The organism is Clostridium felsineum DSM 794 (genome assembly GCF_002006355.2).
GTDB lineage: Bacteria > Bacillota > Clostridia > Clostridiales > Clostridiaceae > Clostridium_S > Clostridium_S felsineum.
The window spans coordinates 3,863,988-3,921,658 of record NZ_CP096980.1; the positions used below are offsets into that span (position 1 = coordinate 3,863,988).

A 57,671-nucleotide genomic window follows, 5' to 3' on the forward strand; every position below is an offset into this window, starting at 1 on the left:
GCTTATGGTTAAACGGTATCCGGTCAATATAATATCAGGATTCACCTTACTAACTATTACTTTTTCCTCTTCCACGAACCTAGATAAATCATCTACAGTAAAATAGTCAAATCCTTCCTCATCTATACTGTGCATAGTAACATACTTTTCAGGAGTAAACCATTCTTCATCATACGCAACATATACCCTTTTAATTGGATAATCTTCAAGCAGATAATCATATGTTCCTTTTCCCATAACAAATACTTCCCACTTCTTCTTACAGAACGCCTTTACAAAGCTTACCATTCTATGTGATTCAGCTAAATTAGCAAAATCCGGAGCGATTAATATTCTATTCATGTTATCCCTCTATTCCTTAACCTTAGAAACTACTAAAGTAACATAATTCCCTCCATATGAAAATGAACTTACAACTGCATTTTGAACGTTCCTTTTTTCTACCTTATCTGTTACATAGTGTAATTTATTACTATATGGGTTTTCAAGTCCACTGGTTGGAAATATCTCATCATTATTTAATGCATATATAGCTCCAAGAAGACCAAATCCACCGGTACATCCCATACTATGTCCAACAATTGATTGAACTGCACTAACTGAGGGATTAGCTCCAAAAACACTTTCAATTGCTTTTGTTTCAGCAGCATCAACATCAGGAAATCCACAAGCAGCACTAGCAACAAAATCCACATTGTCAGGCAAAATATCTGCACTTTCAAGAGCAAGTTCAAAGGAGTGAGCCCATTCAGTACCTTCCCTATTTACCTTGGTAGGCTCAGATGTATCTCCAGTATGTCCATATCCAAGTAATTCACAATATATATGTGCGCCTCTTGCTTTAGCTGATTCTAAAGTTTCCATTACAAAACCCGTTGCACCTTCTGAAAGTAGCATACCTTCCCCATCTTTATCAAGGGGTTTTATCTTATCTCTTGCAAGCAACCCGAGTTTGTCATGACCACCTAATATAACTTCTGGACATTCATCGGCACCAACTACAACCATTTGATCGGCATCTCCATTACATAAAAGCTCATATGCATAAGCCACTGATGATGAAGTAGATGCTCCACCATTGGCAATAGTCGAGGTTGCACCCTTTAGCATATAATTAATGCAAATATTTCCTGCTGCAGCATTTAAAACACTATTAGGAAATGTCTTTGGGTTTACCTTATCCATACCTTGAAGAATTATTGTGCGATTAATCTGCTCAATAGTTGATATAGGTCCTGATCCAGTTCCATACATTACACCGATACGTTCACAGTTAGCCCTTGTAGGTTTCAATTTTGCATCATCAATAGCCTGTTTTGCTACAGTAAGACTCATCAAGGTAACATAATCCATTCTTCTTACAGTTGAGGATTGCATATATTTTTTCCACTCTATACTCTTGCATTTCCCCATATATTTTGAAGTATACTCACTTGTATCAAAATCTTTTATAGGTTCAAGCATACACTTTCCTTCTTTAAGAACCTCACACAATTCACTATAATTAGTATTTGCGCATCCAATTGTGCCAATACCTGAAATAACAATTCTCTTTTTTACAGATGCTCTCGTACTTTCCTGTTTCTTATGGTTGTACTTAGTAAATAGTAAACTTGAATTATTACCGCCAAATGCAAAAGAATTTGATATTACTACATTACATTCCTTTTCCATTTTCTTATTTGCAACAAAATTCATTCCAAATTTATTTTCACTTTCATCATAATTTACAGTAGGAGGTAAAATATTATCACGTATAGAAAGAACAGAGGTAACTGCCTCAATAGCACCTGCTGCACCAAGACAATGTCCTGTGGCACCTTTAGTACTGCTTACCATTAAATCTTTGATATGGTCACCAAAAACTTTTTTTATTGCTTTTGTCTCTGCGTTATCATTTGCACCTGTTCCCGTGCCGTGTCCATTTATATAAGTTACTTCTTCATGAGAAATACCAGCTTTATCAATAGCATTTTTCATAGCCCTAGTTGCCCCATCACCTGCAATATCAGGTGCTGTCTGATGATATGCATCGGAAGTTATACCATATGATTTAAGCTCAGCAAGAACTATAGCACCTCTTCTTTTTGCAGAATCAGCATTCTCTAATATCAAAAATCCTGAGCCTTCTCCAAGCGTAATTCCATTACTTCTGCTGTATGGACTGCATGGTAAGTTGTCTAAGGCCTTAAGACTATTAAACCCTGCAAAAGAAAGCCTTGAAATAGGGTCAACTCCGCCTGCAACCATTATATCAGCCTTTCCACTTTTAATTAGATCAGCAGCATATCCAATTGCCGTTGCACTTGCTGAACATGCTGTTGAAATAGTATTCTTTGGTCCGCGAAGTGAATACATAGCACATATAATATCAGTAATATAATGAAGTGAATATTTTCTTAAGAGTGAGGCATCAGCTCTATCAAAACCTTCTTTAATCCATTGTTCATGAAAAATATCTCCACTTAAATGTCCTCCTAAAGAAGTACCTACAATACATCCAACTCTATAAGGATCAAATGCCTTTAAATCTAATTTTGACATTTGCACTGCTTCATTTACTGCATACATTGCAAACTTTCCGGCCATTTCAGTATTATCTAATAGCTTCTTGTCCAAAGTATCAAGAAAACTACTATCATCTACTTCCCCAGCATAGGTTGTAATTAACTTCTCTACATCTATCTTTGTACAGCGTTTTATTCCAGAAATACCATTACAAATATTTTCCCAGTATTCGTTAATTCCTATTCCTTCAGAACATAAAATTCCAACACCAGTTACAACTACTTTACTCATAACTACACCCTTTCTATAACACAATTATTGATGCTATTTTTTATTTCAATACCCTTTATACCAAGCACTTTAATATAAATCTTATACCATCTTTATAAGCCAGCTTTCTGGAATAATGTAAGGACTGGATAACGTATCTATTTGTGCAGTCTCACCTGATTTTCCCCTTACATCAAGTACAAGACCTACCGCTACAAACTTATTTTCTAATAAAACAAGACCGAGCTTTTTATTTAAACTGCAGCTTTCATAGGTGCAAATTATTTTGCCGATAACATCTTCATCGACATAAACTGAATCTCCTTTTTCAACTTTGGCGTCTAAACTTACTGAAAAACCAACTACACCTGATTTAGGACTCTCATCCATCATCTTCATAATTGCATCATGTCCGATATATTCTTCTTTTGTAAAATCTATAAGCCACTGTAGCCTTGTTTCGAATAAGTTACTACCTTCAACAATTTCAGTATTAATATCAGGCTGCCTTACTTCAAGCATACATGAACTAATAACACTCATTCCACATGGAATAATACCCTTATCAGTACCTAACTCCAAAATTTTATTCCAGAGGTTCTTTGATATTTCAGCAGGTGCAAAAAAGAAGTAGCCATATTCTCCTGTAAATCCGAATCTAGATAAAACAATTTTCTGATTTTCATATGTAACTTCTATTGCATTCATAAATGCAAAGGCAGAAATATCATAAGGTAAAAAACTTTGTGCTATTTGCCAAGACTTTGGTCCTTCAATGCTGATTGCTGAAATTTTACCTGTAAGCAATTCTACAGATACATCTCCAAATATATGTTTTGTGAACCAGCTATTTGTTTTCTCGATATGCTGTATATCTGTCAAAACATAATAATAAGTTTCTAGGTTAAAAACATGCACCAATGAAATTACGTTTGCATCTTCATCAAGTACTAAAGCTGTACGAGCTTTTTCAGGTGCAAGATATTCAAAATCTCTAGTTGTAAGTTTTTGAATAAATTCCTTTGCATCTTCACCACTAACTTTAAAAATACCAAAGTTTGAATAATCAACTAGTCCTATATTTTTTCTTATTGCCTCATATTCAGACTTGTAATCACTAAAAGCTTCTGCAACTTCATAGCCACAAACCTCCATAAGTTTAACATCTTGTCCATATACACTTTTTAAAATACTCTCTTTCATTTTGGTAACCCTCACACAGCATACTTCAATCACTGTGTATTCCTTTCTCCTTTATTTTTTATTACATTTTGAAATTATTAATTGAGCATTTTCTCCAAATGAAACTGCTTTTTCAAAGGTATCAAAATACCCAATTGCTGCTTTCATCTGTTTTTCACCATGATTTTCAAGTAAAATCTTTTGAGTAAGGCATATGTTTATTCCTTGCTTTAGTTGGTTCAAATAAATACTCTGCTCTTTAGGAACAAACGTTGCTATTACCGTAAAGCATTTTTTATCGATTTCTTCGATTATTATGTAACTGTGTCCAGTGCTAGTTAATACAGCATTTAACTTTTTGTATCCTTTAAGAACCTCTTCTCTGCCTGTATACTGTTTTACATAAAAATTATAGTTATCACTTATCATTGTCATTTTAGGGTAAATTGAAAAAACTCCGGTATAAATAATATTTTCTACTGAACTATTCATATATTGAACATTCATAAGTAAAATACTACTGTCTTCTATCATTAAATATGAAATAGCACTCTTGATTGTTTCATTAAGAAAAGAACCCTGCATTCCAAAACCACTATAGAATATGCCTTCACATTCAAATTCTTCCCTTTCATATCTCATACTCTCCAAACGACAAAGTGGCTTAAGCATCGAAGAAAGCTTATCTTTTTCATCTTTTATAATGTAGCTTGAAATACCACCATACCAGTTTGCTTCAGCTTCATATGCTATACACTTAGGGTATGATGATACAATTTTACTTTCACAATTATATTTTAAACCTGTTATTGTACCACCATACAAAGGAACAAAATCCAACTCAATGTTTGTATTATTCACCAAATACTTTTCATAAGCTTTTTCCTGCTTTAGAATCTCTCGAACTTTTCTTTGTCCAGTACCATAATCTATAACAGGAATATTAAATTCTTTTTTTCTTATCTTATCCTCATACACGATTAAAATGTTGAGTATTTGAAAATCAGATTTTCCTTCTAAAGCAAGAATCTGATTTACTTTAATCGGGCAGCCCTTTTTAAAGCTTTCAAAATTAGAATTTATTTCGAACATTTCTTTATTTTCACTGTCCTTAAGAAGCAACTTTATACTTGCATTTAAATCATGATTACTAAAAGTATTTAATTCTAAACTTACATGCATTTCACGTTTAGTAGAATTGGTAATATAAGCTTCTCCACTCTTTAAAAATACATACTCAACTACGTACTTATCTCGTAATTTAGCTTTAAAATCATTGGAATTTAATTTATATCTGTAGGTAGGGATTTTAAAGCTTTGCCTTGGAGATAGACACGGTACTTCAAACATTATGCTTGGCATAAACCTTTGTCCGAACCTAAGCTCTTGTGAAAAGTCCCATTCAAATTCTAACGTATCTTCACCATTAGAAAATGCAGTCCATCCTTCTCCCTTCTGACCTCTATCCACATCAAATTCTCTAATATTTCCAACAATCATATCCGAGATTCCAAGCGGAAACAAATTATAAATAAAATTTTCATGAAACACCCTTCCATTAGATGGAACATATATTTCTGCTTCATTCCATTCAAGCCAGGGTTGAATCTTCCCAATTCCACCTTTCCTTTTCTTAAAAGATGTATTTACAAAATCAGCTAATACTTCAATTTCATTTTCAGAAACATTTAGCCTTCGTGTAAATTTTAAACTTTCAATTTTTTCCTCAAGAACAATAGAATCATCTATTATTAAAAACTTTATATTTCTCTTCTTATCAATTTTTATACCACTTATATGTGGATATCCTAAAAGAGGCCAAAGCTCAGTCACGATAAGTTTGCCCTTTGATGTATAAACTTCAATTCTTCCATCAATTAAAGAAATAAAAAATTTTAAATTTTTACTGATTACAATAACTTTAGAACCAAGCTTTACTGCGGAGAACTCCTTTCTTCGCCAAACCTCAGATTTACCTATATCAAATCTTTTTCTTTTTTTGTCACTACTTCCTTTGAAATAGGCGACCTGTTTTTCAGAGTCATTGTGAATTACCTCTTTTAATAAGGTGTCCTCTAAATATAATTCATCCTTTTTTTGAAATATCCCAAACTTAGAATTCAATATTTTCACTAAGCTTTTGTCTTCTGAATTATTCATAATTAAATATTGAACTTTAATATTATTTGACTCCAATTCAGCGTCTTTAAGTTCTATCAAAGCCTGTTTCTTAACTTCAAAACCTACACCTAAACGAATATAATATGAATCCTTACCATTAAGAGTTAGTTTAATATTTGTATCAATAGAGAAAATGCCAATCTTTTTACACTTAATACTCTTAATGTATTTCTTTTCATTATTCTCACTAACAGTGGTTTTGACAAGATATATTGGCCGTTTGAATTTACTTATATTAGAAACAATTTGTATTTCAAATGGGCTCTGTGAATAGTTTTCAATTCTCCATGTAATTAAAGCCATATCATTTTTAAAATAGTCTTTTCCAGTATCAAGATCACATGAAATTTTAAAACCAAGACCTTCTAAACTACATACTTTTTTGGAAAGCACATCAACTACAATAGTAAATTGTTTTTTATCTATACTTATTTTATATGGAACAACCTCTCTACTTCCCTGCTTAATTTCTGATGTAACAGCCAAAGCTTGGTATTGTTCTTTTGTATGGATTAATGAAAACCCTAAATTATATACATCTACTGTTTTATCATCTTCTGTTTCACTTACGACTTTAAAACATTTCAATGCAGCAGGTAGATAGCTTATTAAATCAATGTAATAATCCATATCTGTTTTACAATCTTTAGTTAGTACATATCCAGTTTTTTTTGCCAAACGCAAAGAGAGTGAGTTGCTAGGAAAGATTTCTGTTCTGATACAGTTAAATCCTTTTTCGACAACCTTACGAATCATATATGCATACAATGACCTTATCAAGGTTCCACTACCTCTAAATTCAGGATGAATGAGTAAGGAACCTATGAATGCACTATCCTTCTCTGCAACTTTATATCCACTAACAGGAAAAGCCCCTAAAATTCCAACAATATGATCATCATAAAGTGCCACAACCATTATGTGGGTACCTCTTTCTTTATAACTTATATTTATATCGTTCTCGGAAATTTGATACCCATATTCTGCATGATAAAATGAACACTTGTTATATAGATTAGCGATTTCCTTGGCATCAGTGGGTATAAACTCCCTAATTGTTAATTTGACTTCCATAAGACTTCCCCCGAAATCTGGTACTGCTAAAGTCTGTGGAAAACTTTAAACAATAACCTATTAATTTTATTTAATCTATATATAATTTGTCACCCAAAGGGGTTTAGATATTTTATATTGGCAATACACACAGTATAAAACTAAAAGAATAAATTAAAGAAAAAATCCTGAATATTTATTATTTAATCTTTGATTTTCTTCTAACAACTAATATAAGAACGAAAAAAATCACTGTCACTGCAACCATATACAAGATACTTTCTGATATTGTTATATTGTGACCTTTTATTAAAAAATCCACTCCATACTGCGTTTTGTAGGAACTTATTACACTTGATGGCGCATTTTTAAAAACTTCACTTAGAGGTTTTGCCATAACTATTTTTTTAAGAACTAATCCAGCATGGCTTGGTGGAAAAAACATTATTATATATCGAACCGTAGATGGAAGTGATCCAATTGGAACATACACACCTGTTAAAAATCCTATAAGAGTACCAATTACTGTGCTTACAGCCGTAAAAGCACTCATAGTTCTAACTAAGCTTGCAATAAACATATTTATTACCGTTGCCATAATCACAGACAGAAAAACAACGGCTAACACTTTAACCATGGAACCAACATCCAATAAACTCCCATTATCAATATAGATAAATACCTCTGAGAAAATAGCTGCAAAAATAGTCATAATAAGACCAACAATAGCTGAGCTTAAAACATAACCTGCTACAATATGAACATTTTTTATTGGTGAAACCATGAAATCATTCGCATTTTCTTTTTCTTTATCGCCTACCATACTACCAAAAGCACCTAATGTACTTGTAAATGCCACTATAGAAACAAGACCTCCCATAATCCAGCTGTTAATTAAGAATTTAATTCCTTTGATATTTCCTACTGCTTGCTTAACGCTATCATATTGAAGATTGGATAAAAATATCAAATATAGCGAGATTAAAATTATTACCGATAGCAATGAGAAAAATACTGATGTTTTATCTCTGAAAAATAACTTCATGTTTCTTGAAAGCAGCTTACCTATTATTTTCACTTTATGAACCTCCCCCAATTTCCGTTTTGTTTCCGATAATATTTAAGAAAACATCGTCCATATTTCCCTTCTGAACTTCAAAGCTTTCGATATTTTCTTTATGGAGATTAAGAAGTTCTAGTGCTTTTAAAGTAGAAGTAACTTTTATAACAAAGGCTCCACCCTGTAGAAAATGAGTCAAATTTTGCATCTTAATGAATTCTAAAAGCTTCTCTTCAGACTTTGGAACAACTTTCATAACATCAAAAGCATACTTGTCTTTTAAATATTGTGGTGTCCCTTCTGCTACAATATTACCTTTATTTATAATAGTAATCCTATCTGCACAGGCAGCTTCCTCCATATAATGTGTAGTCAAAAATACTGTAACCTGACTATTTTTTTGAAGCTTATTTACTGTCTCCCACACAAAGACACGAGTCTGGGGATCAAGTCCTGTTGTAGGCTCATCCAAGAATAAAATTTTAGGAGTGTTTAACAATGCCCTTGCAATGTCCGCTTTACGCCTCTGTCCCCCTGAAAGTTGTCCATAGCGACGACTTAATAAATCATTTAAACCAATAACTTCACTAATTTCCTCAATTCTTTTATTTGCTTCTTTCCCTGTAAGACCGTAAAACGAAGCTCTAACTTTTAAATTTTCATTAATAGTTAAAAGAGGATCGAGCAAACTCTTTTGAAAAACAATGCCGATATCTTTTCTGATTTCTGAATCCTGCTTTCCCAGTTCATTTCCATTGATCTTAATATAACCTTTTGTATAACTTTTCAAGGTACATAAAATATCAATAGTTGTAGATTTGCCTGCACCGTTTGTTCCCAAAAAAGCAAATAATTCTCCCTTATTTACATGAAAACTGATTCCCTTTACTGCCGTCAAATCATTGTATTTTTTGACAAGGCCTTCAACTTCAATTATTTTATCCATAAATCCTCCTAACCTTGCTGAGAAACTGTTAATTTACCTTCAACCACTAACTCATTGTTTACAAACGCACTTACATTAACATTTGATAAATTTCCAAAAGAGTCTATCTTATGAGCAATCAAAACCAGTTGGTCACCCGGCACTACTATTTTTTTGAATTTTACATTCTTAATAGCCGCAATGTAACCCACCTTTTCAGCTATATTAGCCTCTTCTATACTCTTTAAATCCAACTTGTCGCCTAAGAACTCTGTGCAGTACACTACTGCAGTAAGCTGTGCTAAAGCTTCCACTATCAGTACTCCTGGCATAATGGACTTTGTAGGGAAATGACCCTGAAAGAACGGCTCATTCACAGTAACATTTTTTATACCTGTTGCACTTTTTCCAGGATCTAATTTTATTATTCTGTCTAAAAGAAGAAAAGGATATCTATGTGGCAATAATGCACGAATTTGATCAGAATTTAGTACTACCATAATATTAATCCTCCTCTTGTTTTTCTTCTATGTAATCTGCTATTTTATTAACTGAACTGAAAACTCCAATATTATCATCAGAAATAGATACATCAAACTCAGCATCTATTCCAACTACTAATTCTAATGCATCCACTGAATCGAGTTCTAGTCCTCTTCCGAAAAGAGGTTGGTCATCTGTAATAACAGTAGGCTCAATATCCAGCGCTAACTGGTCAACAATTACCTGCTTAATTTTTTCGCATAATTCTATACGTGTTTTAGCTTTTTCTTGAATTTGTTCTCTTTTCACAATACCAATCTCCTATTATTTATTATTTTTTTCTTATTTTATATAAACCCTAATACAGGGTTATCCATTAATCATTCCACCATCTACAGTCAATACTTTTCCGGTTATATAAGAAGAATTTGAAGATGCAAAAAATACTACTGTTTTTGCTACTTCTTCCGGAAGTCCTATTCTACCCATAGGTATATGAGGTATATATTTATTTATAATTTCCATACCAGTTGCTTTTGTCATATCAGTCATGATAAAGCCAGGCGCAACTGCATTTACTCGTATATTGTATTTTACAACTTCTTTAGAAAGGCTCTTTGTTAAAGAAATAATTGCTCCCTTAGATGCACAATAATTAACCTGACCTGCTTGTCCAACAATACCACTAGTTGAGGAGAGGTTTACAATTGCTCCCCCATTTCCAAACTTAATCATTGTTTTTACTGCTTGCCTACAGCAGTAAAAGCATCCATTTAGGTTAGTTTGAATAACATTTTCCCATTTTTCATTACTCATCATACCGATATATCCATCCTGAACAATTCCAGCATTATTAACGAGTATATCTAATCTTCCCATTTCTTTTGCAGCAGATTTAATAACTTTTGTTACTTCTTCCTCGTTAGCTACGTTGCACTTATACACAAGAGCTCTACGGTTCATTTTCATAATTTCTTCTGCTACTTTATTAGCTTCACTTTCCCTACCATTATATGTTAAAATTACGTCTGCTCCATTTTTTGCAAGTTCTAATGCAATGCTTTTTCCTATTCCTCTGGAAGCCCCTGTTACAAGAGCCACTTCATTATTTTCAAACAGCAAATTAATGCCTCCTTTCTTATCTTTTGAATTAATATGACTTTGAAAGTTTAATTAATTTAGCTAAATCCTGAGGTATATCAGCAGTATATACCTTTTTACCTTTTTGAATACTTCTAAACATACCTGTAAGAGTTTTACCAGGACCTACTTCTACAAGTTCTATATCTTCAATTTGTAAAATATTTTTCATAGACTCATACCATTTAACTGGAGTTACAATTTGCTTAATTATATCTTCCTTGATTTTTATCGAATTAGTTGTAATTTCAGCATCACAATTTAAAACTATAGGGCAGAGAGCTTCTTTAAACTCTACATTATTTACTATAGATTTGAATTCATCATATATTTCCCTCATTAATTCAGAATGAAATGCTTGGCTTACCCTTAAAGGCACAACTTTTATGGCACCTCTTTCGATAGCTTTCGCAGTAAGTTTTTCTATCGCTTTAATATCACCTGAAACAACCATTTGAATTTGAGTATTAAATAGAGATATTGCAGCATATCCACTATCTTTAACTTCTTCACATAACTCTTTAATTGTTTCAACTGAAAGTCCTGTAATAGAAACCATGCTACCTTTCCGTTTGACACTTCCCATAAGACTAGCCCTTGCTTGAACAAGTTTTAACCCTTCCTCAAAAGAAATGACTCCTACTGCAACAAGTGCTGCAAATTGCCCTACACTGTGTCCAGCCACAACTACAGGATTAATATTATTTTTTATTAGTACATTAGATAGGGCTATACTGTGAGTATAGATTGCAACTTGCGTGAATTGAGTTTGATTTAACTGATCCTGTGTTCCAAAAGTGCACATCTCTTGAAGATTGTAGCCAACTATATTATTTGCCTTCTCATATACTCTAACTGCCTCAGGCATTGCTTTGATTGTTTTAAACATCCCCGAGTATTGTGCTCCCTGTCCAGGAAATAAAAACGCATTTTTCATTAGTACCCTCCCTTCTTTATCTATTTTCAGACATACACATAATGCATATGCATTGGTATTACTAGCTTCTAGAAGCTATATTGTAGTTTATTAATGAAATTTATATCATAAAGCTCATCCCCGGATAAAATATAGTTCTCGCAAACAATAAAAAACAAAGGATGAGATCTCTATGTATCAACGTTAAGAAATTTGTAACATAATTGAACCTTATAGAACATAAATATCTTTATGGTTATGTTAAAAATACTTTACATTAATAGCATTTATTGCCCTTAATAAGCATGATTACAATTTTAAACAAAGTAATTAAAATTTTACAATGACGTTTATAAAACTAGCCTTGCCCTTCATAAAAAACATAAGAAAACATCTTAAAAATGTAGATTTAGAGCAAAAATATATGGCAATAAAAAATCTATTTGAATAGTTTAATATAATTTTTTTTATTTCTTTAAAATAATTTCAATTATTTTAAAGTTTCACCTAATAATAAGTAAAATTTTTCAATAATCCTTAATTATTAATTATGCTCATCTATATATTAAACCTTATTACATATTTTATATATTTTATACTTAAAATACTTTTATTACTTAATATAATCATTTTGGATTCATATTACCTATGATTAATAATTATACATCCATCCCATATTTTTGTAAATACTCTGACACTAATTGTATTTTATTTCACCTTTATGTTATATCTTGTAATTATATGGTTATTTCGAATTTACTTTTTTATCCTCTTATTTATTAAATTACAAACATAAAAAAACACTAAATTTTAAATTAGGCTACTTAGGACCTATATTTTTCATATTCTACTGAAAATACAAAAATTATATGTATTTTATGGTTATAGTACAAACAATTAACTAATTAGCGTTTGATATTACCTTATTTTGTCATAATTCATGTATATTATAAATTAAAAGAGGATATTATATACATTATTAATACTGCTAAAATATATATCACTTATTTTAAAGAAAGAGTATTTAAAATTATTATCATCAACTAAAACATCAAAATATTGGGAGGTAGATTGTTATAAATATTTTTGTACTTAATGGTAGTCCAAAGGGTAATCAAAGTAATACTTTAAGAGTAACAGAATCTTTTTTAGATGGGCTGAATAGTAAAAGAATTTATAATGTTTATGTAGCAAATATAAATGAAAAAAATATTGAGCATTGTCGCGGTTGCTTTTCTTGTTGGACTCAAACTCCAGGTAAATGCATAATTAAAGATGATATGAAAGAACTTATTACAAAATACATTAATGCAGACTTGATTATATGGAGTTTTCCTCTCTATTATTTTGGAATGCCTTCAAAAGTCAAAGCTTTTCTTGATCGTATGCTTCCTATTTATCTACCATATATTAGCATAAATGATGATGAAACAAGTTGCCATCCATTACGTTATGATTTATCACATCAACGTTATATTCTTATTTCTACTTGTGGTCTTTATGGTACAAAGAATAATTACGAAGCTCTTTTAAAACAATTTGAATTTATTTTTAAAGATAGGTTAACTAAAATAATTTGCCCAGAAGGTGAATTATTTAGCATACCTCAGATTGATGGAAGAACCTCTAGATTTCTAACTCATGTTAAACAGGCAGGAAAGGAATTTTCAACTAATGGTGTTTTTTCAGAACATACAAAGCGTGAATTAAATAAGTTATTACTTCCTCCAAAAATATTTATAGAACTAGTAAACACCAGTTGGAGTATTACTGATTCTTCAATAAATAAAAATTCATAAGATAAATTACAACATTTTATAATCCAAAAAAGCATACTAAAAATATTATTTTTGAAATCTGATAATAGGTAATTTAAGCTGGACTATTGAAAATACTAAAGTTTAACTATAAATATCTAACGATAATATCAAGATATTCGAAAATAAAATATTCCTTAAAAAACTGTCAATATTAATAAACCTTATATGAGTATCACTTATTATTATCATTTAGTTTTAAAGTAAACTTCTGTATTTTTCAAAGCTTTTATGTGCTTCATTTATTCTTCCCAATTTGGTTAGTACAAGACCCTTATTGTAAAAGAAATCAGGATCTTGAGGGTTGCACTGTATTGCTTTGTCAAAATATTCCAATACTTCAACACGCCTTCCTAAATAATAAAGATTATTTCCTTTGTTATAGTAAGCTTCTGCACATTCAGGCTTAAGCTTAATAACCATATCAAAACATTTATTGGAATCTTCGTATCTCTTTAATTCCATCAGTATAAATCCTTTTTCAAAATAAGGTTTATCTTGATTAGGATTTATTTGTATAGATTTATCATACATCTCAATAGCTGCCTCCTGCATATTTAAAACACATAATTCATTACCTTTATTAAAATAAGCAGAAGCAACCAATGGATTAAGCTGAATACACTTATCATAGCATTTAATAGCTTCTTGACTTTCACCTAATAAGCTATATGAATTTCCCATATTATAATAAGCATATGATGAATAGTTCATATCTATCTCTAAAACCTTTTGAAAACATTTAATAGCTTCTTTATAAATCTCCATTTCTTGATAAGCATTTCCCATACTTAAATAGGCTTCAATAGATTTAGGATTTATTTTTAGCATCTCCATATATAAGCTGATCCCTTCTGAGTATTTGCTTTCCTCACATAATCTTTCAGCTTCTTTTGATAAATCTTGGATTATTTTATAATTATTTGATTGTTTCAAAATACACCACCTTATAATCTATAATTAGTTTCAAAGTCTATTCTATATACTAATTAAATTATATCATATAGTTATAAATAAAAATTTACTAAATAAAAAAATTCAACATGTCAAAACGCCTCTTTTAAAGGCGTCTTGACATATATATTGTACTCTAGTTTATTTGTCGTAAAACTTCTTCTGCATGTATTTTGAACTAACCTGAAAACTCTTAATTGGATCATTATCCACCCAATTTTTATGGGTTTCTAATACAACACCCTGTACTTTATTCTTTATAGCAATTGCTGAAAGTGTATCCAAATCCATATTTCCATTTCCTAATTCAGTATCATCTTGTTCCAGTATTGGTGTCATATAAGGACCTTTTTTTGTACAACCACGGTCATTAATATGCCATAATTTCATTCGTGTGCCTAATTTCTCCATCAAAGCGGGAACATTAGCACCACCATCTGACATCCAGTAGCTATCAAATTCGAAATTAACATATACGGGATCTGTTTTTTCAATTAAAATATCATAAGCAGTTTTTTTAGAAGTTACCTTTTGAAGTTCGCAATTATGATTATGATACAGAAGGTGTACTCCTTCTTTTGAAAGAGCTTTTCCAGCCTTATTTAGACGCTGAGAAAGCTTATCTACATCCTTTAAACTACTATAATCAAATTTGTACATACCAGTGATAACTACAGTGTTTGTCCCTAATTTTTTAGCTTCATCAGCTATGGCTTTCGAATCATTCTCAATGCTTCCCAAATCACTATGTAAACTTATGACCTTTAGTCCACTTTCTTTAATTAGTTTTGGCCAATCAAGCTTGCCACCATTACCAATAGGCATTCCTGCGAACTTTGTCATTAGTTTTACCGATATGGACGACTTGTGGATCATATAATCATTTAATTCAATAGATTCGTAACCTGCCCTTTTTATATTAAGTAAGGTTTGCAAAGCATTATCATAATTATTACACATTGTTCCTATCATAATTTGTTGAACTCCAGTTGTAATATGTTCAGAATTGTTCTTATTATTGCTTCTTACATTATCCTTTTGTTTTACATTCTGCGCAATTTTGTGTGAGCTCACAATTTTATTAATTCGGGCATTCTCTTTGATTTCATAACCAGCAATAACTATTATAACGAGAATAATTAACACAAGAATTACTGTTAATATTTTCTTTATGCTTTTCTTCATTTTAGCCTCTCCCTTTCATTGACTTATTTTGTTTCTACGTTATAATAATATCAACATCTGTCGATTTTACAACCGACAGATGTTTTAAAAATGTCGAGTACAATGGAGGGGCCATGCTAGAAAAAAACAATGTAAACCAGAGAGTTATGCTAACAAAACGCTTAATTCATGAGGCTTTATTAAAAATGCTAAAGACAAAAAATATTAATAAAATATACATACGAGAATTATGTGAGGTTGCAGGAATTAATCGCACTACCTTTTATAATCACTATGGAAGCCAATATGATGTATTAAATGAAATCGCTGATACATATATACAAAGTACGTCATTTACGGTTATAAATGATATGGCAGCAGGCAAAAGTATCCATGAATGCCTAACTGGAGTTCTACAATATATGAAAGATAATCTTGAATTTGCAAAACTTCTATTAGATTTAGATAATTATAACTTACTCACCCACATCACAGCCTCACTACCAAAGTTTGATCATATGGTCATTAAACACTTACCAGAGGACATGGATTTGGAGAAAAAGAATGCCATTGCTTCCTATGTTCAGTATGGAACAGTAAGACTTCTTAAAGAATGGATTCTTTCAGATTGCTTAAAATCACCAGAAGAAGAAGCACAATTAATTTTATATATTGCTGGAAGGACAATTGGTAATTAATAATCGCACATATGTATATGGTAATTTGAGATTTTAGAATCAACTTTACACGCAATCACACTGTTGTTTGTTATGGCACCCTCTCTAAACCTTTATCATATAATAATATAACGAATAACAACTAAAAAGATTAAAGTAAAAAGGGAGTAACGAAATGGATAAAAATTATTGTGATTGCGATGAGAACAATGAGAATAATGAAAAAAAAGTAAAAGACTTTATTAATTCATTAGAACATCAAGGCTGTATAGTTCAAGAAGGAGAATTAAGATATATAGATATTTTAAAATATTGCAGTGAAGGTTTAGTCAATAGTGCTTTAGGAAACAATGCTGGTGCTCCATATGCTCTTGCTCTAGTCCCTCCTTCTCCAAATCAGGAGTCTGATATAGAATTTATAACAGAAGGAGTTCCCTACAAATTACGTCCGGATGAGGCCATTGTTTTAATTGGCAAAACACCACCTAAGGCATATTACTACAGTTTCAGAAGTTTCCTTTTCTTTGTAAAAAACAAAATAGGAAAATATTATAGTGATAATTCTACTGTAGGCAATGATAAAACCGGCAAATACCATATGATATTTGGTAGCTTAGGCGATACTATCAATAACTATACTATTAAAACTAAAAATACACCTGATAGAATACTAGGATATCCCTATGATAGTTCTACGATTATCATTACAACTGCTGATCAATATATTAACCACCAGATTCGAAAGACTTTAATTAATTCCGGATTTAGTTCTGATATCATGAATAATGATAATATACCAAAGGAACTTGTTAAAATGGGACTAGAGAAGGGCAAAGATACCTTCGCTATTCTTATGAGAGCTTCAATATGGGAAAATAAGGACATTGGTCAAGAGTATTTAGATAATTTGGACAAATACTGGCATGTACTTCGCATTACACCTAAAAAGCCAATTGAAATGAAACATCCTTGGCCAATACCTACACTTAAAATGCGAGAAACTTGCAAGACAGAATTTAATTTACTTCCACATGCTAGATATGATTTAAATTATTTAAGATATAAGATTCTTGAAAAATATGATAGCGAAGAATATGAAGCTATAGATCTTAGAACTAATATTTGGGTTATGGAAAGCTTTGAGGCAATTATGATGGATGTGAATGTACTTGGTGAAAGTAGGGATGCCTTGTACTTGAAAACAAACAACTTTCAATTAACATCTGATGACGATTTTATAATTACCTACGGGGTTAATCACACCAAAACTGGAAATGCAGTTTACTATAATTCTAGTTTTTATGGTGCTAAAAAGCTTAATGGTGTTAGTGTTATTTACTCACCGGATTGTGAAGGATCGGCAAATGAATTTTTTCCTAAAGACTCCGAGGTATCCGATAATTATTATGTATATAAAATGGCTAGAAAAGGTGATGGTAATTGTACAGCTATTATCCCTTATAGTACAGGAAATCCAAAAGGTTCATGTTACGGAGTTAATAATTATCAAGAAGCCTTTATAGGATTTAGATTATATTTAAATCAAGAAACACTAGTTGGACCAGCACCTTATAATGTCATTTGGGATCAGGCTATTTTATTTAGGAAGAAGAAAAAGGATCAGCATCAAATAATAAAAAATGAAGCATAACTCCATGTAACGGAAAGTATTTTATAGAAATGCTGAAAATGAATTATAAATATAGAGGGGCGTATTAGCATAAACAAATATGTTAATGTGACCCTCTATATAAATTTACAGTAAAAGAACTCATTTAATTATAATTTAATAGCTTTACTACATACAGCATCAATTTTTCTAAGTACTTTCTCGTTCTTTGCTGCTGCTCCTCTTTCATTGGCAAAACCCATTCTTACAAGACCACAGACATCAAATCCAAAGCTCTTTATAATACGCTTTATTGTTCTTGATGCACCACTAAACATAAGTAACGGGGCGCCTTGTGTCATTATAAGCATGCACTTTTTATCAGTATATCTTTTTGTATATCTTCCTGGTTCTCCTCCAAGCATTGGGTACATACGATTTAACATAAGCCTGAAGCTTCCTGATGCATCATACATATATACTGGGCTACTAAAGATAACAAAATCACTTTCAATAATATCGTTAAGCAGGTCGTTCATATCATCTTTCCTTACGCACATTTCTTTCTTTCTGCAGGCAAAGCATCCCATACATGACTTAATATCCATATCTGTAAGGTAATATCTTTTTACTTCAGGATTTTTATCTGCAAAATTATTAATTGCACGTTCAACTAAAACCTCACCATTTCCATTTTTTCTTGCACTCCCATATACTGCTACTATTTTCATATAGTCAACTCCAATTTTTATATATTAATTAATTCAACTGTGGCATGACCAGTCACTTTTTTCCCCATATATGTTCCATTTACTTTACATGTTCCTTCATATTTGCTAAGTTTCTTAATTGAAGAATATATTTCCTGATTTTTTATAATTAGTTCTACGTCGAGCCTTGCATCAAAATCAGGTAAATCAAGATTCCAATGTATTGCATATGTCTGTCAAATCAAGTATAACCTTTATCAATAATGTCATATATATTACCGTTCAATTTTTTATTGTACCAGCTGTCTTCATATACAGAGCTAAACACTGATGTATTAGCATACCAAGCATTTCAAATACAGAAGATTCTCTACTAAGAATAGAATAATCAATTACTGTTACAACTGTATCAATTTCGATATCTCTTTCTTTTACATATAAGTTCATTTTATCCCAATTTCCTGACATATACCCTGTTGACATTTTTATATAAAACTCATTTTGACGCATTTCAACTTCTGAATTTCTACGTATATGATCTTTTAAAAAGTAAAAACCAGTTGTTTCACCTAAAATTGAAATACAAAAATGCCATTTAGTATCTCCAATTGGTTTTGGCATAACTTCATAATGCGAAACAAATAATTTAATACATGAATTGCTGATTCGCATTTATCTCTTCTTTTGTAATATTAACTTATAAAGTTTTTTAATTTATTTTCTGTCTTTCAAACAATTTCACAATCATATTATTTATTTGGTATTACCGAAATTTGCAAATATGATACATGCTCTGACCCTGAATATATTGTATTCAATGCACTTTTTTGATATGAGTTATTAAGTATATCAAGACCTGGTTCAATATCCAATTGAAGCTTCCATCTTTTTTTAAGTCGTGCTGTAGTAGGCCATATTTCAACTTCACATTCTACAACTTCTCCTGGAGATAATAATTGACAGTCTTTTTCTAAATGAGTATGATATGGTCTATACATAGTTGACTTTTCAGTATCTAATTTTCTATGTGATACTTTAAGTGATCCTTCTGCCACTGGGGATGGCTTGCCTTTGGAACCTGGATAACATCCATCAAAGCTTAATGAATAAGGTACTTCTTTATCATTTTCATCTAAAACTCTTATACAACATTTAACTGCCATATCACTAGATGTTGATGAGCACCAGATTTTTAGCTTTAAATATCCTGCTATAACCACAGCTTCTTTCATAGGTGCGGTTATAAATGTAACACCAGTATCACCATCTGCTTTATAGCTGATTGAATTTTCAGAATCACAAGTATCCTCATTTAATGATAAATTAGAAACATCAAGATATAGCTTTTTATATTCTGTACTTGCAACCGGCCATTCTTCTTCATTCTGCCAGTAATAACTTTCGTTACCTGTTCTTATCATCATTTTAACTGCTGGCTGTTCCATAATGCTATTTTCCTTACCTTTTAACCAGTAATCAAAGAAATCCTTATGCTCTTTTAAAATCATTGGTGTATACATCCAGTAATGAATTCCGCTTTCTGAATTTATCATAAGCTTTTTATCTTTAGATTTTGCATGAATAAATGCTTCACTTGACCCTCTTGTATGTATTCCAGGGTTTTCTATAGGCATTGAAGCATAAAAAGGAACATTTATTTTTTCAGGATCTGAACTAAAACATGGATATACTACATTCTTTGGATCATAAAATGGATGCTCTTTGTAAATACTTATAAAATCAACACCATTCCATTCTCCACAGCTATGCTTTGAAATAAAACCAAAAGTATTATAAAGACCTCCTCCACTATAAATAACATCTCTATAATAATCAAGGTCACCTGCAATTGGAATCATTGCTTTTAAGCTTGGTGGCTGAAGTGTAGAAACAGAATACATATTCATAGCATAATATGATGCGCCGTATAATCCTACCTTTCCATTAGACCATGGCTGTTTAGCTGACCATTCAATAGCATCATAATAATCTTCTGCTTCATGAAGGCTGAACTGTTCATGTAATCCTGGTGTATTACCTAAACCTCTTCCATCAACTCTTATAACAACATATCCATCTGGAACCCAGTCCATTGTATTTGCTACTTCGAAATTTTCACTTACATGTTCAAGCATTGGATTATCAGTGCATCCGTCTGGTGGAAATTTCACATTATCAGGAACCTTTTCTCCTGCCAAACCAATATGAAATTGTATAAATGGTGTTTCTTCTATAATACCTCTAAAATAATTATCTTCCATTTTTTCATGCTTTAAAAAATCTTCTTCATTAGCAATACATCCAAGCCAAAAGGCTTTTCCATATCCAGCATGACTCATTATAACAGGATATTTTCCTTTTGCTGATGGGATAAAAACATCAGCTAAAAGATAAGACCCATCTCTTGTTGGAATTTTTACATCTGTCATCTTTTTTATTCCATTTAAAGTTCTGCGTAAATGGTTTCTTGCCTGTGCTGCACTACGTAACTTCGTATCAAGTTCTTCAAATAGTGAAATTATTTCATTATCATATGTAAAATTATCTTCAGACTGATTAAAATTAATTTTATGTTTACCTATAATATTCTTCATTTTATCAGTAATTACTATTCCATTTTCAATGTGTTTAACCTTTCCAAGACTTTGAATAAATCTGGCCATATTAGTAACCTTTTTATTTGTTATCTTTTTAGGATTTCCTCCTACTTCATAAATAAGATCTGCAGGAGTAATTAAGCCTTTTCCAATCGCAGATCCTAATATAAGACTTCCAATTGAAAAAGTGACAGTTTCACCCATCTTATATGAAAATTCTCCATTTTCATTAGTTACTCCAGATATTGTAAGGGTTTCATAATTCATTCCACATACATTATCACCAAATATACCTTTTAGTACTTTTGTATTATTCAATATAATTCACCTCTATAAAATATTCTGCTAATACAGAAAACTTTTTTCTCAAATTGTGATTATTGTAGCATGATATTTTTTATGCTACAATAGTTTCATAACTTATATAACAAAAGAGGTTAATATGTATCATATAAAAGAAGATAAACGTTCAAAAAAATCTGCACAATTAATTACTGAAGGTCTTTTAAAATGTCTTAAAGTAAAAGAATTTTCAAAAATTACAATAACTGATATTCAAAAAAAGTCTTATGTTGGAAGGTCTACTTTTTACAGACTTTTTGATAATCTCTCAGATGTACTTTCATACCAGTGTGATAATATATTTGACAATATTTTAAAAAACACTAAAAAGCATCATACAAAATCAATAAAAAATATTTTCTTTTTCTTCACTGAATCATGGATGGAAAATGAATTATTACTTCAAACTATTGTATCTATAAACCGTTTCGATATACTTTATGAAGCCTATCGAAAAAGGGCTTATGATATTAAAGATTACTATTTAATAAATACCAATTTAGATGAATCAAAAATAGATTACCTTATTTCAATAGCAACAGCATCAATGGCTAGCATATTATCTATGTGGATACAGCATGGCAAAGTAGAAACAGTACAGGAAATATTTGAAAATATTAAGGTCATATCCTCTATGTTCTATAAAACAATTTGTGAAATAAAATAAACCTAAAAAGGCGTCGGTGGTGCGGATATTTTCTTAGACTAGCTAAACTGCAAATACAAGAAAATGTTTGCACCCCCTCAAGATTAATGGCGTAAGTTTTTATACACTATTTATTTTTAACTATTTAACCTATCCTTCGCTTCCTTTAAATCAATCCTTGCTTTATGTCCATGTTTCTCAAGTAAATATAAAAGATTAGCACCATTCATAAGAGTAAGTGGTTTACCATTAGCAAAATTATAAGCATCATTTCCATAATTTGATGTAGTAACAAGTATACCTTTAGTAGCACCTTCATTCATTACAGTTCCATACAAATCTCTTACTGCTGATACTCCAACTACATTTGTATATCTTTTTGCTTGAATAACAATCTTGCCACCTCTAATAGGGTCTGGATCAAATGCCACTGCATCTACTCCACCGTCACGACTTGCCTGTGTTATTTTCACTTCTCCACCATTGACATTAAATTCTTGTTCAAATATTTCTCTTATAAGATTCTCAAAATCTTGCCAATCAATTGCTGCTAAATTAACACTTTCGTCTAATTCACTAGTAACATTATATCCTTCTATAAATCTACTATCTTCACGGTTCATTGATACAAGCGGTGCAACTGGTGTAATATTAGCAAAAGTAGCATCAGAAATACCTTTTGCATTCTTAAACCAAGCTTTTGAATCAATAGCACTTAAATTTAATTCATTGAAATCCTGTTTTGATATATTTATAGTTAAAATATACGGCTCAATACTTTTACCTGTTGCCTTATCAATTGTACTTACTTTTCCATTAACAACCGCAGATTCTATAAAATCATGTTCTTTATCCGATTTAAAAATATAATTTAAATTCTGTAATACTATCTGATATATTACCATATCATATTTCTTTTTCATGTAAGATTCCGTCTGGAGAGATTCCTTAAATTCATTTCTTATTTTCACATAAGTAACCTTTTTTAATTTAGGCAAATCATCTATTGTAGGTAGTAAAATATCAACTATAATCATTTTATTATCTTGATTATATTCTACTTCAACTTGCCTATCATATTCGAAAGGCATTTTTATATTCTCTAAAACTAAAGAATAATATTTTTCAATTGCATGTGAATTGCCAGCTTTATACTCCTTAATAAATTTATCTACCTCATCATTGTTTTTAGCTTGTAACTTCTTAAAATTTTCTTTACCTTTCTCCCATTTCTCAAGATTATCTTTATATGTTTTCACTTCTTCTGCATATTTATTTTCAATGCTTTTTTTATTAAATTCCCATATAGACCAATCATTTTTAAACTCTTGATTATTTTTATTATGAAACTCTTCTAACTTTTTCTTTGATAGTTTAATTAAAAATGGCACCTTTGGATTATATTTCTCATCTGTTAACTTTGGTTCAAAAGGTATATTCAGTTGTTTAGGTTCCTCTGGTTTCTCAATTCGATATTCTGAAAAATTCTTCATACTTTTAATATCAAAAGGTTTTAAATTTAATGAATTCAATAATATTGAATCTAACTCCTTTTGAATTTTTTCAGCTTCATCTGTCATTTTATTTGAATATGCTAAGCAATCTTCAACATTTTTTAATTTCTTTTCTTTTTCTGCTTTTTTATTTTCAGCTAAACATTTTTTTGACCATTGTTCATCGCATTGTGCTTCTAATACCTTAACTTTTTCATCTAACTCATATCTTGATTGTGCTTTTACAATTTTATATTTTTTAAGTCCATTATGTCTAATTTCTTTTTCATATAAAAATTTACTTGCCATTGTTTCCTCCATGCTAAATTATTGTTTATTAATATTTACATTGTATATTTCAAATTAAATTATAACATAAATGGCATACAATTCTAATTTTCAGCATATTTCCTTAATTCAATATTTTACATAAACATGAGTTCCTGTATAAACTTCCACCTCCTTCGAGTTTATATTAATATTTCAACCTCCTTATGCTAATACTAATTTAAATTAATTATAAAAGGTGGATATTATGACCCCTATAGAAAGAGCTTACCTAGCTGGTATAATCGATGGTGAAGGCAGCATAATGTTAATAAAGTTCCATTGTAATCAATTTCATGCTCCCTGCGTTTCTATTGCTTCTACAACCTTAGAATTACTAACTTGGATAAAAAACACCACAAATGCTGGTACTATAACAAAAAAGAAAAATTATAATAAAGAAAAGCATAAAGATTCATACGCTTACTACTTAAAATACGATGATGCTATCAATTTTTTAAAAGAAATATCTGATTATCTAATAATATCTTCTAAAAAACAAAGAGCTAAATTAATATTAGATAAATACAAAAGCGTGACTCCACGAAACGGAAAATATTCTAAAGAAATGCTCAAAATGAAAAATGAATTCTATGAAGAGTTTATTAAAATAAAATAATAAAGGTAAAACCCACGACAAATTGTCGTGGGTTTTTATTGGTGGAGGCGAGGGGACATCTATTCCACTGTTTCCATTTTAAATTTAATGGGACTGACTATATCTTAAACTTCAATTGAAGCTTCCTGGCGTATTATAGAAGTATAATTTAGTTTTAACCTTCTATCCTAGTACTTCATATTCAACTTGAACTTAGAAGCCTATAAGTCGATACACGGCTGGTGAGTTTCCTCCCATACCACTCGGTATTGCCGCCGTCTTTACGCTGCGGTTTCACCGATAAAGCCAGGTTATCACTTATAAATCACTCCATAAGGCGACTCTATTTGAATCGAACCCCTGTCCGAAAATGGTTACATTCAAGCATCTCCGAGTGCAGTTCGTATTTTAACATTCCCTCCATGAAACGCCTACGAACAGGCTTTTCACTTCAGTAGCTTCATAAATTCCGTTCCTTACTCAAAGCTTTGTAAGGCTCGGGTCCCCGCTGTCGACGCCAGACTCTGAGTCGCGGGACTCTCAGGCTGACGTTAGCTGACTAAGCAGCTAAAGCTAAATTATTTTCGTTATCCTTTATTTTTAAGGCCTATAGTTTTTTAACGCGGGTCCACAGGTTCCCTCGACTCGCTTCCTAAACACAACATCATCCCCGTCGAAACCAAAAGCGCCCCCATATTATAATGTTTAACTTTAAATTTAAGAGTTATACACAAATTTAAAATTAAAAGGCACAAAACTGTGAATAAACACAAAGTTTCATGTGGATAACGTTAACTTCTTGTTTTTAATTGTAATAAAAATTATATCACATTTAATTTTATTTGCAAGCATTAAACTATAAAATAATTTTTTTATTTAAGCTTACAACGTTTATTATGATACTCCAAAGCACAAACAATTTCAAGTATAATTTTTTTCATATAGTTACAATAAATAGAGGATGTATAATATCTCCTACAATATATACATCCTCTATCTACTTATTTAGGTAAATCAGTTAGCATCTTTGCAATTGATGTATATTCATTTTTAAGGTCATTATCGCATTTATATAGCCCTACCATTTGTATGTGATCTGTAGATGGTCTTACCCCAAGGTAATTCCATACGCCTTTTTCTGGTACTCCACTAAATGGCACTATTTTATCGCTTGACCCTACATGAGGACCTTCAGCTGATATAATACTAACAAGTCCATCATTTTGCCACCAAGTCTTTGTAATAGGTACTTGTCCTTCATTATTATTTATACATGAACCAATATACTTTGAGGATGATAAAAATAGCGGATTCATATTAGCGTCTGGAACTTGATACTTTGTTGATGAATCTTCATGAGTATCCTGACAAGCTAATGAAAAATAGTATACATCTTTTTGAGCTGAAACCCAAGAATTAAAAGCCTTAGATCCTTCTGGCGTAAGATCCCATAAACTGAAATCCTTTGTTTTATTCCATAAATTACTGCTATTAACCTTTTGTGTGTAATCTTTAAGAGATTCGCCTTTCTCTTTACGAAGTCCCCATTGATCTAATCTATAGTCAAAACAAGGATTACTTGAATCCACAATACCTGCTTGAGCTCCAAGAGATGCTACAAATTGCTGAACATTTGGCAAGATTTCTGATAACTTATTAGCAGTTGGACTTCCATCATTAGGCGTACAGAGTGTTGTTACACTGCTTACCCATGAATGTCCACCTTTGAAAAGCTCAGAAATATTGCCTGATGGTGTTGCTGCCATTTCATCCTCACTTCCCTGCTCCAATAGCTGAGTCATAAGTCTTATAGTTTGTCCTCCCATGCTGTGCCCTATTAAATGTACTTTGTTTATACTTCCATCACTAGCTGCTTCTCCTAAAGACTTATAAACGCCAGGATAAGTTCTTCCATAACGCTCATGTCCATATTTTTTTGAATGTGCTTCACCATAGTCAACAGTGCCACCTTTTAAATAAGCATACAGCTCACAGGCTCTGTCCCAATTACTAGTTATTGAACCTACTGTAGGTGTATACACTGTATAACCTTCATTGGTTAAATAATCTCTTAAGCTAGAAAAGCCTCCCCAATAATTAAGCCCAAATAATTCTGTATTTCCCCAACCAAGAAGTCCATGAACCATAACTATAGGGTAATTATTGTTAGAAGTGCTTGCTGTTTTATAGTCTTTGGTGCTTGCTAAGGCATAACCTTGTGGATAAATAGCAAAAACCATAGTTAAACTTAATAAAATGATACCAACTTTTTTTCTCAATTTTCCCATAAAATATTCTCCTCTCTACATTTTTATAAAGTTTATATAAAAAAAACTATACATTATAGTAATTAAATTGTAAATAAGTTAATTAATCGTAGAGAAGAGACACTATTTACTTAAAAGTATAATTATAAAAAGGAGAATCCGTAGCCGCTGTCTGCCAATAAGTAAATGAATATTTTATATTATCTCCAGTTTTAAGTCCTGTAATGTTTTGTTCCCATCTTTTTGTGCTGTTATTATAAGTCATTCTGTAATTAAGCTGATTTTGAGAATTAACTATATAATGCACGTCAGTCCAAGCTGCACTCGGTGATGGATTAAACCAAATTACTGCACTATTCGCACTTGTTTTTGTTACTCCATAGGACGTTCCTACTGGTGTTGGCGTTGGAGTCGGTGTTGGAGTTGGCGCCACCGAATTCAAAGGTTGAGCAGTAAATGGGTTCCATCTGCTTGCTGCTATAATAAGCCATCCTGTACTTGATACACAATTTTCTTGTGCCATTGTCCAGTAATTATTGTTTGTGCCCATAAGTGAATATGGTACTCCACCTAAAGATTCTCCTACTGTTGTACTTTGCTTTTTAATTATGTTATCTATTATATTATCTGCCTTATTAACATTTCCCTGCATGTAGTACGCACAAGACATAAATGCTGAGCCTTCAAACCATATATCCGCTCCTCTATTATTAGCATTGTCACTTTCCCAATCGAAATCATATAAAGTCATAGTTTGTCCGTTATCAGCCGCCGTTAAGGTTTCAACATATTTAGGATTACTAAGTGTACCTACCCCTGATGAATTACCTTTTGCATTTTCTATATAAGCTAAGCTTGAAGCATAATTATGTGGATTATTACTTCCACTAAGCGCCATAACTCCCCATGGATTTACGTCAAGAGGAACATATGGATCTACTGTTTGGGTATCATTTTTAAAGCCTCCATGAAATCTATTGTAGGCACTATCCCATTCAACATTATCTAAAAAACTTCTGACCTTATCATCTGCCGTCTTATATGTTGAACTTTTTTCTGGTGTTGTGCTGGCAAAATATTTAAGGGCTGCATACGCATCTATATTTTCTTCTGTACCAGACCAAGTAACTGGCTGCCAAGTTCCTGATGCATATGTCTGTCCCCCTGAAATTCCACCATTAGGCTTTTGAAATTGAAGTGCCCAATCAATATATTTAGTAGCCATTGCATGGAATGAAGTATCTCCTGTTATTTTTTCATAGTTCATTACCGCCAAACATACCCACATTCCAGGTCCCACATTTTTTATAATTTCTTGACCTGAAAGATTATTATTCCAATATGAATTACACCAAGAACCATCACTGCCCTGTATTTTACTCATAAGTGTTAGTATATTTTTAGACCTTGTTGTATCTCCCTTTAATAAAAATGCAATTGCTGCAACACCTTGGTCATAAGTATAGCTTATTTGTTTAGGTAAGTTAGGTCCCCAATAATCTTCAAAGCTATCTACTATACCACTTGGAAGTCCTGTTCCATCTAATTTTGCACTGTCTTGTTGAGTTTTTAACCATGTATATGCATTATCTGAGGATATCCTATATTTTGTCTCTACTACTGGGATGTTAGAAGCTTTTACGTTTAATTTAGTTGGTAAAATTCCTCCTATTAAGCTCAAAGTAAACGTCGCACTTAATATTAAACTAATTTGAGTTCTTTTCACTTTAATCCCTCCAAAAATTTTATTAATGTAAATAATATATTTTACATTAATAAAATTATATACTATACACGTCTTCATTTCAATATATAAGAAAAGATGGTGTAAAATATAAATTTACACCATCTTTTATCTGTTACTTTTCATTACTCTATCTATTTCACGTTTAGCATCTTTTTCTTTTAAAGAATTTCTCTTATCATAATTCTTTTTACCAACTGCAACCGCTAATTTTACTTTTACTCTTCTGTTTTTCAAATACAAGGCTACTGGAACTAGCGTATATCCCTTTTGACTTGCAAAACCTAAAAGCTTACCAATTTCGCTTTTATGTAAAAGAAGCTTTCTTTTTCTTAAAGGATCTACATTGAAAATATTTCCTTGCTCATATGGACTAACATGCATGTTACAAGCAAAAACTTCTCCATTTCTTATTTCTGCGTAACTATCTTTAAGATTTGCTCTTCCGTTCTTTATCGATTTTACCTCCGTGCCAACAAGCTCTATTCCACATTCATAGGTTTCCTCAATAAAATAGTCATGCCATGCCTTTCTATTATCAGCTAAGGTATTGTTCTCTGTATTCTTTTTAGCCATAAATGTCACCTACTTATCTTATATATAATTTTACAACAGGGAAACTAGCTTTAATATTACTTTAACTAGAAACCTCTTTAAAATCACTTTTCTTAAAATTATATCACATATAAACTCTGTGTAGCAAAATTAAAACTTATGTCTTTAAAAAATTTCACAAAAGACATAAGTTTATATTTTTAATCTATTTGCTTTTCTTCTGTTTCTTCCTCTTTAGAAACTAATTTAAAATATATTTCATGAGAATCTACATTTACTTTATCAACCTTTATTCTTGCTTCATCACCTAATTTATATATTTTTTTAGTTCTTTCACCTACAAGACTTAAATATTTTTCATCATAAATATAGTAGTCATCTGTGAGCTCACTTATGTGCACAAGACCTTCTATAGTATTAGGCAGCTGTACAAATATACCGAAGTTAGTTACAGAAGATATTATACCGTCAAATTCTTCTCCTACTCTATCTGCCATATATTCTGCCTTCTTCAAGGAATCAACTTCCCTTTCAGCTTCTTGAGCAACTCTTTCCATTTCTGAGGATTGAATTGAAGCATAGTCTACTGTTCCTATAAGTTTTTTAGATCTATTTTCATCCATTCTTCCATTTATATATTCCTTCATTACTCTGTGTATTATAAGGTCTGGATATCTTCTTATAGGTGATGTAAAATGGCAATAATATCTTGCTGCTAAACCAAAGTGACCTGAACATTCAGGCGAATATCTAGCCTGCTTTAAAGATCTTAAAAGTAGTGTACTTACCACTGTTTCTTCTTTTTTACCTTTTATTTTTTCTATTACATCCTGAAGCTGCTTTGGATGAACTTCTGCGCCCCATCTTACAGCATATCCCAAGTTATGAATAAATTCATTAAATCTCTCTAACTTTTCATTATCTGGTTCCTCATGAACTCTATAAACAAAAGGTATATTAGCCCAGTAAAAATGTTCTGCTATAGTCTCATTACAAACAAGCATAAACTCTTCTATTATTCTATTTGCAATAGCTCTTTCATAAGGTTTTATCTCTACTGGTTTTCCAAGTTCATTGAGAGTTATTTTACTTTCCTCAAAATCAAAATCTATTGCTCCTCTAGATAACCTCTTTTTATTAAGTATTGAAGCTAATTCCTCCATGTTTTTGAAATCTTCATATAGATATTCATAGACTTTAATAGTTTCTTCATCATGATCTCTAAGTATTTTAGTTACATCTGTGTAAGTCATTCTTTCATTTGTCTTAATTACACTTTCAAAGATATCATGCTGAATTACCTTACCTGTATTATCAATTTCCATAAAACAGCTCATTGCAAGCCTATCCTGTTTTGGATTAAGACTACAGATGCCATTTGAAAGCTTTTTAGGTAGCATTGGAATAACTCTATCTATAAGATATACTGAGGTTGCTCTTTTTAGAGCTTCCTTATCTAGTGGATTATTTTCTCTGACATAGTTTGAAACATCTGCTATATGAACTCCAAGCTTAAAGTTACCATTTGGCATTTTTTCTATTGATACAGCATCATCAAGATCCTTTGCATCCTCGCCATCAATTGTAACCATTTTTATATTCCTTAAATCTCTTCTTCTTTTGTATTCGCTCTCTGGAATTTCGTCTGGTATACCTTCAGCAAATCTCTCCACCTTTTCTGGAAATTTCTCCGGAAGCTTGTGTTTCTTTATTATTGTTAGAATATCTACGCCTTTGTCACCCTTACTTCCTATTATCTCCACTATTTTTCCTTCGGGATTTCTTCTTTTCTTAGGCCATACCGTTATTTCTGCTATTACTACATCTCCAGTTTTGGCTCCATTTTTATCGCTCTTAGGTATAAATATATCTTGGGCTATTCTAGCATCATCAGCTACTACAAATCCAAAATTTTTGCTATTTTCATATATTCCCACTACAGTTTTATTAGCTCTTTCAAGAATTCTTATTATTTCACCTTCACACTTTTTACCATTGTCGCTTTCTTTAAGAATTTTTGCAACAACCTTATCACCATTTAAAGCTCCATTCATGTAGACAGATGGAACATATATATCTGGTCTATCCTCTTCTGGTATAACGAAGCCAAAGCCTTTAGCATTTCCCTGAAGAGTACCTTTTATAAGTCCCATTTTTTCTGGCAACCCAAAATGATCTGTTCTATTTTTAATTATAAGTCCTTCTTTTTCCATATTCTTAAGTAATTCTTTAAATATTTTATAATCGGCTTTTTCTATTGTAAATACTTCTGACAATTCCTTTATATTCATAGGTTTGTATGCCTGTTCTCTCATAAACTCAAGTATACTCTCTCTTATATTCATGTATAATCACCTCATTATAATTCTTATCTTTTATTTCAAATATTATTCAATATAAAATACTTAAAATTTATAAAAATAAAAAAGATACAATTCAAAACGTAAAATGAATCATATCTTTATGACATTATCCTATTTAAATACTTTCAAATTAAATAAAATAAGAGCTATTGCGAATAATACTGAAAATAAAACAGTTAACTTAATTAAAAATGCTTCTTTTGTCCTAGATTTATTTTTAGCAAAAAAAGTTTCATTCGTGCCTGATATTGAATTCATAAAACCATCCATCTTACCTGGTTGCACAAGAACAGTAATTATTATTGCAAAAGCAAGTATTATCTGTGCAACTATTAAAAAAGTATGCATCTTAAACCTCCTATAATTCCCTTTTTAAATATATTATATCTTTAATAGTATCATAAATAGTATTATATTACAATAGAATATAAGGGAAATTTATCAAATTAAAATTTCCCTTACTTTGTGTCTATTTTTTTATATTGTAGAAGGCTTTAAGTCCTCTATACTCTCCAACTTCGTCAAGTTCTTCTTCTATTCTTAAAAGTTGATTGTATTTTGCAACTCTTTCTGTTCTAGCTGGTGCTCCTGTTTTAATTTGACCTGCATTTGTAGCTACAACAAGGTCTGCAATTGTAGTATCCTCTGTTTCTCCTGATCTATGAGAAACAACTGCTGTATATCCTGCTCTTTGTGCCATTTCTATTGCATTTAATGTTTCTGTGAGTGTTCCTATTTGATTTAACTTAATAAGTATTGAATTAGCCACACCAAGCTCTATTCCTTTTGAAAGTCTCTTAGTATTTGTAACAAATAAGTCATCTCCTACTAACTGAACTTTTTTTCCGATTCTATCAGTTAGCATCTTCCATCCATCCCAATCTTCTTCAGCCATACCATCTTCAAGTGATATTATAGGATATTTTTCTGCTAAATCCGCATATACATTAACCATTTCTTCAGATGTATAAACTTTTCCTTCACCTTTAAGATTGTATTTTCCGTTTTCATAAAATTCTGTAGAAGCAGGGTCCATTGCTATAAACATATCTTTTCCTGGCTCATATCCAGCTTTTTTTACTGCCTCTAAGATAATTTGTATAGCTTCTTCATTACTGTTAAGGTTTGGTGCAAAACCACCTTCATCTCCAACCGCTGTTTCAAGTCCCTTTGACTGCAGTAGTGATTTTAAAGTATGATAAACTTCTGCGCATGCTCTAAGTGCTTCACTAAAGCTTGGAGCTCCTGCTGGCATTATCATAAATTCTTGGAAATCAACATTATTGTCTGCATGCTTTCCACCATTTACGATATTCATCATTGGAACTGGAAGAACTTTAGCATTAACTCCTCCTAGGTATTGATAAAGACTTATTCCTAAATATTCAGCTGCTGCTCTAGCCACTGCAAGAGATACTCCAAGAGTTGCATTTGCACCAAGTTTTGACTTATTATCTGTGCCATCAATTTCAAGCATTGTTTTGTCAATTAGTGTTTGGTCAAATACATTCATTCCTATAAGTTCTGTTGCTATTGTGTCATTTACATTGTCAACTGCATTAAGAACACCTTTTCCTAGGTACTGTTTTTTATCATTGTCTCTAAGTTCAACAGCTTCAAACTGTCCTGTGGATGCTCCTGAAGGTACTGACGCTCTTCCTACTGTTCCATCTTCAAGAACTACTTCTACTTCCACTGTAGGATTAGCCCTTGAGTCCAGAATCTGCCTTGCCATTACGTCAACAATTTCAACATATGATTTCATATAAAACACCCCTATCTTTTCTTTAATCATATATAAATAAAAGTGTACTACATGTAATAAAACCAATATTCCATTTTATTCATATACTACACTTTATTTTTAACAATAAAATATTAAATTATACTATTCAATTAAGCTTTTTCCTGTCATTTCTTCAGGTTTTTCAAGTCCCATTTCCTTAAGCATTGTAGGAGCTATATCTGCCAAAACTCCTTCATTTAATTTTTTACCCTCTGTATGATTGCTTACATAAAGGAAAGGTACTGGATTAACAGTGTGAGCTGTCATAGGTTTCCCGTTTGAGTAATCAATCATTTGCTCTGAATTTCCGTGGTCTGCTGTTATGAATACAGTTCCATCTAATTTAAGAACCTTATCAACTATTTTTCCAAGACATTCATCAACTGTTTCGACAGCTTTTTTTGCAGCTTCAAGAATTCCAGTATGTCCAACCATATCAGGATTAGCAAAGTTTAATATAACCATATCATATTTATCTTGGTCTAATCTCTTTAATAGTTCATCTGTAACTTCATATGCACTCATCTCTGGTTTAAGATCATAAGTTGCAACCTTTGGTGATGGTATTAAAGCTCTGTCTTCATTACCATTTGGCTTTTCAACTCCTCCATTAAAGAAGAAAGTTACATGAGCATATTTTTCAGTTTCTGCAATTCTAAGTTGATTTAAGCCTTTTTTACTTACATATTCTCCAAGAGTATTTGTTATACTTTCTGGTCCGAAAGCAACATCTACTCCTTTAAAGCTTGCATCATATTCAGTCATAGTAACAAATTCTATATTAAGCTTATCTCTCTTAAATCCATCAAAATCATCCTCTGCAATAGCTCTAGTAATTTGTCTAGCTCTATCTGGTCTAAAATTGAAGAATATAACGGAATCCTTGTCCTTTATAGTTGCTACTGGTTTTCCGCCTTTTACTATAACTGTTGGAAGTACAAATTCATCTGTTTTATTGTCGTGATATGAAGCATCTACAGCTTTAATAGCACTTTCTGCCTCTTCACCTTTTGCAAGTACCATTGCATTATATGAAAGTTCTTCTCTTTCCCATCTATTATCTCTATCCATTGCATAGTATCTTCCAGCTACAGTTGCTATTTCTCCAATACCTATTTCATTCATATAGGCTTCAATATCTTCTATAAATTCTTTAGCAGAAGCTGGTGGCACATCTCTTCCATCCAAGAAGGCATGTACAAATACTTTTTTTACATTTTTTGCCTTTGCAAGTTTTAAAAGTCCTTTTAAATGATTAGTATGAGAATGAACTCCTCCTGGTGATAAAAGTCCCATTAAATGAAGAGCTGAATCATTTTCTAAAACATTGTTAACTGCTTTATTAAGCGCAGCATTTTCAAAGAAATCTCCATCATCAATTGCTTTTGTTATTTTAGTAAGTGATTGGTAGACAATTCTTCCTGCACCTATATTTAAGTGTCCAACTTCTGAGTTTCCCATTTGTCCATCTGGTAATCCTACGCTCAATCCACTTGCTCCAAGATGTGTATGTGGGTAATTATTAAAGTATTTATCAAAATTAGGTTTATTAGCTGACTTTACCGCATTTCCGTCAACCTTATCAGAAATTCCAAATCCATCTAATATCATTAACATTACAGGTTTCTTTGCCATATTATATTTCCTCCATTCTTTACATTGCTATACTTTTGTTAATTAGCAATTGACAGTAGACACATATTTCTATTATCAATTCTCAATTACCAATTATATTGTTTTAGGGTTTTATATTCTATTTTAATTATGCATGTACTAATGTGTAAATGTGTACGTAAAATACAACTTTAAAAACTATATATACAATATGTATTATGAATTTCACTTCATAATACATATTGTTTTAAAATAAAATTCTAGAAATTAACTATTGCAGCAAAATCAGCTGCTTTAAGGCTTGCGCCTCCAACTAATGCTCCGTCTATTTCTGGTTTAGCCATTTGAGCTTTTATTGTTCCAGGTTTAACAGATCCACCATATTGAATTCTTACTTTTTCAGCAACTTCTTTTCCAAATACTTCTTCTACAGTCTTTCTTATTGCTCCAATTGTTTCGTTTGCTTGATCATCTGTAGCAGTTTTTCCTGTTCCTATAGCCCATATTGGTTCATAAGCTATAACAACTTTAGCAGCTTCTTCTTTAGTTAAACCTGCTAAATCTAATTTTATTTGTTTTCCTGTAACTTCATTTGTTACATTTGCTTCTCTTTCTTCAAGAGTTTCTCCGCAGCAAAGTATTGGAGTTATTCCATGCTTAAATGCTGCCTTTACTTTTTTATTTAAAGCACAGTCTGTTTCATTAAAATATTGTCTTCTTTCACTGTGACCTAATATTACATAATTTACGCCTAATTCTTCAAGTGCCTTTAGTGATATTTCTCCTGTAAATGCTCCACTCTCTTCAAAGTGTGCATTTTGAGCAGCAACTTTAATATTTGTTCCTTTTACTGCTTTAACAACAGCTTCTAAAGAAATAGCAGTAGGTGCTACTACAACTTCTGACTTAGCATCCTTTACTAATGGTTTCAACTCTTCAATTAATTTTAAAGATTCACTAATTGTGTTATTCATTTTCCAGTTTCCAGCTATTATTGGTGTTCTCATTAAATACACTCCTTATTTTACAGATAAATTACACTGGTGAAACCATCTTAATCAAAACTATTATATATTTTAAAATAATATTTTTCAATGGATTATTCATTATATAAAGCTTTAATTTAAACAGTTTCACATATTTATCCTTAATTACATTATAGCACTTAGTTTTAATTTGTAAATATTATTTATTAATAATTATTATTGATTATTTATCGTTAAGAGCAACTATTCCTGGAAGTTCTTTTCCTTCTAAGAATTCAAGTGAAGCTCCGCCTCCAGTTGAAATATGAGTCATTTTGTCTCCAAATCCTAACTGATTAACAGCAGCAGCACTATCTCCTCCACCTATAACAGTTGTTGCATCTGCTTCAGCCATAGCTTTTGCAACATCTTTTGTTCCTTTAGCAAAGTTTTCGAATTCAAATACTCCCATAGGTCCATTCCAAACAACAGTTTTAGCTTCTTTAATAGCATCTGCATAAAGCTTTTGAGTTTTTGGTCCAATGTCTAATCCCATAAATCCTTCTGGTATGTTAGCATCTTCAGTTGTAACTGGCTTTGTATCTTCCTTAAATTCAGCTCCAACTATGTTATCTACTGGAAGAAGTAATTTTACTCCTTTAGCTTTAGCTTTTTCCATCATTTCTTTAGAATAATCAACTTTGTCTGCTTCAAGAAGTGAAGTTCCTATTGTATATCCTTGAGCTTTTAAGAATGTATAAGCCATTCCGCCTCCGATTATTAATGTATCAACTTTTTCAAGTAAGTTGTTTATAACGTTGATTTTATCAGAAACTTTTGCTCCTCCAAGTATTGCAACAAAAGGTCTAACTGGATTTTCAACAGCTGATCCTAAGAATTTTAATTCTTTTTGGATTAAGTATCCGCATACAGCAGTGTCTACGAATTTAGTTACTCCTACTGTTGAACAGTGTGCTCTATGAGCAGTTCCAAATGCATCATTAACATACACATCTGCAAGTGAAGCTAATTCTTTTGAAAATGCATCATCATTTTTTCCTTCTTCTGGTCTGAATCTTGTATTTTCAAGAAGAACTATTTCTCCTTCTTTAAGTTCAGCTACAGCCTTTTTAGCATTTTCGCCAACAACTGTATCATCAGCAGCAAATTTAACTTCACGTCCTAGTAATTCGCTTAATCTTTTAGCAACTGGAGCTAAAGTTTTTGAAGGATCTGGTCCCTTTGCTTTTCCAAGATGTGAGCAAAGTATAACCTTTCCGCCATGTTCTGAAAGATATTTTATAGTTGGAAGTGCTCCATTAAGTCTGTTTTCGTCAGTTATTACTCCGTCCTTTAAAGGTACATTGAAATCGCATCTTACCAATACTCTTTTATTTTTAACATCTATATCTTCAATAGTTTTTTTATTAAACTTCATATTATTCACCTCATATAACTTTATATTTTATAAAAGGTCCAGCCTCATAGCCGTTTAACTATAAAACCAGACCTTTTTACTATGTCTTAATTTAAACTATTCAAATTAATGTATTACTTTAAACTATTTTGCAATTTTTGCAAAGTACTCTAAAGTTCTAACTAATTGTGAAGTGTATGACATTTCATTATCATACCAAGAAGCAGTTTTAACTAATTGTTGTCCTTCAACTTCCATTACTCTAGTTTGAGTAGCATCAAATAATGAACCAAAGTTGATTCCGATAACGTCTGAAGAAACTATTTCATCTTCAGTGTATCCGAATGATTCATTAGCAGCTGCTTTCATTGCTGCATTGATTTCTTCTACTGTAACTTTAGTTTTTAAAGTTGAAACTAATTCAGTTATTGAACCAGTTATAACTGGAACTCTTTGAGCACCACCGTCTAATTTACCTTTTAATTCAGGTATAACTTGACCTATAGCTTTAGCAGCACCAGTTGAGTTAGGGATTATGCTTCCAGCAGCAGCTCTTGCTCTTCTGAAATCTCCTTTTCTGTGTGGGCCGTCTAATGTATTTTGGTCATTAGTGTAAGCATGAACTGTAGTCATGAATCCTTTTTCTAATCCGAATTTATCGTTTAATACTTTAACCATTGGAGCTAAGCAGTTAGTTGTGCATGATGCACCTGATATAACTGTTTCTGTTCCATCAAGATCTGCATTGTTAACATTGAAAACTATTGTCTTTAAGTCGTTTCCAGCTGGAGCTGATATAACAACTTTCTTAGCGCCTGCTCTTACGTGAGCTTCTGCTTTTTCTTTCTTTGTAAAGAATCCAGTACATTCAAGAACAACGTCTATTCCAAGATCTCCCCAAGGTAATTTTTCAGGATCTGCTTCAGCAAAAACTTTAACTTCTTTTCCGTTTACTACGAAAGCTCCTTCTTTAACTTCGATTTCTCCATTAAATCTTCCTTGTGATGAATCATATTTAAATAAGTGTGCTAACATTTTTGCATCAGTTAAGTCGTTTATTGCAACAACTTCCAATCCAGGTACCTCAAGAATTCTTCTTAAAGCTAATCTTCCTATTCTTCCAAAACCATTAATAGCTATCTTTGCCATTCTAACTACCTCCAAAAATTTTTTAATATCTAAAATTATATCAAAAATATAATTATTAGCTGATAATATAAGCTGCCATAGACACACAAAACATTTTAATGCGTGAAAAAATATATATCTACAGCAAATAGATAATTTAATATTAATTAGTGACTTTTAGTATTCTCATTATTTCTTTAGAGGTTCCCTCATCAGTTATAAGAACACTTCTTTTACTGCCACTTATTTGAGTTGCCACAATAGCTTCTGCTTTAGACTTGCTACCTGCAACCGCCACAATATTTTTAGCTTTTCTAATATCCTCTGTTTTTAATCCTAATGATGGAGTATGATAAACTACATTTCCTTCTTTGTCGAAATAATACCCAAAAGCTTCTGCAACAGATCCATTTCCCAATATATGAGAAATTTCTTCATCACTTAAACCTCTTTTACTACTCATTTCGTCAGCTCTTCCAACTCCATAAATAATTATATCAGCTTTACGTATAGTATCAATTGCATTTTTTATGCTTTTTTCATTGATTATGGTACTTAAAGCTTCATTACTTAAATTATCTGGAACATGTATCAATTTATAGCTAGCACCCAATTTATCAGCAAAATTGGCAGCTAATGTATTAGCTTCTGTTTGCAAATTTCTTTCCATACCGCCTCTTGCTGGAACAACCACTGTATTCTGATATCTTGGTGAATAACTATAATTATCGACAAGACTTTTCATTGTAGTACCACCACTAATTGCCACAATATCTCCATCTAGTATTATACTCTGTATGAATTTAGCAGCTGTTCTTCCAATTTCATTCATAACTGTACTATCTTCATCAATATCGCCTGGCACTATTATAACTTTCTTTATATTAAGCTTCTCTTTTATAATTTCTTCAATTTCTGTTAACCCTTTGAATTCTTTTATAAAATTTTTAAGCTTATCAATTATTTCTTCTCCATCTTTTGTAACTGACATTCCTGGATTACTTATATTTATAAGGTTTTGCTTTTTTAAAAAGCTTATCTCAGTTCTAACAACTCTTTCACCTATACCTATCTTATTAGCTAATATTCTTCTACCAATAGGTTGATTGTATTTTATAGTCCTTAGAATATCATATCTCTTTTCAAGCAACTCCATAAGCTCAGGAACAATTTTTTGCTGTAATTTTAAAATTTCATGCATTAAATCACCTCGCTGGACATATAAAGTCCCAGCATCTTAATTCATGTCCCACTTATATTATAAAATAAAAAAAAAAATTTTTAAATAGTATTTATGAAAAAAATATATTTTTTTCATAAATACTATTAGTTTAACACATTTTAATAACGTTTCCTTTTAGCAGATGATTTTATTCCTATCTCTTCTCTATATTTTGCTACAGTTCTTCTCGAAATATTCATACCTTTTTCCTTTAAAACTTCTGAAATTTTCTGATCTGACAGAGGACTTTCTTTCTCTTCCTTTGCAATCAATTCTTTAATTTCATTTTTTATTTTCTGTGTTGATAAATCTTCTTTATTAGCTTGATTAACTGATGTTGATATTCCCGTAGTAAACATGTCCCTTATTTTTAATAGACCTTTTGTATCAACATAAACATACTTTTCTCTTATAGCTCTACTTACAGTAGATTCATGAATCTCTAATTTCTCAGAAATATCTTTAAGTGTCATTGGTTTTAAATAATTAGTTATTCCATTAAAATAATCATTTTGGTATTTCAATATTTCATTTAAAACCTCATATAATGTACTTTTTCTTTGTTCTATACTTTTAAGCAAAAACATAGCACTATTAAGCTTTTCTTTTACATATTCAACATCCTTTTTATCATTTTCATTATTTAAAATATTTTTATAAGTACTATTTATCGATAATTTAGGAAGTGAACTATCATTCATTATTACATAAAAATCATTGTCTATTTTTCTTATAAATGCGTCTGGAACTACATATTTAACTTCATCCCCTGTGTAGAAACCTCTTGATGGTTTAGGTTCAAGACTTTTTATATAATCTCCATATTCTTGTGCTTCTTTAGGGTCTATATTTAGCTCCTTAGCCATTAAACTATACTTATTTTCAGCTATATCAGCTAAATGCTTATCCACTATTTCCATTAAGGTAATATCGTTTACATTTTTTCTTTTAATCTGTAATTTTAAACATTCTGATATATCTCTAGCACCTACACCGCTAGGATCTAAGGATTGTACTATCTCAAGTGCCTTTTCCACACTTTTTAAATTTTTGTGTAAATCCTGTGATATGTCTTCTATTGTATCTGGTAAATATCCGTTACTATTTAGATTTTCTATTATATACTCACATATAGGTCTAGTATATCGGTCTATACTGATTTCCCCAAGCTGATCTAATAAATACTCTGTAAATGACTTTTTATTTCCGATAAAATTAAAAGGCGATACCTCCTCCTCTTCATTTCTATAGTGATAATTTTCATGAGTATAGTTATCAAAATCAAGATATTTTATAAACTCTTTATAATCTACTTTACTCATGTCCGACCTATATTCCTTATCATTTTGTCGCTCTTTTCCTTCTAAAAGAGGGTTTTCCTCTAATTCTCTCTTTATATAATCATTTAATTCTATATTAGACATTTGAAGAAGTTTAATTGACATCTGCATTTGTTGAGTCATTACTAGTTTTTGCTGCTGAGTTAAATTCAATTCAAAATTCAAATTCATTTTTTTCACCCAAATTTTAATTATATATACAATCTATTAATCTAATTATATCATATCTAAATATCAATTATACATTAAATATTTTATATTCTCTTATATAATATCATATTTTGCAAAAAAAAATATTTTTTTCATATTTATAATTATTTTACCATGAAAATTTTATAAAAATAAAAGGAGGAGCCTAAAACCTTCTAGTGTTGCATTAAAGTAAATAATACTTGTTGACAAATATTATTGGAAAAAATTAATGATAAAAAAATAGACCAATTTGTGTTTTAATGGTTTTGACGAGAAACCAAACACAAGGAGGTCTATTTTTATGTTCAAGATTAATAGTAAATTAGTTTTTCATAAATTAATAGAGGAAATTGGAGGAAGTTTTATTACTAAAACTATAAATAAATATAATGGTGATTATAGGAGCCATCACTTTGACACAAGATCTCACATAAATTCGATGATTTACCTTAATATAAAAGGCTGCAGGAGTTTAAGAGAGGCTGAAGGTGAAATATCTGCAAATAAGAAACTAAAAAAACTTATCAATGTACCAAGTGTTTCACAGTTTTCACGCAAAAACGCTGCGCGTGATTATAGAATTTTTGAAGATATTTTCTATCATTTAGTTGATAAAGCTAAGAGAAGATTTGGAGACGTTAGGATTTTCAAAGATATTCCACCAATAAAAATAATAGATTCTACTGTAATATTAGTTGCTTTAAATCTAGCACCTCATCTAAAGATAGATGATAAAAGAGCAGCTATTAAAATCAGTACTCTTTTTAATGGAGAGTTTCCAGAGAAGATAAATATTGTTAAAGGGCAAGTTAATGATAGAAAATGTATTGATGGTTTATTTGAGAACAAGAATGCTATCCATGTATTTGACAGAGGATATTATGATTATCGTTGGTATGATAAATTAACAGAACAAGGAATACAATTTGTTACAAGAGGAATAAAAAATGCAATCATTATGGAGGAAAGAATGCTAAGATCAAATCTTAGCGAAAATATTTATGATACTGAAGTTATCTTAGGCTCTACTCTAGGAGGCAATTTAACTTTTAAAAATTATAGAGAAATAATGACTTTTGATGATGAAGGAGAACCTGTTACTTTTGTAACTAATATCTTTGATCTTCCTGCAGAAGATATAATAAAAATATATAAACATAGGTGGGAAATAGAGCTATTTTTTAAGTGGATAAAACAAAACTTAAGGATAAAGAAATTTATAGGTTATAATGAAAATGCAGTGAGAATTCAGATATTTTCTGCTCTTATATCTTATATGCTTATATATTTATGCTGTAAGGTTACTAAAGCTAAGTACTCCATGCTATTGTTAACACGATTTGTGAGAAGCAACTTATTGGAATTTTATGACGAAGATATTTGTGAGTATTTCAGGACAGGCTAATAAGCAGTTGCAAATATTTAAAATTTAATGATGTGGATAATGGGATAATTACAACTACTAAATGGTATTTTTTTCTTTTTAAAATATAATAACCCAATATTAAAGGTAGTTATCGGATTTTATTATAATCCAATAACTACCTTTTTAAATGTCAATAGTATTTTATTGTATTAATGCAACACTAGAAGCCTAAAACCCCACCTTCTATTTTGTTTAAGTTTAATTTGACTCATTTAACAGCCTTAAGTATTTGCTGTTAATTATTAGAACCGCAATACTTCTATAGCTGAACATTAAAACAATCACAAGTTCAAGCTCTATCTAAAGCAAAACTACCTAATGCAGAAGAAATTCTGTAGTTTCTATTGCCCAAATCAGCTATTTTCCACTGTTCTGCTAAACTACGATTATTACTTAACTGCTGCATTTACATCTGAAATTATCCATTGTTGAGTTCCTTTTCCCGAATAATTCCAAAGTTGAATATTAGCACTATCATATATTCCAGTAGTTTCTAATGCTAAACCACTTGCCTTACTTGTTATTTTATAAGTATTAGCACCTATTTTCTCAATATTCCATTGTTGACTATTTGCTCCTGAATATTGATATTGTTTAACATCACTACCTTGAGTGCTTACACCACCATCTAAGCTAAAATTACTAAGTGCTGATGTGATTTTATAACTTCCATTTCCTAAATCTGTTATCTTCCATTGTTCTGATAATGCATTAACATCAACTAACTCTTCTATTTGTGCACCACTTTGTGAACTATAATTTCTTACATTTAAAACTTTACCTGTACTTGAAGATATTATTTTATATGTTTTACTACTATCTATAACAGTTCCTGTAGTTGGTGTTGTATTTCCACCTGTACTTGGTGTTGTGCTTCCACCTGTACTTGGTGTTGTGTTTCCACCTGTACTTGGTGTTGTGTTTCCACCTGTACTTGGTGTTGTGTTTCCACCTGTACTTGGTGTTGTGTTTCCGCCTGTACTTGGTGTTGTGTTTGTTGCATTAATGTCTGAAATTATCCATTGCTGAGTTCCTTTTCCTGCATAATTCCAAAGTTGAATATTAGCACTATCATATATTCCAGTAGTTTCTAATGATAAACCACTTGCCTTACTTGTTATTTTATAAGTATTAGCACTTATTTTTTCAATATTCCATTGCTGACTACTTGCTCCTGAATATTGGTATTGTTTAACATCACTACCTTGGGTACTTACACCACCATCTAAACTAAAATTACTAAGTGCTGATGTAATTTTATAACTTCCATTTCCTAAATCTGCTATCTTCCATTGTTCTGATAATGCACCAACATCAACTAACTCTTCTATTTGTGCACCACTTTGTGAACTATAATTTCTTACATTTAAAACTTTACCTGTACTTGAAGATATTATCTTATATGTTTTATTACTATCTATAACAGATCCTGTTGTTGGTGTTGTATTTCCACCTGTTGTTGGCGTTGTATTTCCACCTGTTGTTGGTGTTGTGTTTCCACCTGTTGTTGGTGTTGTGTTTCCACCTGTTGTTGGTGTTGTATTTCCACCTGTTGTTGGTGTTGTGTTTCCACCTGTTGTTGGTGTTGTGTTTCCACCTGTTGTTGGTGTTGTGTTTCCACCTGTTGTTGGTGTATTATTTTGAAGCATAGCTGCTTTTACAAACTTTCCTGACTCAGTCAAATCATTGTCAGTCCAGCCTCCATTAGGGTTGCTGCCTGGTTTTAACATTGATGCTGATGCATATGCATCATCTAAAACCCAATTTGTCCAACTTATTTTGTTTTGAGTCATAAAATCTACCCACTGTTGTGATTCCGGTATATATGTTCCTCCACTACCATTGCAATCACTTGTTCCCCACTCTGTAGCAAATAAAGCTATGTTTTTGCTAAGAGCTTGGCTTATATTATCTCTAAGCCATTGTCCATGTGTTCCAGCATAAAAATGACAAGCATACATTATATTGCTAAAACTCAAAGGATCATTTGCAGGATCTAAAACAGATTGACTCCAAGAAGGACTACCAACTATAACTATTGAATTAGGTGAGTTAGCTCTAATAACTGGTATAACTTCATTTGCATATGGTTTTACATCTCTGCTCCAAGTTACATCACCACATGGTTCATTTGCTATTTCATAAATTACATTTGGTGAATTTTTGTATTCACTTGAAATTTCATTAAAGAATTCCTTTGACTGACTTTTATCAGTTTGAGGATTATTAAACATATGCCAGTCTACAATTACATAAATACCTAATTTTTGAGCATCATTTATTGCTGACTCAACTTTTGCTTTGCATGCTGCCTTATTAAATATATATCCACCATCACCATCAGTATACATTGCAACTCTAAATACATTCATTCCCCAGTTATCTCTTAAATATTTCATAGCATCATAATTTACAAACTGCGGCGAGTATTGTATACCAAAGCTACTCATACCTTTTAATTGAATAGGCTCACCACTTGAATTTAATAATTTACTTCCTGAAACTCTTAGTTGTCCATTTTTTTCAACTGGTGTTAAACCACTTGCTTTAATTTTTATAATACCAACATTTGATGCAACAAACATTAATAAAACAAAAAATATTGGTAAACTTAAAATTTTTCTTCTGTTCTTTTTCATATTTTGCTCTGTTTTATAAAGTAAATTTATAAAATCAGTACACCTCGCCTTCAATATTTTGTAAACGTTATCTAGATTATTATATTATTGCGGGATCCCTAATGCCATTATATAATACAATTCCTTATTTTACAATATAATTCCATTGAATTTATTAAAAAAATTAATTTAATTTGAATTTTTTTTAAACTTACTAATTTATTTTGTTAAAATGAATATTTTTTGTCACATTATAACATATATGTATATTAAATTTTTTATTTAACTTATCATATAAAAAAAGGGAGTGTCGCAAAATGATTAAAATTAATCATGAGCGATGCTCTTTTTTTGTTTAAGCTATAAAATTGCCTAATATTTTAAATACTATATTAATTATTTGAATTTCCATGAGATTTTGACGCACTAAAATAAACCTAACTATATTATTCCATAATTAGGAAATAGTTTTTAATTCGTGAAGATACTTTTGAGTTCTTTCATTTTGGATTTTTAAATGTAATTTGTTAATGTTATATCCAAAACAAAGCAAAATAAATTCAGTTTTTACACTATTTTTTCCACGTGTTAAAAATCTTTTGAATTCATAGTCGCTTTTTAAAATTCCAAACGCACCTTCAACTTGAATAGATCTGTTCATTCTCAATTTAGTTCCCAATTCAGTTTTGATATTGTTGTATGAAATTTGACGCTTTTTAATAAAAGTCTTTGAAACCTGCATTTTTCGGTTATTCTTTGCTTTTGTGCACTTTGATTTCAAAGTGCAGTTATCGCAATTTTCACATTCATAAACAGTAACCTCAGACGTATACCCACTTGCAGATTTTTTATGAATAATATATGATGGGAATAATTTTCTATTATTATGACAAATATATGTATCTGTTTTAACATCATATTTCATATTTTCACGCTTACTGATGTCGTTTTTAAAACTTCTTTTTTTCCATTTCTCATAAGTTTGAGGTTTTATATATGGTATTTGATTATTAGACTCTAAAAACAAATAGTTTTCTTCACTTTCGTAACCAGAATCTGCAATCACATTAGTATATTTATGACCAATTTTTTCTTGCATATTAGTAATCATTGGTATTAATGTTGCTATATCATTTCTATCATCAAATACTCCAACACCAGTTACATATTCACTATCAACTGCTATTTGTACATTATAGGCAGGTTTTAATTGACCATTTCTCATATGATCATCTTTCATATGCATGAAAGTTGCATCAGTATCAGTTTTAGAATAGCTATTTCTTTTTGAAAATATTTTCTTACTTAAATTATATTTTTCTTGTCTTTCTTTATATTGTGATAGTTGTTCTATCCACTTTTGAATTGCAGTTTTTCTTTTACCGATTCCATGAACAAACTCTATATTTCTTTTTTCTTTTTCAAATAAAAGCCATTGAAGAATTTTGTTTATATCATCAATCAAAGTTTCTCTCTCAATAGTGAATTTCATTAATCTTTCAAGATTAATGGTTTTAACAAGAGCAATAATTTTATCAAACATCTTACCTTCATTTTTATAAATAGCTTTCTTCCAAACAAAAGTATATCGGTTGGCATTTGCCTCAATTTTAGTACCATCGATAAATACATTTTCAAATAATAATTCTTTTTCTTTAGCTAAATAGTTAACTTGTTGATAAAATAAATCTTCAATCACTTCATTTGAAAGATATTTTTTTCGAAATCTACTTATAGTAGCGTGATCAGGTGCTTTAAAGCCTTGAAGTAGCCATTTGAAATTTATATCTCTTTTGCATGCTTTTTCTATCTTTCTACTTGAATAAATATTTTGAGAATAAGCATAAGATATTATTTTGAACATGATTTTGGGTTCAACTGCTGATTTTCTTCCTACGGAAGAATACGCCTTGTACAATTTTTTATAATTTAATCCCTCCAACAAATAGCTTAGCAAACGAACCGAATCATCTTCTGGTATTAAGTTTTCTAAATTTAATGGTAATATAAGTTGCAAATTATCATTAAATTGATTATAATTTTTTGTGTATAATTTAGTTACGTTCATAATTTAATTATACAATCAATGTGAGTTCTTCGGAACTCACATTTTTTATATACAACAAAGGAGCTATTGCAAAACTATTTTTTAGTTTTGCAACAGCCCCTTTTATTGCTTTTATTTTATATAATGCTGTGTATTTTATAATTATTATCTTTCTCCCTTTTCGTATGGTACTCCATCTGCAGCTGGTGCTATAGTTTTACCAACAAAACCGGCTAAAGCAAGCATAGTTAAAACATATGGTATCATTGAATATATCTCATCCGGTATGGAAAACCCTAAATTTCTTGCATTAATTTCTAGCGCATTACCGAAAGCGAATAACAGACACGCCCAAAATGCTCCTTTAGGCTTCCAATTACCAAATATCATTGCTGCAATCGCTATATATCCCCTGCCTGAAACCATCCCTTCCCTATATATAGGTGTCATACCTATTGATAAGGATGCTCCTCCTATACCTGCAAGAACACCTGAAAGTACTACACAAAGATATCTAACTTTATATACACTTATTCCCATAGTGTCAGCTGCTTTAGGATGTTCACCCACAGCTCTTATTCTAAGTCCAATAGGTGTTTTAAATAATACAAAATTAGCTACTATAACTAATATTATAGCTCCAAATACAAACCAATTTAAACCAGAAATAAACTGACCTAAAATTGGTATATTTTTAATAAACTTAGGAACTCCAAAAGTGATTCCCTTTACTATGTCTGTCTGTCCGCCCTTGTGAAAAAATCTAAATATCAAAAAACTCGCAAATGCTGTAGAAAATAAATTTATTGCAGTACCGGAAATTACCTGATCCGCTTTTAAATTTATACTTAAAAATGCATGAAGTAAAGCTATTAAGCCACCTGCAACCGCTGCAAATAATAGTCCTAAAATAGCATTTCCAGTTAAATACGAACCAAGTACTGCAAAGAAAGCACCAATTGTCATCATACCATCAAGACCTATGTTAACAACGCCAGATTTCTCTGAAAAAACTCCTCCGATTGCAGTAAATATAAGTGGAGTTGCCATTCTAAAGGTAGCTGCTGCTATCGCAACCACTAACAATAAATTATCCATTTATAGCAACCTCCTTTTTTCTCCTCTTGTTTTTAAAATATTTAATTATATAATCTGTAGAAACAAATATTATAACTACCGCTTGTATTAAGTAAACTATTTCTTTAGGTATATTATTTAATTGAAGAAGTCTTGAACTACTGTCTAAGGTTCCAAAAAGAATAGCCGCCGGAATACAGCCTATAGGATTATTTTTAGCTAAAAGTGCTACTGATATTCCATCAAAGCCATAGCCTAAATTTCCGCTCATATCTGTTGTACTATGCATAAATCCTGCAAGATGTACTGCCCCACCAAGTCCTGCAATAGCTCCAGATATAACCATAGCAAATATTATATTTTTTGCTTTACTAATGCCGCCATATTCAGCTGCAAGCGGACTTGTTCCTACTGCTCTAAGTTCATATCCCAAAACAGTTTTTGATAAAATCCAAAAAACAAGTATTGCACAGAAAAGTCCTATAATAAGTCCTATATTAGCACTGCTGGTTGAACTAAATTGAAGTAATTGAGCACTCCCTTTTATTACAGGAGTAGTTGATTTTTTAGGTATTCCTATAGGAGTTCTAAGAACAATAAGATTAACTAAGTACAAAGCTATGTAATTCATCATTATACTATTTATAACCTCGTTAGTACCAAATTTAGCTTTAAGAAAACCTGGCACTGCTGCCCATAATCCTCCGGCTAATATTCCTCCAAGTATAATAAGTGGAACATGAATCCATGGACTTAAGCCTGGTATAAGTCCAATTATTGCAGCTGATAAGAGTCCAAGTGTAAATTGTCCTTCTGTTCCTATATTAAACAAACCAGTCTTAAAAGCTACCGCATTAGCTACTCCAGTAAACAAAAGGGGTGTAACATAAATCATAGTATCAAGCGCTTTTGTTTGATCTCCAAAGCTTCCCTTTACTATAATATTTATAAGATCACTAAGTGCTCTAAAATATTCAGTTATAGCATAGCCCTTAGCCCACATTACAAAGAAAACAGCTACAAATAAAGAAATAAATACAGAAAATAACGGAAACGCTAAACTTTTCATTCCACTTATTATACCTGATAAAATTTTATTTTCTTTTTTACTCACCAGTGTTCACGCTCTCTTTCTTATCTAAGTTTCCTCCCGCCATAAGTATACCTATTTTTTTCTCATCAGCGTCTTTTCTGTCTAAAATATCTACTATACTACCGTCATACATAACAGCTATCCTATCTGATAATGCCAATACCTCATCAAGTTCAAGTGAAACTAAAAGGACGGCTTTGCCTTTATCTCTTTCCTGCACAATTCTTTTATGTATATATTCTATAGCTCCTACATCAAGTCCCCTTGTAGGTTGAGATGCTATTAAAAGATCAGGATTCTTAGATATTTCCCTAGCTGCAATTAATTTTTGTTGATTTCCTCCAGAAAGAGCTGCCGCTTCTACCTCATCATTTGGTGTTCTAATGTCAAATTCCTCTATAAGAGTTTTACAATGCTCTCTAACCTTTTTATAATTTATGCTTATACCTCCTGAAAAAGGTTTTTTATAATGCATGCCTAGTATAGAGTTTTCATAAAGTGAATATCTAAGCACTAATCCTCTTTTATGTCTATCTTCTGGAATATGTCCTACTCCACTGTCAGTGATATATTTTGATGACTTTCCACTAATATCTTTTCCGTTAAAAATTATTTTTCCTTCTTCAGGTTTTTTAAGACCTGTTAAAGCTTCTATAAATTCTGACTGTCCATTTCCATCAACACCTGCAATTCCTAATATTTCTCCGGCATCAACAGTTAAATCCACGCCTTTTACAGCTAAAACATCTCTATGATCCTTAACTTTAAGTCCTTCAACCTTTAAAACTTCTCTTCCTCTTTTACTTTCTTCTTTTGAAATAGTGAGCTTAACCTTTCTTCCTACCATAAGTTCAGCTAGTTCATCTATATTGGTTTCTTTAGTATTAACTGTTCCTGTTATTTTTCCTCTTCTTATGATTGTAACTCTATCACTCATTTTCATTACTTCTTTTAGCTTATGTGTGATAAGTATTACAGATTTTCCTTCTTTTTTTAGGTTCTCAATTATTTCACCTAACTCGTCTATTTCTTGAGGTGTTAAAACCGCTGTAGGTTCATCTAATATTAAAACATCTGCTCCCCTATAAATAGCCTTTAAAATCTCTACTTTTTGCTGCTGGCCAACTGATATATCTTCTATATATGCTTTAGGATCAATAGCAAAACCATATTTATCGGATAATTCCTTTACATCTCTAATTGCCTTTTTGATATCAATTTTGATTCCTTTTCTTGGTTCCATTCCTAAAACTATATTTTCAGCAACAGTAAAATTACTAACAAGCATAAAATGTTGGTGCACCATACCTATACCATTTTTTATAGCATCATTTGGGCCACTAAATTTAAGACTCTTACCGTTAACAAAGATTTCTCCTCTCTCAGGAGTATACAAGCCATAAAGAATATTCATTAGTGTAGTTTTTCCTGCACCATTTTCACCTAACAAAACATGAGTTTCACTTTTAAGCAATTCAAAATCCACATTATCATTAGCTACAGTGCCTGGAAAAACTTTAGTAATCCCTTTCATTTCGATTACTTTGTTCATGCTTACCCTCCTCAATATCTTATCGAATTAAAATTTCACAATATTTTTAGAAAAGCCAGGTGACCCCAGCTTTTCTAAAAAATACACTATGAAATTTATTTAATTTGATCTGTCTTAAAAGTCTGTGCTTTATCAACAGTATCAGGTACAACTATTTTTCCATCAATTATTGCCTGTTTATATTTATCAACTAAAGATAAAATTTCGCTTGGTACATGTTTATTTGATGATGGAGCAACTCCAACTCCATTTTCTTTAAGTCCGAAATTTTCAATTTTTCCACCATTGAATTTTTTATCTTTTGCAAGTGCCTTCACAGTATCATATGTAGCTATGTCAACTCTCTTTACCATACTAGTAAGTATGACATCTGCATATTTAGGAAGTCCTACTGCTTGATCCTTATCAACACCTATAGCCCAAACATCCTTACCTTGACTCTTTAAAGATTGTGCAACATCAAATACTCCAATTCCGGCACCACCAGCTGCGTGATAAACAATATCACAACCTCCATTATATAGAGAAGTCGCAACTTCTTTACCTTTTGTTGTATCTGCAAAATCATTAGTAAAGTTTTTCTCTACTGTTATGTTAGGATTAACAGTTTTTGCTCCTGCAATGTATCCAGCTAAAAACTTATTTATTAGAGGTTGATCTTTTCCTCCTACAAAACCTATCTTGTTTGTTTTTGTCATTTTTCCAGCTATAACTCCAACTAAAAATGAACCTTCTTGCTCTTTAAAAACAAGAGAAACTACATTACTAGGTTGCTTATCATATGCATTATCGATTATAGCAAAATCTTTCTTAGGATATTTCTTAGCCATATCAGCTAAATCATCTGCCATTTGGTAACCAACACCAAATACCAAATCAGAATCATTATCTATTAATGATTGTAAATTTGGTTTATAATCATCTTTTTTCTTTGCCTCTATTGCTTTATAGTCTACATTAAATTCTTTTGCTGCTTTTTTTATACCTTCATCTGCTCCTTGGTTAAAGGATTTGTCGTTAAGTCCACCCTCGTCAGTCGAAAGTCCCACTTTTATTTTATTAGAATCTTTAGTTGTGGAACTACTTGAACTACTGCAGCCTGCAAATAACCCAGCTAATAATACAACTGTTGTTAAAATAGCTATTGTTTTCCTTTTCATCATCGATTTTCCCCCTTAAAAATTATATAAAAAAATTTATCCATATAAGGTTCGTAAAAACATTATATGGATAAATTTAATTAAACTGTAATTAATAAAATCGAAATTAAACTTCCATATTATTGAATGATCAGTATACATTTCAGGTATTATTTAGTATAATTGTATACAATTTAGTCCCTTAATTAATATACGTTATTTTAGAAAAAAAATCAATATTTAATAAAAAAATAAGTGCTTTTATAGTAATTTATTAAAATTCCTCAATAAAAAATATTCCACATGCTTTTGTTCCCGAATGTGCTCCAACAACACAACCAACTTCACATTCCACAAATTTATTTTCATTTTCTATAAGCTGTTGCCTTAGTATTGGTAAAATATCTTCGTTCTCTGCATCTAATAGTATGGATGTTTCTTCTCTATTTATACTTTCTTTTTTTATACAATCCAAAACCGATCTTGCTGCTTTTTTATTTCCACGTACCTTATCTTTTACTGCCATCTCTCCATCTTTAACTTCAAGTATAAGCTTTATTCCAAGTAAATTTCCTATTGTTCCTGCTGTTTTAGATAATCTTCCACCTTTGATTAAATTATCTAGCTTTTCAAAGGCAAGAGCACTTTTTACATGAGGAACTGTTTCTAAGATTTCTTTTTTAATTTCTTCAAATGTTTTTCCTTCTTCTTTAAGTCTGCAAGCCTTCAAAACCAAGACACCAAGTCCTGATGTTACATTAAGACTATCAATAATAGCAATATTATCAGTTTCAAGCATATCTTTTGCTATACATGCCGATTGATATGTTCCACTCATTTTTGATGACATATTTATACATATAATTTTATACCCTTCATCAATATACTTTGAAAAACAATCACAAAATCTTTTTGGTGTAACTTGAGAAGTGGTAGGAAATATATTTTCTTCGTCCATTATCTTCGAAAGTTGTTTGAAATTTATATCTATAACATCAAAATATGATTTACCTTTTACATTAACCATAAGTGGCAATACATCTATATCGTGCTTTCTTATTATATATTCTGGTAAGTCACAAGTACTATCTGTTACTATTTTTATTTTTTCCACTTACTTTCCTCCCATTCTATTTCATATTTGGGAAACCAATCTGTCTTATAGCCTCATATGCAACTATTGCAACAGTGTTTGATAAATTAAGTGACCTAGTAGATGTTTTTACCATAGGCACCCTTATACACCTGTCAGGATCACTTTCCCTTATTTGATCCGGAAGCCCACAAGATTCCCTTCCAAAAATAATAAAGTCACCTTGCTTAAATTTAACCTCATCATAAAAGCCTTTACCGTGAGTTGTAGAAAAATAAAAAGTAGCATCTTTATATTTTTCTCTTAATTCCTCATAAGAATCATATAAAGTTATGTCCAAATCCTTCCAATAGTCAAGTCCTGCTCTTTTAAGATGCTTCTCATCTAAGCTAAATCCAAGTGGCTTTATTAAATGTAATTTGGAATTAGTAAGCACACATGTCCTTGCTATGTTTCCTGTGTTTTGAGGAATTTCCGGTTCAAATAATACTATATTTAAATTCTCTTGTCCTAAAATCATACGTGTCCCCCCTATAAGTAGTAATTATATATTACTTCAATAACTTATTCTAGTGCGCAACTTTTTAAATAGTAAAAATCAATAAACTTTTACTACTTATAGCACACTTATATTTGTTAAATAAAAGCAATAATATTTAAATTATATACTTAATTATTGACTTATTAAAATATAAATTTATATTGTTAATAAAAAATTCTTTTATTTCATCCATTTCATTATTATTATATATGTATTTACCATAACCAAATTGGCCAAATTTGAATTTTCTAGTTTGAACCTCCATTGGAAGTGTAGTATTTGGAAATACTTTTAGTATCTTATTCTTAGCACTTACAGTAAATCTATGTGATATTATTTCAAATTCTATTTCCTTATCCTGAAATTTATCACTGGTTTTTTTTAATAACTCTTTATACTCATCTCGCCAATTTTCATGCAAAAATACTGGTCCTATTATAAACCCTACTTTGTATCCACTATTTAAAAGACTATAAGCAGCATCTATTCTATCTTTTAGATTTGATGTTCTATGTTCATAGGATTTTATAACTCTTTCTGTATTTATACTAAATCTTATAGTTGTATGATTATTATGCTGCAAGCTGCATAGTTTATTTATATCTGCATACTTAGTAACAAATCTAAATCTTCCATATTCACTTTTAGCAAAATATTCAATAGCACTTTTAAGTGCACCACTATAACCTTCAACCAAAACCGGATCTGAAGTTGCTGCACCTTCAAAAATCGTAATTTCAGGTTTTCTTTCTTCTATATATTGTCCTGCCCTATTTAAAATTTCATCTATATTAACATTAACTTTAACATAAGGCTTCTTCCCTCCACGAGTATTTAAATAACAATATTCACACATTGCTGCACAACCACTTACTAAAGGGAGTTGATAATGTGCTGAGGGTTTACAGCTTTGAAACTCAAGCTCGCTTCTCACCCCTACTACTAGTGTATTTTTTCCCTCAAAAAAAGCATCAGCATCATCTTTACCTGGTATTCCAGTTATTCTTCCAGTCTCAGAATACTTTATTTCAATTCCTTCATTTTCAGCTTTACTTAAAATATTACGTGCTATAGGATAATTAAGCGCCTTTCTCTCAAATATAATTCTTCTAAATATACCATCCATATTACCACCTCGTAGGTAGTATTTACTAAATATTCGGCAATATACTATATAAACTTATTTATAGCCTTTGCAACTCCAGAGTTGTTATTTGTATCTGTAACATATCCTGCAACTAGCTTAACTTTATCTTCTGCATTTCCCATTGCTATTCCAAGTCCAGCATATTCTATCATTGAAAGATCATTTTCATTATCACCAATGCAAATTATTTCTTCTCTACTTATTCCATAAAAATTCGCAAGCATCTCTACTGCTCTACCTTTAGTAACACCTTTAGGCATAACTTCAAAATTAAATTTATTAGAGCTTACAACATCAAATCTATTAAGTTTCTCTATTTCATGCCTAAGCAGGGTAAGTTTATCTATATCTTTTTCAACACAAATACATTTTAGGATCTCTCCTGTATTTTTGCTCAAAAATTCCTCCATGCTATTAGGCTGAAGAAGTTTTACTCTTTTTTCTTCTGGAAGTTCTTCATTAAATTTATTATAAGTATAATTTTCTTCAAATTTTTTATTAGATATAACTGTATTATAAGTATTAAAAAACATAGTAACATCATATTTTTCTACTATAGTATATATATCCTTTGCATCCGCATTTTCTAAATAACATTCATAAATAACATTATCATTATCTTTTTCTCTTATATACCCTCCATTTGATGCTATTAAAGGTGCCTTTATACCTAACATATCTGAGTAAGCTAATGCACTTGCAAACAGTCTTCCTGTGCATATTGCTATTTTAACTCCTGCTTCACTTGCTCTTTTCATTGCACTTATATTTTCTTCACTTATTTTTTTATCATCATCAAGTACTGTTCCATCCATATCTACACATATTAACTTATACTTCATTAAAATTCCTCCATACATTTGTCAAAGTCATATACATTCTATCACATTTTTAAAATCAGTTATATATACCCCATAACAACAAAAGAAGATGACACATTAAAATCATCTTCTTATATTTATTTAATTCTACATATTTTCAACGTATAATTTACAAACTCCACTCCAAGTTTCATTAGGTTTAATAGTTTTAAAACCTGATACGCTTCTATCTAATTTAACATTAGGAGAATTTATAATGCTTGATTGTGGCTCTATGCAAGTATAATTTTTATCTCCCATATCATTCCATATAACAAGATATTTATATTCTTCACTCATTTCATAAACAACTCTTGTATTTTTAGAAGCATCTTCAATACATGCACCTCTAAAACTTTTGCCATTAAGATCAATATCCTTTAAAGAAAATAATGATTCTATAGGATGTTTAGATACTTGAACACCTTCGTTTAAGAATTCTTTTTGTTCGCCTTCTGGCTCAAAGCTTTCTAATGTAGGGAGATTTCTTGAATCTTGTTTCCAAAACTTATCTATTGAAATTTTAACTCTGCAGTTGCTATCTTTACTTCCATCTATAAACGGAACATTAAACGCACTATGGTATCCAACTGATACAGGCATTTCTTCACTACTTAAATTTACAACACTTGTAGTTTGCTTTAATCCATCTTTAGAAAGTTCATAACTTAATTTAAACTGAAATTCATGAGGAAAATATTTATATGCCTCTTTATCTTTATTAAAATCAAAAATAACTTCTACTACAGCTTTATCTTCTACGATGTCTTTTTTAGCTAATGTCCACTTACTGTTTTTAATAAAACCATGTATGTAATTATTATTTTTAGCTTCATTTATAGGGAACTTATATGTTCTTTCTCCTACTTTAAAAGTACCATCTTCTATTCTGTTAGGAGGAAATAAAACTGGAAGCCCATAAACTTGTGGTCTATTTTTAAAATCATCAAATTTCAAATCTTCTTTAGGTGTTCTAAGCACGCTTACATTTTTATCATTATTTTTTAACTCTACAACATTTCCACCCACATCCGGTATTATAAGTGCCTCATATCCACCTGCGGCAAAACGTATACATTTATGCTCATCCCACAAAATTTCTTCTTTTATCCATAAATTATTATTCATTACCTTCATCTCCAATTTTAAATAGCTTATGAAACTACAACTTAAAATCAGTTAAACCTTAATATACATGTTTAATAAGGATGTTGATTTTTAACTTTACATGTATAAGTTAGCTTTTAACTTTTTTATTGCAGCTTCATAAGCTCATATATTTTAGAAGTTAGTTATAGCAATCTATTAATTAAATTACATAGTTAGCGTTGTTGTTTTTATTATAGCGTTACGCCATTTTTAAATATTGAAATTTCTCTTATGCCGTTCTTTTCATTGTTTGCCATGCTTCCGCCAGCAACTGATATTATATAATTGACAAAGTCTTTAAGAACTTCATCCATGGATCTATTTTCTAAAAGTGCTCCTGCATTAAAATCTATCCAATTTTTCTTTTTATTATATATATCTGAGTTAGTTGATATTTTAACAGTTGGAACAAAAGTACCAAATGGTGTACCTCTACCAGTTGTAAATAGCACAATATGACAGCCTGCTGCTGCAAGACCTGTTGATGCTACTAAATCATTACCTGGTGCACTTAAAAGATTTAAACCTTTAATATTTAATGTTTCACCGTACTTAAGCACTCCAACTACTTCTGAACTTCCTGATTTTTGAGTACATCCTAATGATTTATCTTCTAATGTAGTTATTCCACCTGCTTTATTTCCTGGAGAAGGATTTTCATATACAGGTTGGTTGTAACTCATA

At 31.0% G+C, this 57,671-nt stretch carries 46 protein-coding genes and 1 other RNA gene (2 of these 47 cut by a window edge); 6 read left to right on the forward strand and 41 right to left on the reverse strand.

All coding sequences use genetic code 11. The features are described 5' to 3' along the window. The 10 genes from CLFE_RS18085 to CLFE_RS18130 form a co-directional block, all read right to left on the reverse strand. A protein-coding gene (locus CLFE_RS18085; RefSeq protein WP_077894335.1) for a glycosyltransferase crosses the window boundary here: on the reverse strand, positions 1 to 342 show its beginning. It extends 960 nt beyond the left edge of the window; only the first 342 of its 1,302 coding nucleotides appear in the window; it begins with the start codon at positions 340 to 342; its stop codon lies beyond the left edge, outside the window. A gap of 9 nt (positions 343 to 351) precedes the next feature. After that, positions 352 to 2,799 (reverse strand): beta-ketoacyl-[acyl-carrier-protein] synthase family protein, encoded by a 2,448-nt coding sequence (locus CLFE_RS18090; RefSeq protein WP_077894334.1) that lies wholly within the window; start codon positions 2,797 to 2,799, stop codon positions 352 to 354. An 81-nt stretch (positions 2,800 to 2,880) separates the two neighbouring features. Continuing rightward, on the reverse strand, positions 2,881 to 3,981 hold the full coding sequence (locus tag CLFE_RS18095) for an aminomethyl transferase family protein (RefSeq protein WP_077894333.1): 1,101 nt from the start codon (positions 3,979 to 3,981) through the stop codon (positions 2,881 to 2,883). 51 nt (positions 3,982 to 4,032) lie between these two features. Next, complete coding sequence (locus CLFE_RS18100) at positions 4,033 to 7,215, reverse strand: GNAT family N-acetyltransferase (RefSeq protein ID WP_077894332.1); 3,183 nt, start codon at positions 7,213 to 7,215, stop codon at positions 4,033 to 4,035. A gap of 178 nt (positions 7,216 to 7,393) precedes the next feature. After that, positions 7,394 to 8,272 carry an ABC transporter permease gene (locus CLFE_RS18105; protein WP_077835554.1) on the reverse strand — a complete coding sequence of 293 codons (879 nt, stop codon included), beginning with the start codon at positions 8,270 to 8,272 and terminating at the stop codon, positions 7,394 to 7,396. A 1-nt stretch (position 8,273) separates the two neighbouring features. Further along, positions 8,274 to 9,200 carry an ABC transporter ATP-binding protein gene (locus CLFE_RS18110; RefSeq protein ID WP_077894331.1) on the reverse strand — a complete coding sequence of 309 codons (927 nt, stop codon included), beginning with the start codon at positions 9,198 to 9,200 and terminating at the stop codon, positions 8,274 to 8,276. An 8-nt stretch (positions 9,201 to 9,208) separates the two neighbouring features. After that, positions 9,209 to 9,679, reverse strand: a complete 471-nt coding sequence (fabZ, locus tag CLFE_RS18115; RefSeq protein WP_077835556.1) for a 3-hydroxyacyl-ACP dehydratase FabZ — start codon at positions 9,677 to 9,679, stop codon at positions 9,209 to 9,211. A gap of 4 nt (positions 9,680 to 9,683) precedes the next feature. Further along, positions 9,684 to 9,971 carry an acyl carrier protein gene (locus tag CLFE_RS18120; RefSeq protein ID WP_139355697.1) on the reverse strand — a complete coding sequence of 96 codons (288 nt, stop codon included), beginning with the start codon at positions 9,969 to 9,971 and terminating at the stop codon, positions 9,684 to 9,686. 60 nt (positions 9,972 to 10,031) lie between these two features. Further along, positions 10,032 to 10,784 (reverse strand): 3-oxoacyl-ACP reductase FabG, encoded by a 753-nt coding sequence (fabG, locus tag CLFE_RS18125; RefSeq protein ID WP_207651288.1) that lies wholly within the window; start codon positions 10,782 to 10,784, stop codon positions 10,032 to 10,034. A gap of 28 nt (positions 10,785 to 10,812) precedes the next feature. Beyond that, a complete protein-coding gene (locus CLFE_RS18130; RefSeq protein WP_077894330.1) occupies positions 10,813 to 11,739 on the reverse strand; it encodes an ACP S-malonyltransferase in 927 nt (308 codons plus the stop codon). 1,061 nt (positions 11,740 to 12,800) lie between these two features. On the opposite strand from CLFE_RS18130, the gene CLFE_RS18135 reads away from it, so the two are divergent. Beyond that, complete coding sequence (locus tag CLFE_RS18135; protein ID WP_242951668.1) at positions 12,801 to 13,517, forward strand: NAD(P)H-dependent oxidoreductase; 717 nt, start codon at positions 12,801 to 12,803, stop codon at positions 13,515 to 13,517. 216 nt (positions 13,518 to 13,733) lie between these two features. Here the strand turns inward: CLFE_RS18135 and CLFE_RS18140 are convergent, their stop codons facing one another. Together CLFE_RS18140 and CLFE_RS18145 are read right to left on the reverse strand one after the other, a co-directional pair. Next, positions 13,734 to 14,471: a tetratricopeptide repeat protein gene (locus CLFE_RS18140; protein WP_077894328.1), complete on the reverse strand. Its 738-nt coding sequence runs from the start codon at positions 14,469 to 14,471 to the stop codon at positions 13,734 to 13,736. Positions 14,472 to 14,630: 159 nt separating this feature from the next. Continuing rightward, positions 14,631 to 15,674, reverse strand: coding sequence for a sugar phosphate isomerase/epimerase family protein (locus tag CLFE_RS18145; protein WP_077894327.1), 1,044 nt, complete (start codon positions 15,672 to 15,674; stop codon positions 14,631 to 14,633). 113 nt (positions 15,675 to 15,787) lie between these two features. Between CLFE_RS18145 and CLFE_RS18150 the strand changes: the two genes are divergently transcribed. Next, positions 15,788 to 16,351, forward strand: a complete 564-nt coding sequence (locus tag CLFE_RS18150; RefSeq protein WP_077836095.1) for a TetR/AcrR family transcriptional regulator — start codon at positions 15,788 to 15,790, stop codon at positions 16,349 to 16,351. Positions 16,352 to 16,505: 154 nt separating this feature from the next. Further along, on the forward strand, positions 16,506 to 17,981 hold the full coding sequence (locus CLFE_RS18155) for a hypothetical protein (protein WP_077894326.1): 1,476 nt from the start codon (positions 16,506 to 16,508) through the stop codon (positions 17,979 to 17,981). A 128-nt stretch (positions 17,982 to 18,109) separates the two neighbouring features. On the opposite strand, the gene CLFE_RS18160 is transcribed toward CLFE_RS18155, so the two are convergent. From CLFE_RS18160 to CLFE_RS18170, 3 genes are all read right to left on the reverse strand, one after another. Then, the gene (locus tag CLFE_RS18160; RefSeq protein WP_077894325.1) at positions 18,110 to 18,670 is read right to left on the reverse strand and encodes a flavodoxin family protein; all 561 of its coding nucleotides are present in this window, start codon (positions 18,668 to 18,670) and stop codon (positions 18,110 to 18,112) included. A gap of 261 nt (positions 18,671 to 18,931) precedes the next feature. After that, the gene (locus CLFE_RS18165; RefSeq protein ID WP_139356192.1) at positions 18,932 to 19,270 is read right to left on the reverse strand and encodes a hypothetical protein; all 339 of its coding nucleotides are present in this window, start codon (positions 19,268 to 19,270) and stop codon (positions 18,932 to 18,934) included. A 128-nt stretch (positions 19,271 to 19,398) separates the two neighbouring features. Next, complete coding sequence (locus CLFE_RS18170; RefSeq protein ID WP_077894323.1) at positions 19,399 to 21,564, reverse strand: CocE/NonD family hydrolase; 2,166 nt, start codon at positions 21,562 to 21,564, stop codon at positions 19,399 to 19,401. Between the two features lie 124 nt (positions 21,565 to 21,688). Here CLFE_RS18170 and CLFE_RS18175 point away from each other — a divergent pair, with 124 nt between their 5' ends. After that, positions 21,689 to 22,255 (forward strand): TetR/AcrR family transcriptional regulator, encoded by a 567-nt coding sequence (locus CLFE_RS18175; protein WP_077894322.1) that lies wholly within the window; start codon positions 21,689 to 21,691, stop codon positions 22,253 to 22,255. A 116-nt stretch (positions 22,256 to 22,371) separates the two neighbouring features. On the opposite strand, the gene CLFE_RS18180 is transcribed toward CLFE_RS18175, so the two are convergent. After that, positions 22,372 to 24,036: a restriction endonuclease gene (locus CLFE_RS18180; protein ID WP_169850979.1), complete on the reverse strand. Its 1,665-nt coding sequence runs from the start codon at positions 24,034 to 24,036 to the stop codon at positions 22,372 to 22,374. A 226-nt stretch (positions 24,037 to 24,262) separates the two neighbouring features. On the opposite strand from CLFE_RS18180, the gene CLFE_RS18185 reads away from it, so the two are divergent. Further along, entirely contained in the window at positions 24,263 to 24,673 is a 411-nt protein-coding gene (locus CLFE_RS18185; protein ID WP_077894320.1) for an LAGLIDADG family homing endonuclease, read from the forward strand. A gap of 327 nt (positions 24,674 to 25,000) precedes the next feature. Here the strand turns inward: CLFE_RS18185 and ssrA are convergent. The 13 genes from ssrA to rpoN all read right to left on the reverse strand — a co-directional run bounded on the left by ssrA (position 25,001) and on the right by rpoN (position 41,218). Then, positions 25,001 to 25,336, reverse strand: a transfer-messenger RNA (tmRNA) gene (ssrA, locus tag CLFE_RS18190). Positions 25,337 to 25,653: 317 nt separating this feature from the next. Continuing rightward, on the reverse strand, positions 25,654 to 26,940 hold the full coding sequence (locus CLFE_RS18195) for an esterase/lipase family protein (protein ID WP_077894319.1): 1,287 nt from the start codon (positions 26,938 to 26,940) through the stop codon (positions 25,654 to 25,656). Positions 26,941 to 27,046: 106 nt separating this feature from the next. Further along, positions 27,047 to 28,645 (reverse strand): hypothetical protein, encoded by a 1,599-nt coding sequence (locus CLFE_RS18200; RefSeq protein WP_242951667.1) that lies wholly within the window; start codon positions 28,643 to 28,645, stop codon positions 27,047 to 27,049. Positions 28,646 to 28,771: 126 nt separating this feature from the next. After that, a complete protein-coding gene (smpB, locus tag CLFE_RS18205) occupies positions 28,772 to 29,239 on the reverse strand; it encodes an SsrA-binding protein SmpB (RefSeq protein ID WP_077894318.1) in 468 nt (155 codons plus the stop codon). 179 nt (positions 29,240 to 29,418) lie between these two features. After that, complete coding sequence (rnr, locus tag CLFE_RS18210; protein ID WP_077894317.1) at positions 29,419 to 31,563, reverse strand: ribonuclease R; 2,145 nt, start codon at positions 31,561 to 31,563, stop codon at positions 29,419 to 29,421. Between the two features lie 129 nt (positions 31,564 to 31,692). Continuing rightward, positions 31,693 to 31,929 carry a preprotein translocase subunit SecG gene (secG, locus tag CLFE_RS18215; RefSeq protein ID WP_077835728.1) on the reverse strand — a complete coding sequence of 79 codons (237 nt, stop codon included), beginning with the start codon at positions 31,927 to 31,929 and terminating at the stop codon, positions 31,693 to 31,695. Between the two features lie 121 nt (positions 31,930 to 32,050). Beyond that, entirely contained in the window at positions 32,051 to 33,346 is a 1,296-nt protein-coding gene (eno, locus tag CLFE_RS18220) for a phosphopyruvate hydratase (RefSeq protein WP_077894316.1), read from the reverse strand. Between the two features lie 123 nt (positions 33,347 to 33,469). Beyond that, complete coding sequence (gene gpmI / locus CLFE_RS18225; RefSeq protein ID WP_077894315.1) at positions 33,470 to 35,002, reverse strand: 2,3-bisphosphoglycerate-independent phosphoglycerate mutase; 1,533 nt, start codon at positions 35,000 to 35,002, stop codon at positions 33,470 to 33,472. 239 nt (positions 35,003 to 35,241) lie between these two features. Beyond that, positions 35,242 to 35,988 carry a triose-phosphate isomerase gene (gene tpiA / locus CLFE_RS18230; protein WP_077894314.1) on the reverse strand — a complete coding sequence of 249 codons (747 nt, stop codon included), beginning with the start codon at positions 35,986 to 35,988 and terminating at the stop codon, positions 35,242 to 35,244. A gap of 202 nt (positions 35,989 to 36,190) precedes the next feature. Continuing rightward, the gene (locus CLFE_RS18235) at positions 36,191 to 37,384 is read right to left on the reverse strand and encodes a phosphoglycerate kinase (RefSeq protein ID WP_077894313.1); all 1,194 of its coding nucleotides are present in this window, start codon (positions 37,382 to 37,384) and stop codon (positions 36,191 to 36,193) included. Between the two features lie 123 nt (positions 37,385 to 37,507). After that, positions 37,508 to 38,512: a type I glyceraldehyde-3-phosphate dehydrogenase gene (gene gap, locus CLFE_RS18240; RefSeq protein WP_077835723.1), complete on the reverse strand. Its 1,005-nt coding sequence runs from the start codon at positions 38,510 to 38,512 to the stop codon at positions 37,508 to 37,510. A 142-nt stretch (positions 38,513 to 38,654) separates the two neighbouring features. After that, the gene (locus CLFE_RS18245; RefSeq protein WP_077835722.1) at positions 38,655 to 39,692 is read right to left on the reverse strand and encodes a sugar-binding transcriptional regulator; all 1,038 of its coding nucleotides are present in this window, start codon (positions 39,690 to 39,692) and stop codon (positions 38,655 to 38,657) included. A gap of 140 nt (positions 39,693 to 39,832) precedes the next feature. Then, positions 39,833 to 41,218 carry an RNA polymerase factor sigma-54 gene (gene rpoN / locus CLFE_RS18250; RefSeq protein ID WP_207651400.1) on the reverse strand — a complete coding sequence of 462 codons (1,386 nt, stop codon included), beginning with the start codon at positions 41,216 to 41,218 and terminating at the stop codon, positions 39,833 to 39,835. Between the two features lie 328 nt (positions 41,219 to 41,546). Here rpoN and CLFE_RS18255 point away from each other — a divergent pair, with 328 nt between their 5' ends. Beyond that, on the forward strand, positions 41,547 to 42,650 hold the full coding sequence (locus CLFE_RS18255; protein WP_077895578.1) for an IS4 family transposase: 1,104 nt from the start codon (positions 41,547 to 41,549) through the stop codon (positions 42,648 to 42,650). A 410-nt stretch (positions 42,651 to 43,060) separates the two neighbouring features. Here the strand turns inward: CLFE_RS18255 and CLFE_RS18260 are convergent, their stop codons facing one another. The 12 genes from CLFE_RS18260 to CLFE_RS18315 all read right to left on the reverse strand — a co-directional run. Then, the gene (locus CLFE_RS18260; protein WP_077895575.1) at positions 43,061 to 45,310 is read right to left on the reverse strand and encodes a cellulase family glycosylhydrolase; all 2,250 of its coding nucleotides are present in this window, start codon (positions 45,308 to 45,310) and stop codon (positions 43,061 to 43,063) included. 436 nt (positions 45,311 to 45,746) lie between these two features. Continuing rightward, positions 45,747 to 47,357: an IS1182 family transposase gene (locus CLFE_RS18265; protein WP_250944600.1), complete on the reverse strand. Its 1,611-nt coding sequence runs from the start codon at positions 47,355 to 47,357 to the stop codon at positions 45,747 to 45,749. A gap of 144 nt (positions 47,358 to 47,501) precedes the next feature. Next, a complete protein-coding gene (locus CLFE_RS18270; RefSeq protein WP_077893811.1) occupies positions 47,502 to 48,434 on the reverse strand; it encodes an ABC transporter permease in 933 nt (310 codons plus the stop codon). Beyond that, positions 48,427 to 49,482 (reverse strand): ABC transporter permease, encoded by a 1,056-nt coding sequence (locus CLFE_RS18275; protein ID WP_077893918.1) that lies wholly within the window; start codon positions 49,480 to 49,482, stop codon positions 48,427 to 48,429. The genes CLFE_RS18270 and CLFE_RS18275 overlap by 8 nt, the downstream gene beginning before the upstream one ends. A gap of 37 nt (positions 49,483 to 49,519) precedes the next feature. After that, the gene (locus CLFE_RS18280; protein ID WP_077835563.1) at positions 49,520 to 51,058 is read right to left on the reverse strand and encodes an ABC transporter ATP-binding protein; all 1,539 of its coding nucleotides are present in this window, start codon (positions 51,056 to 51,058) and stop codon (positions 49,520 to 49,522) included. Between the two features lie 95 nt (positions 51,059 to 51,153). Then, entirely contained in the window at positions 51,154 to 52,221 is a 1,068-nt protein-coding gene (locus CLFE_RS18285; RefSeq protein WP_077835564.1) for a BMP family lipoprotein, read from the reverse strand. A 250-nt stretch (positions 52,222 to 52,471) separates the two neighbouring features. Then, the gene (locus CLFE_RS18290; protein ID WP_077835565.1) at positions 52,472 to 53,311 is read right to left on the reverse strand and encodes a DegV family protein; all 840 of its coding nucleotides are present in this window, start codon (positions 53,309 to 53,311) and stop codon (positions 52,472 to 52,474) included. A gap of 16 nt (positions 53,312 to 53,327) precedes the next feature. Further along, on the reverse strand, positions 53,328 to 53,810 hold the full coding sequence (locus CLFE_RS18295) for a tRNA (cytidine(34)-2'-O)-methyltransferase (RefSeq protein ID WP_077835566.1): 483 nt from the start codon (positions 53,808 to 53,810) through the stop codon (positions 53,328 to 53,330). 136 nt (positions 53,811 to 53,946) lie between these two features. After that, entirely contained in the window at positions 53,947 to 54,957 is a 1,011-nt protein-coding gene (gene splB / locus CLFE_RS18300; RefSeq protein ID WP_077893812.1) for a spore photoproduct lyase, read from the reverse strand. Between the two features lie 44 nt (positions 54,958 to 55,001). Then, positions 55,002 to 55,820, reverse strand: coding sequence for a Cof-type HAD-IIB family hydrolase (locus CLFE_RS18305; protein WP_077893813.1), 819 nt, complete (start codon positions 55,818 to 55,820; stop codon positions 55,002 to 55,004). 126 nt (positions 55,821 to 55,946) lie between these two features. Beyond that, entirely contained in the window at positions 55,947 to 56,966 is a 1,020-nt protein-coding gene (locus CLFE_RS18310; protein WP_077835569.1) for an aldose 1-epimerase, read from the reverse strand. 212 nt (positions 56,967 to 57,178) lie between these two features. After that, positions 57,179 to 57,671, reverse strand: the 3' portion of a protein-coding gene (locus CLFE_RS18315) for a UxaA family hydrolase (RefSeq protein WP_077893814.1). Its footprint extends 986 nt past the window's final position; only the last 493 of its 1,479 coding nucleotides appear in the window; its start codon lies off the right edge, out of view — the gene reads right to left on this strand; the stop codon is at positions 57,179 to 57,181.

Bases quoted from the DNA above. Each gene is read 5' to 3' on its own strand.
- CLFE_RS18090 (WP_077894334.1), bottom strand. From the start codon at position 2,799: ATGAGTAAAGTAGTTGTAACTGGTGTTGGAATTTTATGTTCTGAAGGA.
- CLFE_RS18095 (WP_077894333.1), bottom strand. From the start codon at position 3,981: ATGAAAGAGAGTATTTTAAAAAGTGTATATGGACAAGATGTTAAACTT.
- CLFE_RS18100 (WP_077894332.1), bottom strand. From the start codon at position 7,215: ATGGAAGTCAAATTAACAATTAGGGAGTTTATACCCACTGATGCCAAG.
- CLFE_RS18110 (WP_077894331.1), bottom strand. From the start codon at position 9,200: ATGGATAAAATAATTGAAGTTGAAGGCCTTGTCAAAAAATACAATGAT.
- fabZ (WP_077835556.1), bottom strand. From the start codon at position 9,679: ATGGTAGTACTAAATTCTGATCAAATTCGTGCATTATTGCCACATAGA.
- CLFE_RS18130 (WP_077894330.1), bottom strand. From the start codon at position 11,739: ATGAAAAATGCGTTTTTATTTCCTGGACAGGGAGCACAATACTCGGGG.
- CLFE_RS18145 (WP_077894327.1), bottom strand. From the start codon at position 15,674: ATGAAGAAAAGCATAAAGAAAATATTAACAGTAATTCTTGTGTTAATT.
- CLFE_RS18150 (WP_077836095.1), top strand. From the start codon at position 15,788: ATGCTAGAAAAAAACAATGTAAACCAGAGAGTTATGCTAACAAAACGC.
- CLFE_RS18155 (WP_077894326.1), top strand. From the start codon at position 16,506: ATGGATAAAAATTATTGTGATTGCGATGAGAACAATGAGAATAATGAA.
- CLFE_RS18160 (WP_077894325.1), bottom strand. From the start codon at position 18,670: ATGAAAATAGTAGCAGTATATGGGAGTGCAAGAAAAAATGGAAATGGT.
- CLFE_RS18165 (WP_139356192.1), bottom strand. From the start codon at position 19,270: ATGCCAAAACCAATTGGAGATACTAAATGGCATTTTTGTATTTCAATT.
- CLFE_RS18175 (WP_077894322.1), top strand. From the start codon at position 21,689: ATGTATCATATAAAAGAAGATAAACGTTCAAAAAAATCTGCACAATTA.
- CLFE_RS18180 (WP_169850979.1), bottom strand. From the start codon at position 24,036: ATGGCAAGTAAATTTTTATATGAAAAAGAAATTAGACATAATGGACTT.
- CLFE_RS18185 (WP_077894320.1), top strand. From the start codon at position 24,263: ATGACCCCTATAGAAAGAGCTTACCTAGCTGGTATAATCGATGGTGAA.
- CLFE_RS18195 (WP_077894319.1), bottom strand. From the start codon at position 26,940: ATGGGAAAATTGAGAAAAAAAGTTGGTATCATTTTATTAAGTTTAACT.
- smpB (WP_077894318.1), bottom strand. From the start codon at position 29,239: ATGGCTAAAAAGAATACAGAGAACAATACCTTAGCTGATAATAGAAAG.
- rnr (WP_077894317.1), bottom strand. From the start codon at position 31,563: ATGAATATAAGAGAGAGTATACTTGAGTTTATGAGAGAACAGGCATAC.
- secG (WP_077835728.1), bottom strand. From the start codon at position 31,929: ATGCATACTTTTTTAATAGTTGCACAGATAATACTTGCTTTTGCAATA.
- eno (WP_077894316.1), bottom strand. From the start codon at position 33,346: ATGAAATCATATGTTGAAATTGTTGACGTAATGGCAAGGCAGATTCTG.
- gpmI (WP_077894315.1), bottom strand. From the start codon at position 35,002: ATGGCAAAGAAACCTGTAATGTTAATGATATTAGATGGATTTGGAATT.
- tpiA (WP_077894314.1), bottom strand. From the start codon at position 35,988: ATGAGAACACCAATAATAGCTGGAAACTGGAAAATGAATAACACAATT.
- CLFE_RS18235 (WP_077894313.1), bottom strand. From the start codon at position 37,384: ATGAAGTTTAATAAAAAAACTATTGAAGATATAGATGTTAAAAATAAA.
- gap (WP_077835723.1), bottom strand. From the start codon at position 38,512: ATGGCAAAGATAGCTATTAATGGTTTTGGAAGAATAGGAAGATTAGCT.
- CLFE_RS18245 (WP_077835722.1), bottom strand. From the start codon at position 39,692: ATGCATGAAATTTTAAAATTACAGCAAAAAATTGTTCCTGAGCTTATG.
- CLFE_RS18255 (WP_077895578.1), top strand. From the start codon at position 41,547: ATGTTCAAGATTAATAGTAAATTAGTTTTTCATAAATTAATAGAGGAA.
- CLFE_RS18260 (WP_077895575.1), bottom strand. From the start codon at position 45,310: ATGAAAAAGAACAGAAGAAAAATTTTAAGTTTACCAATATTTTTTGTT.
- CLFE_RS18265 (WP_250944600.1), bottom strand. From the start codon at position 47,357: ATGAACGTAACTAAATTATACACAAAAAATTATAATCAATTTAATGAT.
- CLFE_RS18270 (WP_077893811.1), bottom strand. From the start codon at position 48,434: ATGGATAATTTATTGTTAGTGGTTGCGATAGCAGCAGCTACCTTTAGA.
- CLFE_RS18275 (WP_077893918.1), bottom strand. From the start codon at position 49,482: ATGAAAAGTTTAGCGTTTCCGTTATTTTCTGTATTTATTTCTTTATTT.
- CLFE_RS18280 (WP_077835563.1), bottom strand. From the start codon at position 51,058: ATGAACAAAGTAATCGAAATGAAAGGGATTACTAAAGTTTTTCCAGGC.
- CLFE_RS18285 (WP_077835564.1), bottom strand. From the start codon at position 52,221: ATGATGAAAAGGAAAACAATAGCTATTTTAACAACAGTTGTATTATTA.
- CLFE_RS18295 (WP_077835566.1), bottom strand. From the start codon at position 53,810: ATGATTTTAGGACAAGAGAATTTAAATATAGTATTATTTGAACCGGAA.
- splB (WP_077893812.1), bottom strand. From the start codon at position 54,957: ATGGATGGTATATTTAGAAGAATTATATTTGAGAGAAAGGCGCTTAAT.
- CLFE_RS18305 (WP_077893813.1), bottom strand. From the start codon at position 55,820: ATGAAGTATAAGTTAATATGTGTAGATATGGATGGAACAGTACTTGAT.
- CLFE_RS18310 (WP_077835569.1), bottom strand. From the start codon at position 56,966: ATGAATAATAATTTATGGATAAAAGAAGAAATTTTGTGGGATGAGCAT.